Origin of the sequence: Pseudonocardia lacus, from assembly GCF_018531445.1 — a bacterium.
GTDB classification, from domain to species: Bacteria; Actinomycetota; Actinomycetes; order Mycobacteriales; family Pseudonocardiaceae; genus Pseudonocardia; species Pseudonocardia lacus.
In genome coordinates this window covers 1-56,437 of record NZ_JAHDTH010000014.1, presented here as the reverse complement: position 1 = coordinate 56,437, position 56,437 = coordinate 1, and the positions used below count along the sequence as shown (strand labels likewise).

The following is a 56,437-nucleotide window of genomic DNA, read 5'->3' as shown; positions in this document are numbered from 1 at the left end:
GATCGGCACGGCCAGCGCCGTGGTCAACCCGATGAGCACCGCGAACACCAGCGACAGCACCCGGACCGGCACGCCGCGGGCCACGGCCACGTCGGGGTCGGTGCTGGCGAACAGCAGCGGCCGGTACAGCACCGCGAGCACCCCGACGACCAGCACCGCCACCACGGCCAGCACGATGATGTTGGTCGAGTCGACGGCCACGATGGAGCCGGTGAGCAGCCCGAACTTGTTCGACGCCCGCCCGTCGTAGAGGGCCAGCATCAGCACGCCCAGGCCCAACCCGAACGCCAGCACCACCCCGATCACCGAGTCGCGCTCGCGGTGGCGCAGGCCCAGCACGCCGAACACCAGCCCGGCCAGCACCGCCCCGGCCACCGCGCCGATCCCGACGGCGAAACCGGTCAGCAGCGCGGCCGCGCCGCCGGTGAAGGCGAGCTCGGCGGTCCCGTGCACGGCGAACGCCATCCCGCGGGCCACGATCAGCGGCGTCAGCAGGCCGGCCACCAGGCCCAGCACGGCGCAGGCGACCAGCGCGTTCTGCACGAACGGCAGCGCGAGCAGCTCGCCGAGGCCGTCGAAGCTGATGAGGGTGTCCATCAGGCCGGCTCCTCGCCGACCAGCGGGTCGTCGCAGTGCGCGTGCTCCTCGGTCCCGACCACCACCAGCCGGTCGCGCAGGCGCAGGACGTCGACGTCGGTGCGGTAGAGCTCGCTCAGCACGGCCGAGGTCATGACCTCCGACGGCGGGCCGATCCGGAACCGGCCGTCGACCAGGTAGAGGACGCGGTCGACCATCGGCAGCACCGGGTTGATCTCGTGGGTCACGAACAGCACCGCGGTGTCGGCCGCCCGGCGCCGCTCGTCGATCAACCGGGTGACGGTGCGCTGGTGGGCGAGGTCGAGGGAGAGCAACGGCTCGTCGCACAGCAGCACGGCGGGGTCGCCCACCAGTGCCTGCGCGACCCGCAGCCGCTGCTGCTCGCCGCCGGAGAGCCTGCCGACCGGGGCGTCGGCGTACCCGCTGCCGCCGACGGCGGCGAGCGCGGCGTCCACCCGAGCCCGGCGCGCGCGTCGCCCGCGGATGCCCAGGCCGAGCCGGTGGCCGTCCAGGCCGAGGCCGACGAGGTCGCGCCCGCGCAGCGGGAGGTCGGGGTCGAGCGCCTTCTGCTGGGGCACGTAGCCGATCTCCGGCGCGCCCCGCCGGGCCGGGCGCCCGCCGATGCGGACCTCGCCGCGGGCCAGCTCGACCAGCCCCAGCAGGACCCGGACCAGCGTCGTCTTGCCCGAGCCGTTCGGGCCGAGCACGGCGACGAACTCGCCGGGCGCGATGTCCAGGTCGAGCCCGTCCCACAGCGTGCGCCCCCCCATCCGCACCTGGGCGCCGCGCAGCGAGAGCGCGGGTGTGGTGATCCGGGATGTGGTGGTGGGCGCGGTCACGGCGTCAGTTCCCGTTCAGGGCGGCGGACAGGGCGTCGATCTGGGCGCCCATCCAGGTCGGGTAGTCGGTGGTGCCCTCGGGGAGGGTCTCGGTGAACTCCACGACCGGCACCCCTCCAGTCTGCGCCGCGGCCCGGACCTGGTCGGTCGAGGGGGTGGCGGTCTGCGGGTTGACGATCAGCGCGGCCACCGGCTCGGGCGGCCCGAACAGGGTCAGCGTCTCGGCCAGTGCGGCGGCGGGTGGGTCGCTGTCCTCCTCGACGGCCTCGGTGAACGCCTCCGGGGTGACGTCGGTGAGCCCGGCGGCCTCCAGCAGGTACCCCGGGACGGGCTCGGTCGCGGCGACCCGCGCGCCCGGCGCCGCGGTGGCGATGGCGCCCGCCTCGGTGGCCAGCTCGTCGACCGCGGCGGAGAACTGCTCGGCGTTGGCGGTGTAGGTGGCGGCGTTGGCCGCGTCGGCCGCACCCATGTCGGTGGCGAGCCGCTCGGCCAGCTTCCGCACGGTCGGCAGGCTGTACCAGACGTGCTCGTTGAAGGAGCCGTGTTCGTGGCCGTCGTCGGCGGTGTGCTCGTGGCCGTCGTCGGCGGTGTGGCCCTCGCCGTCCTCGGCCGGGGCCAGCCCGGACAGCGCCACGACGTCGATCACGTCGGCCTCGCCGCCGCTCGACTCGACCAACCGGGTCATGAAGTCGTCGTAGCCGCCGCCGTTGACCACCACCAGGTCGGCGCCGGCGACCGCCGCGGCGTCGGCCGGCGTGCTCTCGTAGGAGTGCGGGTCGGCGGTCGGGTCGTCGATCAGCGAGGTGACCTCGACCAGGTCGCCCCCGACGGCTCGCACGACGGCGCCGTAGACGTTGGTGGACGTGACGACGTCGAGCAGTTCGGCCTGGTCCGGGGCGTCGACCGGCGCGCCGGCCGGGGCGTCGGTGCCGCACGCGGTCAGCGTCGCGGTCAGGACGGCGGCCAGGGTCGCGACGAGCGGGCCGGTCGGGCGGTGGGCCATGTTCGGTTACTCCTGCAACTGAAAATGATTGTCGATTCACTCTATCTTGTGACCAGGGGCTCGTCGCACCCCCCGTCCGGCACTTTCCCGGTGAGGCTCTGAACCGTTACGGTCCGGTGATGCCCGGGCCCTCACACGTCCGCCGGCCTGCGACGCTCGCGTCGTTGGCCGCAGAGCTGGGCGTATCGCGGACGACGGTCTCCAACGCCTACAACCGCCCCGACCAGCTGTCCGCGCCCCTGCGCGAGCGGGTGCTGGAAGCGGCGCGCAGGCTGGGGTACCCCGGTCCCGACCCGGTGGCCCGTTCACTGCGCACCCGCAAGGCCGGCGCGGTCGGCCTGCTGCTCACCGAGGCCCTCTCCTACGCGTTCCGCGACCCGGCGGCCACCGGGTTCCTGGAGGGCCTTGCGCTGGCCTGCGAGCAGGCCAACCAGGGCCTGCTGCTGGTGCCGGTGAGCCCCGACCACGTCGACGTCACGGCCGTGCACCAGGCCGGCGTCGACGGCTTCGTCGTGTACTCCGTCCGCGAGGACGACCCGCACTTCATGGCCGTGCTGGAGCGGCCGGTGCCCACCGTCGTGTGCGACCAGCCCACCGGCGTCGAGGGGGTCGACCGGGTCGGCGTCGACGACCGCGCCGGCATGCTCGGCCTCGCCCGCCACCTGACCGGCCTGGGCCACCGCCGGTTCGGGGTGATCTGCATGCGGCTGGCCGCCGGCCACAACGACGGCCCGGCCTCGGCCCAGCGCCAGGAGTCGATCACCTACCCGGTGCAGCGCGACCGCCTCGGCGGCATCCGCGACGGGCTGGCCGAGGTCGGCGTCGACTGGGCCGACGTCCCGGTCATCGAGCGGTTCGAGCACAGCGTCGAGGCCGGCCGCGACGCCGCGGCCGAGCTGATGGCCGCCCACGCCGACCTGACCGCGGTCGTCTGCACCTCCGACATCCTCGCCCTCGGCGCCCTGCAGCACGCCGCCGAGCGCGGCCTCTCCGTGCCCGACGACCTGTCGGTGACCGGCTTCGACGGCGTGCCGGAGGCCGGCCGGGCCGGGCTGACCACGGTCAACCAGCCGGTGCTGGAGAAGGGCCGGATCGCCGGCGAGCTACTGCTGCAGCGCGGCGACCGCAACCGCTCGCGGCGGGTCACCCTGCCCACCGAGCTGGTGGTGGGCACCACCAGCGGCCCCCCGCGCTCCGACCAGCGCTTCTTCTCCGGCTGGTGACGGGTCAGCCGGGCCCGCTCACGACCAACCGGTACCCGGCGTCGAACATGTCGAGGGACGACAGGTCGCGGTGGCGCTCCTGCCAGGCGCCGGACTCCAGGTCGGCGGCGAGCGCCGCCAGCCCGTCGGTCAGATCGCGCGGGTCGGCCTGGGCCAGCATCGAGATGCCCTCCCGGACCGCCGGGTCCAGGTAGGCCGCCGGCCGGCGCCAGAAGGCGGCCCCGAAGCCGTCGACGCAGTCGTGCGGGACCAGCACCGGCTCGATCCGGGCGCCCGGCAGCAGTTCGACGAGCCGGGCGACGGGGACGGCGTGGCCCGCGCTGACCGCGGCGGCGGCCGGCAGGTACTCGCGCACCAGCCAGAAGTCGCGGAGCACCGCCTGGTCCCAGGTGAGGACCACGACCCGGCGGCGGGCGACCCGGCGGAGCTCGGCGATCCCGGCGTCGACGTCGGTCCAGTGGTGGACGGTCAGCACCGCGAGGGCGGCGTCGACGGCGCCGTCGGACAGCGGCAACGCCTCGGCCGTGCCGCGCACGCAGGGGGCCGCCCCGGCGGGGCGCTGCGCGACCATCACCGAGCTCGGCTCGACCGCCACGACCGTCTCCGCGGGCTCGTAGGAGCCCGTGCCGGCTCCGACGTTGACGATGCTGGTCGCGCCCGCCAGTGCGGCGCCCACCCGCGCCGCGATCCGCGGGTCCGGCCGCCGGGTCGTCCGGTAGTCGCGCCCGATCCGGTCGTAGACGGCCATCCCCCGATGATGGTCGCTACCCCTGCCGGCGGGGAAGGGGCCGCCCGAGCCGACCGGTCACGGCCCGGGCCAGCGCCTCCACGTCGGACCCCGGGTCGGGGGCGACCAGTCCCTCCAGCAGCAGCGCGGACAGCCCGTGCACCAGCGACCAGCCGGCCAGCGCGGTCGCCCGGTCGCGCGCCGCGCCGTCGGGCTCGGTCTGCAGCGACCGCCCCGCGCGTTGCTGCGCGGCGACCAGCGCCGGGTCGTCGGCGTGCACGAGGCCGGGCGTGCGCATCACGGCGAAGTGCGCGGGGTGGGTGGTGGCGAAGACCACGTAGGCGACCCCCATCTCGGAGAACTCGCGGTCGGTCACCGCGTCCAGCGCGTCGGCCAGGAGCGTCCACCCCTCGGCGGCGACGGCCGTGAGGAGCCCGGTCTTGTCGCGGAAGTGGTGCGTCGGCGCGGCGTGCGAGACGCCGGCGCGCCGGGCCAGCTCGCGCAGGCTGACCGCGACCGGCCCGTGCTCGGCGATCGCGACGAGCGCGGCGTCCAGCAGGGTCCGGCGGAGGTCGCCGTGGTGGTAGGGCACGGTTCCGAGGGTACCGCGCGTCTTGTCGTTGACAAGATGGTGTCGACGAGGCATCTTGTCAATGACAAGACCTGCCGAGCACGAGGAGACCCGAGATGCCGACCCTGCCCTGGACCGATGTCGAGACCGCCGACCGCACCGCGAGCGAGCCGCTCGTCATGGCCTCGCGGTTCCAGCTGCGCCGCTACCGCGACGTGCTGCCGTTCCTGCGCGACGCCATGCGGGTGCGCACTCTCGTGCGCCGCTCACCCGGCGCGCTGGGGGTGTCGCTGGTGGCGCGCCCGCTGCGCCGTGAGTTCGCCACGCTCAGCGCGTGGCGCGACCGCGAGTCGCTGGACGCGATGGTGCGCGCCGAGCCGCACCGCTCGATCATGGGCCGCTACCGCGCGGCCATGGCCGACTCGCAGTTCGTCTTCTACGCCCCCGCCGAGTACCCGCCGACCTGGGACGAGGCCCGCGGCCGGCTCACGACCCCCGGCGGGCGTCCAGGAGGACGGCCAGCAACTCGGTGACGGCCCGCGGGTCGGCGACCCGGTACGTAGCGGCCGTGTCGCCGTCGCCGACCTTCACCCCGACGTCCCCGGGCCGCAGCCGGGACAGCGCGGTCTCGTCGGTGACGTCGTCGCCGGCGAAGAACACGGCGTCGGCCTTCACCCGCTCGCGCAGCAGGTCGATCGCCGACCCCTTCGACGTCCGCACCACCGACAGGTCGAGCACCGCCTTGCCCGGCACCGCCTCGACCCCCGGACGCGCGCCCGGCCCGGCCGCCACCGCGGCCAGCACCCGCGTGCCCACGTCGGCCGGAGCGTTGCGGACGTGCACCGCGACCCCGGCGGGCTTGTCCTCCAGCGCCACCCCCGGCTCGCCGTCGACCAGGTCGCGCAGCTCCGCGACCAGGCTGTCGAGGAGGGCGCGCTGGTCGTCGTCCAGGACGGCGGCACCGTCGTCGAACTCGCCGCCGTGGCTGCCGACCAGCCGCATCGGCGCCCCGAACCCGGACACCGCGCCCAGGTCGGCCAGGCCGCGCCCGGAGACCAGGGCGACGACCGTGTCGGGCTGGTCGGCGAGCTCGGTGAGCAGCCGCGCCGTCTCCGGCAGCGGCCGCGCCTGCGAGGGCACCTCCACGATCGGGGAGAGCACGCCGTCGAAGTCGAACGCGGCGAGCAGTCGCGGCACCTCGGCCAGCTCGCGCAGGGCCGCGACCAGCGCCGGGTCGAGCGCGCTCACGACTCGTCCGCGGGTGGCAGGCCGAGCGCGTCGAGGAAGGAGCGCGCCCACCGGTCGACGTCGTTGTTGAGCACCTGCTTGCGCAGGGACCGCATCCGCTTGTCGCTCTCGGCCTTCGACATCGTCAGCGCCTCGTACACCCGGTTCTTGACGCCGTCCGTGTCGTGCGGGTTGACCAGCAGCGAGTCCTTGAGCTCGATCGCCGCCCCGGCGAACTCGGAGAGCACCAGCACCCCGCCACCGCCGCTGCGGCAGGCGATGTACTCCTTGGCCACCAGGTTCATGCCGTCGCGCAGCGGAGTGACCAGCATGACGTCGGCGGCGACGTAGAACGCCACCAGCTCCTCGCGGGGCAGCGACTGGTGCAGGTAGTGCAGCACCGGGTGGCCGACGCTGGCGTACGTGCCGTTGATCCGCCCCACGGACTGCTCGATGTCGTTGCGCATCTTCTGGTAGTGCTCGACCCGCTCGCGGCTGGGCGTGGCCAGCTGGATGAACACGGTGTCGGTGTTGTTGATCATGCCCTCGGCCAGCAGCTCCTCGAACGCGCGCAGCCGCACGTCGATGCCCTTGGTGTAGTCGAGCCGGTCGACGCCGAGGATCACCCGCTCCGGGTCGCCCAGGTCGGCGCGGATCTGCTTGGCCCGCTCCTGCACCTCCGGCCGGCGCGCCATCTCGTCGAGCTGGGCGGAGTCGATCGAGATGGGGAAGGCCCCGACCCGCACGGTGCGCTTGCCGTACTGCAGCTCCTTGGTGCCGCTGGCCGTCGCGTCGGTGAACCGGGCGGCCAGCTGGCGGAAGTTGCGCACGCCACCGGCGGTGTGGAAGCCGACCAGGTCGGCCCCCAGCAGCCCCTCGACGATCTCCCGCCGCCACGGCAGCTGCTGGAACAGCTCGGTGGGCGGGAACGGGATGTGCAGGAAGAACCCGATGCGCAGGTCGGGGCGCAGCTCGCGGAGCAGCTTGGGCACCAGCTGCAGCTGGTAGTCCTGCACCCACACCGTCGCGCCCTTGCCGGCGACCTCGGCGGTGGCCTCGGCGAAGCGCTTGTTGACCCGGACGTAGGCCTGCCACCAGTGCCGGTGGAACGCCGGCGGCGCGACGACGTCGTGGTAGAGCGGCCACAGCGTGCCGTTGGAGAAGCCCTCGTAGTAGTTCTCGACGTCCTCGGCGGACAGCGGCACCGGGTGCAGCTGCAGCCCGTCCTCGACGAGCGGGTCGACCTCGGCGTCGGGCAGGCCGACCCACCCGACCCAGGCGCCGTCGCGGCTGCGCAGCATGGGTTCCAGGGCGGTGACCAGCCCGCCGGGGCTGCGCTTCCAGCGCTGCGAGCCGTCCGGGAGCTTCTCGAGGTCGACCGGCATGCGGTTGGCGACGACGACGAACTCGGCGTCGGAGAGCTCGTTGGTCCCGGTCGGCATGGGCCCGACCCTACTGATGGTGCGCGCGCGGCGCGGGCTCTGTGAGCTGCCTCGCGACCGCGCGCGTCCGGGTGGCGACGCTGTGCACCCAGCTGGTCGCGGGCGGGCTACGACGCCCGTGGGCCGACCGGTTCGTCCGCCTCCGCCGGCCCGCCGGGCCGGGGCCGGCGGGGACGGGTGATGAAGTCGCCGAGGGCCACCCCGGCGGCCAGCGCCAACCCGATCCCGAGCGCCAGGGTCACGGTGACCAGCCCGTCGGCGACGCCCTCGACGGCCAGCTGGTAGAAGCCCCGGTAGGCGACCAGCCCCGGTAGCAGCGGGGTGATCCCGGCCAGCGTCACCACCAGCGACTGCACCCCGCCGCGCCGGCGCAGCAGCCCCGCCGCCGCCCCGACGACCACGGCCGCCGCCCCGGTCGCCGCCACCGGCCCCAGCTGCAGCAGCTGCACCCCCGTCCCGTACGTGGCCCAGCCCGCCGCCCCGGCCAGCCCGGCCGCGAGCAACGACCGCAGCGGCGCGTACCCGGCCAGCGCGTAGCAGGCCGCCCCCACCCCGGCCGCCGCCGTGGCGACGCTGAACCGCCCCACCCCCGGCGGCAGCGCCTCGGCCACCTCCAGCGTCACCCCGAACGTGAACCCGATCTTGAGCGCGAGCACGACCCCGGTCAGCAGCCCCGCCGACAGCAACGCGATCTCCGCGGCCCGCCCGGCCGCCGTCACGTAGTAGCTGGCGATGGCGTCCTGCACCGTCCCGACCACCGACAACCCCGACAGCAGCACCGTGATGCCGGCCGCGACCACCAGCGAGGGCCGCGTGCCCTCCGCGAACAGCCCGGTCGCGAACAGCAGCAGCGTCGACCCCGTGGCCAGGAACCCCCCGCAGACCTGCTGGAAGAACGCCGGCAGCTGCCACCGGTTCAGCAGCCGCCCCACCCGGTCGATCAGCGCGGTGACCACGAACGCGACCACCGCCGTCAACGGCTCGGCACCCAGCAGCAGCGCCACCGACGCCGCCAGCCCCGCCCACCCCGCCGTCGCCACCCACCGCGGGTAGGGGTGCGCCGCCCGCACCGCCGTGTCGAGCGCGATGGCCGCCGCCCGCACGTCCAACGCCCCCCGCTCCACCCGCTCGACGACCCGGTTGACCTGCGCCAACCGGCTCAGGTCGAGCGTCCGGTACCGGATCAACCGCATCGACGTCACCGGCGCCGCCGCGTTCCCCCGGTGGCAGCACATCGTGATCGAGGTGAACGTGATGTCCACGTCCACCGTCGGCAACCCGGCCGCCGCCGAGATCCGCAGCATCCGCGCCGTCGTCTCCTCGGCGTTCTCCCCGCTCGACAACAGCACCTCCCCGACCTGCATGCACAGGTCGAGCACCTGCTGGACGTGCGAATCCGACGGCACCTCCGGCCCGATCGGCCGCAGGGCGGGCTGCGTGGGCGGCCCACCGTGCAGCAGGCCGTGCGGGTCGCGACGCAAGGTGCCCCGCACGCGTCGGGTGAAGCGGCGGGGAGTCATGGCGGCCAGGGTAGGGGTGGGCGCGGGGACGACCGGTCGCACTACGATCGACCGCGTGCCGGTGTAGCTCAGTGGTAGAGCAACCGCCTTGTAAGTGACCGGCGCTGAGCGCTGTGCCGGCTCTGCATCCGACCTGCACGGATACCAGATCGTGCCGAGCAGGGAAGTCGAAGTAGGTTGCTCGCGTCTTGATCACCGTTCCGTCGCACTGTAGTGGATCTCGACCATGGTCGTCTCGAGGTACGAGACGGGCTTGTGAGGGTGGCATCCCGCGCCATGGCAGCTTCACGATCCAGGTGCCGGTAGTGCCGAGAGAGGGCGCCGTGCCGCAGACCGCGCGGGGCGGGGTTCACGACCGGAGCGCGGGCCGGGCTGCGACGCACGACGTGGATCGAGTCCGTTCAGGACGACTGGCTCAGGCGGCCGTTCCGGGTGGGAACGCCTGGCCCCACCAGCGCGGCAGCCGGATTCGCCCGCCCCGACTTCACCCGATCAGTGATCAGATTGTGACGATGAGTCCGTAACGCGTCGCTCTCCACAACGACGATCTACAGGACGGTGATCCACGTCGCGTCGGGGCACCACGGGCTGCGCAGCTCGTCGGGGGGTGGACGCATTACGCGTCAGATCGGCTGCTCGGGGGTGGCGAGTGACGACTGGGGTCGGCCCCGTGCCGGGGTGCCTGAGCGTGCTCGATGTCATCCGTGACCGGTCGCGCCGGGCGCTGGACGTCTACCGGGCCGATCCCGGCCTCATCGAGGAGCACGCGAACGGCGAGAGGCGGATCTCGCAAGGCGGCTACGGCGACCGACAGGTCTTCGAGCTCGTGCAGAACGCGGCCGACGAGATCCGGGCGACGCCGGGTGGCGAGATCGCGGTCGTCCTGACCCCGACCCACCTCTACTGCGCAAACGAGGGCAGCCCGGTCACTCCCGAGGGCGCCGACACCATCCTGCGGATGAGCGTGTCGCGGAAGCGCGGCGGGCAGATCGGCCGTTTCGGTGTCGGGGTGAAGTCGGTACTGACCATCTCGGACTCGCCGGAGTTCTTCAGCACGGTCGACGGTGTGCAGTTCGGGTTCGGCTTCGATCGGGAGTGGTCGGCCGGCGAGATCCGGCGCGTCCACCCCGGCGCGGACGAGATGCCGGTCCTCCGCATGGCCCGGGTGCTGGATCCGCGGCGGTCACGTGATCTGGATCGGGTGCTGGACGAGTTGTCGCAGTGGGCGACCACGGTCGTCCGGCTTCCGCTCAAGTCGGGCAGCGTTACCCGGCTGGGGCTGGATCTCCGGTCGTTCCCCGTGGAGTTCCCGCTGTTCTCCCCGCACGTCGGAACGGTCACGTTGGAGGACCGGCGCGGCGGGGTGGTGTGGAAGCGCCAGATCTTCCAGCGGTGCGACGGGGTGCACCGGACGCTGCAGGAGGTCAGGACCGACGACTCGACGATCGACCACCGGTGGCGGGTCTTCTCCCGCGGACATCGGCCGTCCGCCCGCGCGTTGAGCGCCGCCGGTGAGCTGCACGATCGCCCGGAGATCGACATCTCGTGGGCGGTGCCCGGGCGGAGCGGTTCCCGGGGAGTGTTCTGGGCCTACTTCCCGACCAAGTTCGCGACCACCCTGCGCGGCATCCTGAACGCGCCGTGGAAGACCTCGGAGGACCGCCAGGCCATCTTCGACGGGAACGCCTTCAACGATGAACTGATCGGCGTCGCCGCCGAGTTGGTGATCGAGTCGTTGCCGCAGCTCACCACGGCCGAGGACCCGGCCTGCTACATCGACTACCTCCCCGGCCGCGGTCGCGAGGCGCCCCAGTTCGCGGACGAGCGGCTGACCGACGCCATCTGGCGCGTCGCCTCCGGGAAGCCGACCCTCGTCGACCAGGACGGGGTGCTCCGATCGCCTGCACAGATCGAACTGCACCCCGAGGACCTGCGGGAGGAGTGGCTGAAGCTATGGGCCGACCATCCCGGACGTCCCGACGGGTGGGTGCACCACTCCGCCGAGCGGCGGGAGCGGCGGGCCCGGGTCGCGCTCATCCTCGGTCGCGCCGGCCGGTCGGACACGTCCGTCGTCCGGTGGCTCGAGGCGCTGGTCACCGACGGGAAGCCGGAGGGATCCGCGGCAGCCGTGCGGATCGTTGCCGGAATGGTCGAGGCGGGTCACGCCCTGGCCGAGCAGGCGGCGCGGGCCCGGGTGGTCCTCACCGAGTCGGGCGGGTTCGTCGCGCCGGTCCGGGGTGAGGTCTTCCGCCGGAGCACCACCGACTCACTGTCCGATCGCCTGGTCTACGTCGACGAGCGGGTCGTCGACAGTTTCGGTGTCACCTCAGCGCTCGATCTGCTGGGCGTCCGGGAGGCCGATGCCGCGGGCCGGTTCGCCGCCGTCGTCGATCGCGGCTTCGCCGACTACACCGATGATCAGTGGATCGCCTTCTGGGAGCTGGGGCGGGCAGCGGGGGCGGGTGCTGTCCTGGAGGCTTTGCGGGCACAGGCGATCGGGGTCCGCCGAGATGTACGGGTCCGGACGGTCGCGGGCGGGTTCCGTCCGGCAAGTGACTGCCTGCTTCCCGGTCCGGTCGTGCCGGCTGACGGCAGCCGTGACGGGACCGTTGCGGTCGACCTGGAGTTCCACGCCGACGATCGCGAGGTGCTCCCCGGGCTCGGCCTGCTCGACGGCCCCGTCGTCGGGCAGGATCCGACCGAGGAGCCCTGGTTCGAGGAGTACCGGACGTTCGCTTGGGAGTTCCACCTCCGGTCGCTGGACGACAAGGCACACCGTCCGCAGCAGGCGACGATGCGGGTGGACGGCGCGAGCCCGGCAGGCCCGCTGCGCTTCATCCGTGCACTTTCACCGGTCGGGAGAGCAGCCTTCATCGAGAACCTCCCGTCCCACGGCCTCACCACTCAGTGGACCGTCCAGGCGGGTCGTCAACAGAGCACCCGCAAGCCGATCCGATCACCGCTGCTCTGGATGGCGTGGAAGGAAGGGCACCTCCGTACCTCGCGCGGGCTCCGGCCGGTGGCCCATTGCGTCGCGCCGTCGCTCCGGGAGCATCACGGCGTCCTGCCGGTCGCCCAGGTTTCTCCGGCGATCGCTGCATTTCTGCGGCTGCCCTCGTCCCTGGCGAAGGTGCAGCCGGGGATCTGGCGAGAGATCGTGGCCGACGCGGCCGAAAGCACTGACGACGCCTTCCCTGGAAAGGTATACGCCCTGTTGCTGGAGGCCGGGGCGGATTGGCCCGACGGTGCGACGACCCGGTGCCGGATCGGCGACGGGTGGTCCTCCGATACGAACGACCATGCGATCGCGGTGACCGCCGTCCTGGCCGAGTACGAGACGATGGTGCGCGAGGGGGTCCCGGCCCTTCTCGCCCCCGACGCCGCGGCGGCGGACCGGATGGTCGAGGCGTGGGGGATGCTCACCGCGGCGGAAGTGATCACCAAGGAGATCAGGTTCGTCGCGGAGTCCGAGCCGGTGCTGCTCGTCGACCTCTTCCCGCACGTTCGCTCCCATCTCCGTCAGCGGCTGCACGACGGGGAGACGTGGACGTTGACCCGCTGCACCGAACTGGAGGAGATCACCCGAACGCCCAACGGCATGCGGACGACGCAGTTGCCCAGGGCACGGTTCGGGAGTTCGGTCCTGGTGCTGCGACCCGAGGACGACTTCGCAGCGCTCATGGCCGTGGACGACGTGCTCGGACTCGATCTCGGAGCGAGCGGGTGCAGGTCTGTTCTCGACCGTCGTCAGCGGCAGCGCGACACCGAACGGATCCGGGCGGTCCGGGAGGCCCCGACGACCGAGCAGAAGCTCCTCCGGCTGGTCGGCACCGATGCCCTCCGAGCCGGTCTGCCGGCCGGCCTGGAGGAGCGCGAGGTCGCGAGGACGGGATCGGCCCCCTCGCCGGAGCGCGTGGTGCAGCTGGCGGTCAACACGCACGGCGAGGGCATCCTCCGGCACCACAGCAAGGACATCACGGCCGGGAACGTCGAGGCTCCCCGGACCTTCGCCGGCGGCACTGCCGCCCGGCGCTACGTCGCAGAGCTCGGCCTTCCCGGCTCCCTGGCGGGCTCGGCTGCCGTCACCCCTCCCGAGATGGAGGAGGTGGAGGGGCCCGCGGACCTGCCACCGCTGCACGACTACCAGGAACACGTCGCGACCGCGATGGTGGATCTGCTGCTCCAACCGATGCCCGAGCGGGCAATGCTGCGCCTGCCGACCGGCGCGGGGAAGACCCGGGTCGCGGTGGAGGCCGTCATCCGGGTGGTCCGTGAGCGAGGGGTCGAGGGACCGGTCCTGTGGATCGCGCAGTCGGACGAGCTCTGCGAGCAGGCCGTGGAGGCCTGGAAGTTCGTCTGGTCGAAGGTCGGGCCGGAGCAGCGGCTGACGATCAACCGGTTCTGGGGCGGCAACGATGCCGCGCAGGTGCTCGACACCACCCAGCTCGTCGTGGCGACCGACGCCAAGCTGACCAGCCGTCTGCAGGACGAGGATTACGCCTGGCTGCGCCAGCCGTCGATCGTGATCGTCGACGAGGCCCACCGGGCGATCGCCAGGAGCTACACGGCCATCCTCGAGCAGCTCGGACTGACGAGTCGGCGGACCGATCGTCCGCTCGTGGGCCTCACAGCCACCCCTTTCCGCGGGCGCAACGTCCAGGAGACCCAGCGGCTCGTCGACCGTTTCGGTGGGCGCAGGCTGGACGACGGGCTGTTCCCCGACGACCCCTACCCGGCCCTGCAGGCGATCGGGGTGCTCGCGAAGGTGGAGCACAGGGAGCTCCCCGGCGCGACGATCAGCCTCGACCTCGCTCAGCTGGCGGGCATCACCACCTTCGGGACGCTGCCCTCCTCGGCCGAGGAGGAACTCGGTCGGGACATGGATCGCAACGAGATGCTGCTGGAGGCGATCGCGGAGCTCCCCGACGATTGGCCCGTCCTCGTCTTCGCGACATCGGTCAACCACTCGAACCTGCTCACCGCGATGCTCAACGACCGGGGAATCGGATCGACCTCGATCGACAGCTACACCCCGATGCCGGAGCGGCGCAGGAAGATCGAGGCCTACCGGTCGTTGCGGACGCGGGTGATCACCAACTACGGGGTCCTCGCCCAGGGGTTCGACGCGCCGAGGACCCGAGCGGTGGTGATCGCCCGACCCACCTACAGCCCCAACGTGTACCAGCAGATGATCGGGCGCGGGCTGCGCGGGCCGCGCAACGGCGGTTCGGAGACGTGCCTGATCCTCGACGTGCACGACAACGTCGAGAACTACGGCAAGTCCCTGGCGTTCACGGAGTTCGAGCACCTGTGGGGTGTCGGGTGAGGGTGGGACAGGGGCACTCGGCGGAGTTGACCGACGAGCAGCAGGCCGTCGTCGATCTCCCCGCCGAGACCTTTCTGGTCGTCACCGCGGGTGCGGGGGCGGGCAAGACCCATACCATGGTCCGACGAGTGGCCCGGCTGCTGGCGGAAGAGGACCTGCGGGTCCATGAGGTGCTGGTGCTCAGCTTCGCCCGGAGCGCCGTACGCGAACTGCGTGAGCGGCTCGGGGCGACCGGTCAGGCCGGCCGGCTGGTGCCGGTGCGCACGTTCGACTCCTGGGCGCTGGACCTGCTCATGGAGTTCGACGGCGACCGGGAGTGGCACCGGGAACCGTTCGACGACCGCATCGCCGCGGCGGTCGCCCGGATCCGGACCGGCGCTGCGGACGAACGCCTCGCTGACATCCGCCATCTCGTCGTCGACGAGGCACAGGACCTCGTCGGGGTGCGGCTGGAGCTGGTGCGGGCGGTGATCGAGCACAGCGACTGCGACTTCACCGTGGTCGGCGACGCCGCCCAGTCGATCTACGGATTCCAGATCGAGGACCCGGAGGAGCGGGCCCGGGGCGCAGACGCCTGCTTCCGGTGGCTGCGCTCGCGGTTCGGCGACGAGCTCACCGAGCTCGAACTCACCCGGAACTTCCGGGCGCGGACGGACGAGGCCCGGACGGCGCTCCCGTTCGGCCCGGAGCTGCGGGAATCGGCCGAAGCAGCGCATTCCGGGAGCGGCGGCCGCTACGAGTCCCTGCGGACCAGCCTGATGGGAGCGTTGTACCTCGGTGAGCTGAGCGACGACCTCGTCCGGCGCGAGCTCCGGGAGACGCCGGGGACCACCGCGATCCTCTGCCGGACCAACGGGGAGGCCCTGTTGGCGTCGGGTCTGCTCGCCGGCGGCGAGGTGCCCCACCGTGTCCAGCGGACCGTGCAGGAGCGAGTCGCACCTGCCTGGCTCGCAGGGTTGTTCCGACAGCACACAGGCACCGTGCTCACCCGGGCCGCCTACGAGGCGCTGACCGACACACTCGCCCTGCCCCGGCACCACGATCCGGACGTCGTGTGGGGGCTCCTGGTCCGCTCGGCAGGGGACCGTGGTCGCCGTTCGGTCGACATGGACCGTTTGCGACGGCTCGTCGCCGAGAAGCGTCTGCCGGACGAGATCACCGCTCAGCCGCCGAGTGCCTTGGTGGTGTCGACCTTCCATCGTGCCAAGGGACTGGAGTTCGACCAGGTGGTCGTCATCGACCCCGGACCGCTCAGGGAGGGCGAGGACACGCCCGAGGACGAGGAAGCCCGGCTCCTCTACGTCGCGATGACCAGACCGCGCGACGACCTCCGCTGGACCGACCCGCTGCGCACCTGGAATGTCAGGCGGGACGGCCGCGCCGGGCGGTACGCGCGATTCGGCCGGCAGAAGTGGCAGCGCTTCGGTCTGGAGATCGGCGGTGAGGACGTCCATCCGACCGACCCGGCCGGAACCGTCGGATTCCGGGCCGGGGTCGAGGAACTGCAGGAACGGATGATGTCCGAGGTCGCGCCCGGGGATCCTGTCGTGCTCGAGCGCCTGACGCAGACGGCTGTCGAGGACGGGATGAGTCCACCGTATCTGATCATCCGCCGCGACCTTCCGATTGGAGTGGTATCGGAGGCCTTCCGCCGGTCGATGTTCCGCGTACTCGGCGGGCGCAAGGTCTATCAGCCCAAGAGCTACCCCCGATACCTCTTCGACGTCCGGATCGATGCGATCGAGACGGTGACCGGGAGCGTCGCTTCCGGGTCGATCGCCGGGATCGGTGATCGGGGGATGTGGCTGGCACCGCGGCTGACCGGACTCAGCTTGTTCCGGTACGACGGGAAGAGCGACGATGCGTGATCTCGGCCCGCACTACCTGTTCCGGGACGAACTGGTGGAGCGGCTGCGTCGGGACCTCCTCGGGCCTGTCGGCGGCCAGGACGAGGTGCTCGACGAGGAACCGGCGACCGCCTACATCACCGGGGTGCTCTATCCGCGCGACCGTGGACGCGGGTCGACCGGAGAGCGGGTGAACGAGCAGGACGTCGACCTCACCCCGGCGAACGCCACTGTCGACGAGGTTCCCGACACCGGGGTGGCCATGGCCAACCGCTCGATGCCGTCGGCCATGGGGATCACCTTTGCGGTGGACACCCGGCAGACCACAACCGTGACGCTGCGCGTCACCGGCGCAACCTATGAACCGATCGACGCCGGCGGAGCGGCGGTCCGGGCTGAACGAGCAGAACGCAGAGGCACCGACGACGAGAACACCGTGAAGTGGCGCAGACGCCCCTTCACGGTCGATCCGCTCGCGATCTCCGTCGGTGCGGCAGCCACGCCACCCTCGATCGATCTGGGTGTCGGGTTGCAGGTCAGGATCCGGGTTCGCGCTGCCGACCCGGACGGTGTCGCCGCCGTGACGGTGACGCTGGTCAACGACCAGGTCGTCGCCGACTCGAAGCAACTGCTGGACCCGCTCTGCATCTTCCAGCCGGAGCTGCGCATCGAGGTGCCGGGCGAGGCGGCCGCGCTGGTCGAACGGCCGCAGGGCCTGAGTGCCGACGAGAAGGAGTTGCAGCTCAGCGCTCTTCTGCACCGGCACGCTCCGATGTTCGCGACCGGGCACGGTTGCTCGGCGGACTGGGACTGGACACCGCCCGCGCCCCGCGGGGCCCGGTCGGCCACGCGTGCTGCAACGGCGTCGGTGTGGTCGTCGTTCGTCCCGGATCGGGAGGTCCTCCTGACGGACTCCAACCCCGAGGTCACCGAGCCGGGCATGCTGGACCTGGCGACGGCATCGACCGAGGAGCTCGTGGACACCCTCGGGACCCTGGTCGACGGATACCAGCAGTGGATCGCGGACCGTTCGCAGGACGCGGCCGCGCTGGGGGCAGATGATCTCGGGCCCGTCGCCGCGGCCCAGATCGAGTCCTGCGCCCGGGCCGCCCGACGGATGCGTATCGGCATCGACCTCCTGGCTCGCGACGAGAGTGCCCGCATCGCGTTCCGACTCGCCTGCGAGGCCATGGCCCATCAGCGGGCGAGGACCATGTGGATGCGGGCCGATCGGTCGGGCCTGCCCGATCCTTCGAAGGGGCGCTGGCGGCCGTTCCAGATCGGGTTCGTGCTGCTCTGCCTGGACGGCATCGTCGACACCGACAGCCCTGATCGCGGCGTCGCGGACCTGCTGTGGTTCCCCACCGGTGGCGGCAAGACGGAGGCCTACCTCGGGCTCATCGCATTCACCACCTTCCTGCGGCGGATCCGGCACGGCGACCGTGGTGGAGGCGTCACGGTGCTGATGCGGTACACCCTGCGCCTGCTCACCCTCCAGCAGTTCGAGCGCGCCGCAACCCTCATCTGCGCAATGGACGTCCTGCGGCGGGGGAATGTCGAACTACTGGGGGCGGAACCGATCTCGATCGGGATGTGGGTCGGCGCCGCCGCGACGCCCAACCGGCTCGACGATGCATTCAAGAGCCTGGAGGAACTGCGCAGGGATCGGCCCGTGCAGGAGAAGAACCCGGTGCAGCTGCGCTCCTGTCCCTGGTGCGCCACCCCGATGGACCACCAGGATTACCACGTCGACCGCCGGGCCGGGCGGATGTCGATCCTCTGCCGCAACGCCGAGTGCGAGTTCCGGACCGGGCTGCCCGTCCACGTCGTCGACGAGGACCTCTACGCCGTCCGCCCCACCCTGGTCATCGCGACCGCGGACAAGTTCGCCCAGATCGCCTGGCGTGGCACAGTGGCGTCGCTGTTCAACCGCGATGGGGCCCCGGAGGGCACCCCGCCGCCGGAGCTCGTCATCCAGGACGAGCTGCACCTGATCTCCGGACCGCTGGGCACCCTCGCGGGCCTGTACGAGACCGCGATCGACGTCGCCGCGGGGCGACCGAAAGTGATCGCGTCGACGGCCACGATCCGGCGGGCGCAGGAACAGGGAGCGCGGCTGTTCGACCGCGAGGTGCAACAGTTCCCGCCGGCCGGTCTGGACGCCCGCGACTCCTGGTTCGCCGTGGAGGCGCCGCGCACCGCCAAGGCCACCCGGCGCTATGTCGGTGTGCTCGCGCCGGCCACGAGCCAGGCGACCCTGTTGATCCGCGTGTACGCGGCCCTGCTGCACCACGCTGCCCGCATCGACGGCGACGAGGTGGTCCGCGACGCCTACTGGACGCTGGTGGGCTACTTCAACAGCCTCCGGCTGCTGTCGGCGGCCGAGCTGCAGGTTCACGCCGACGTCCAGGAGCGGCTGACCCAGCTGGCCGGGCGGGAGGGCGGATCGGGACGTTCGGTGGACATCCTGGCCGAGCTCACCAGTCGGATCGAGTCGAGCAGGATCCCGCAGCAGCTCAACGAGCTGTTCGTCGGGCTCCCGAACCGGTCGACGATCGACGTGGTGCTGGCGACCAACATGATCTCGGTCGGGGTCGACGTCGAACGGCTCGGTCTGATGGCCGTCATGGGCCAACCGCAGACCACCGCGGAGTACATCCAGGCCACGAGTCGGGTCGGGCGCCGCGATCCCGGGCTGGTGGTCACCATGCTCAACTCGTCACGGTCCCGGGACCGGTCGCACTACGAGGACTTCGCGTCCTACCACTCCGCGTTGTACCGGCAGGTCGAGTCGACCAGCGTCACGCCGTTCGCGGCCCGCGCCCGGGATCGGGCTCTGCATGCCGTCCTCGTCGGGCTGCTCCGCGTCCTGCATCCGATCGCCCGACCCAACGACGCCGCGGCGCGGGTGGAGGACTTCCTGGACGAGGTGTACGTCGTGAGTCAGGTGATCCTGGACCGGGTGGCGGCAGTCGAAACCGAGGAGCGCCCCGGTACGGAGCGTGACCTGACCTGGTTCATCGAGGACTGGCGGGAGCTGGCCCGGGACAATCCATTGGTCTACGAAGCGCCACGGCGGGTCATCGGTGGCGGCCCACGGGGTCCGGCCACGGCGTTGCTGCGCGCATTCGCCCAGGACGAGGACCTCGAGGAGGCGCAGGACACGATGTGGAGCCTCCGCGACGTCGACGTCGAGTCCCACCTCTACCCGGAGATCTGAGATGCCCGCTCGTACACGTCGCCGGGGCGCCATCGGCGAGGCGCGGACCAGGAAACCCGAGGGGTCGGTCCGTCGTACCCAACTCATCACCACCTACGGTGTCGGGGCGATGATCGCCCTGGGCGAGCGGTCGTACATCGTGGGCGGCCTCGACAGCTGGCATGTGCGGGGCGAGCCGGACCTGCGGGAGTTCCGTCTGCAGACCCGCCTCGGTGTGCGGGGCTTCTACCTGCCGCCCGCCTCCGACCCGCCTGCGGGAGACGGCGTGCGGGTCCGCCTGTTCCCGGACTTCTACTCGTGCCCCGGGCGCGGCGTCGACGGCACCGGGCAGTGCGAGCACAACCTCCGACCGCACAAGGATTTCAACTCGCCCCGCAACGGCAACCAGTGCGCGTCCTGCGGTGGGCCGTTGACCCCGTCGCGATTCGTCGTCGCCTGCCGCAACGGCCACCTCGACGAGTTCCCCTACTGGAAGTGGGTCCACAGCGGCCGCCCCGGTGATGATGGCGCGGACCGTCACGAGCTGTCGGTCCGCACAACCGGCAGGACCGCCTCCCTGCGATCGATCGTCATCGGCTGCAGCTGCGGCAAGGAGGCGTCGATGGAAGGCGCGTTCGGCCCCGGAGCGATGGCGTCGATCAGGTACACCTGCCGTGGCGGCCGCCCCTGGCTCGGACAGGCGGGCCGGGTGGATGGTTGCGCCGCCGAGTGCCGCACCCTCCAGCGCGGGTCGTCCGCGGCCTGGTTCCCGGTCGTCCGGTCGGCATTGTCGATCCCACCGTTCTCCCGGGAGCTCTACGACAACGTCGGCCGGTACATCAAGATGTGGCGGGGCAAGGACGACGCGCTGATCGCCGAGCAGGCCGAGCGACAGGGCCTCGCCGGCGTGCAGTACTCCGCCGCGGACGTGGTCCGGGCGGTCCGCGATTTCGAGAGCTACGAGGCGGGCGAGCGCCCGGATCCTTCGGTGCTGACCGGGTTCGAGGCTGCCGACGTCATCCGCGTGGAGGAGTACCGTCAGCTCGAGGGCGGCGATGAGACCGACGAGTTCGAGTGCGTGCCGCCGTCCGGGGCGACCTCGACCCCGCTCCCGCCGGGGATCGGGCAGACCATGCTGGTGAAACGGCTCCGCGAGGTCCGGGTCCTGCAGACCTTCACCCGGGTCGACGCCCCGGTCGAGGGCGACGACCGGGCCCGCCTCGCCGAGCTGAGCACGGATCGCATCGACTGGCTCCCCGGGGTCGAGGTCATCGGTGAGGGCGTGTTCCTGACGCTCGACGCGGCGGCTCTGGAAGGGTGGGAGACGCCCGCCGATCGACCGGAATCACCGGAACGGCGTGCCAGGCAGATCCGTAGGCAGCACGAGACGATCATGGCCCGACGCGCGGGCACGGCCCGTCAGCTCCCGCCCTCACCGGTCCGGGCCCGTCTCGTGCTCGTCCACACCCTCGCCCATGCGCTGATCAACGAGTGGAGCCTCGACGCCGGCTATCCGGCCTCGGCCCTGCGCGAACGCCTCTACATCTCCGACGACATGGCCGGCGTGCTCATCTACACGGCGAGCAGCGACTCGGCCGGCAGCCTGGGTGGACTCGTCGGCCAGGGCGAGCCGCACCGGCTCGCGACCTCGCTGCGATCGGCGATCGCGAGGGCGTCCTGGTGCTCTGCCGATCCGCTCTGCATGGAGTCCGAGGCCGCCGGCACCGACAGCCTCAACCTGGCGGCCTGCCACTCCTGTGTGCTCCTGCCGGAGACGAGTTGCGAGCTGAACAACACGTTCCTCGACCGGGCGATGCTCGTCGGCACCCCCGACGGGACGTGCGCCGGCTACTTCCCGACCTGACCCGACAGTCGCGCCCGTCCGCTCACTCTTCCAGCGAGTCCCGGAGATGCCGCGCCAGCGAGCGCGCCAGCGGGACCGGAACCGCGTTGCCGATCTGCTTCGCGATCTCAAGTTTGGTGCCGCGCCAGCGGTAGTCGTCCGGGAATCCCTGCAGGCGGGCGGCCTCGTGGTGGCTGATGGCCCGGTTCTCCTCCGGGTGCAGGTAGCGGCCCTTCTCGGGCTTGAAGAACTCGGTGCGGATGGTGACCGAGGGTCGGTCCCAGTGCATGCGCCCCAGCACATCATGAGATCCGGTGTCGTGGCCGATCCAGCAGCGCGCCTTGAGCTCGTCGGGGAGGTTCATGCGGTTGCCGCCGACCGGGATGTGGGAGAACCGTTGCAGTGACAGGTCGGTGTAGCGGCGGGTCACGTGCAGGTCCGTCGAGGTGAACGTGCCGGCGATGGGGAGGCCGAAGGCGGTGGTGGTGATGTCGGCGAGATCGCGGTGGTCGGGGTCGATCCAGCGGGGCAGGTCGGCGATGGTGCTCTTGACCGTCGTCCACTCCGTGCTCGGCCGTTGATCCCGCGGGACGAGAACCTGTGGGAGGTCGCGGTGGGTACCGATCACGATGGTGCGCTTCCGCAGCTGTGCGGCGTCGTGGTCGGTGGCCCGCACGATGTGGGCGTCGATGCGGTAGTCCCGCAACCGCCCGTCCCGGAACGTCTCGTGGATCAGGGACTTCAGTTGGTCGCTCTTGTAGAAGCGGTCGACGTTCTCCAGCAGGAAGGCCCGGGGTCGGCTGATGAGCAGGGTGTCGAGGTAGCGGCGCCAAAGGCTGTTGCGGGGGTCGTGGACCTTGCGGTGTCCGAGGTTGGAGAAGCCCTGGCAGGGCGGGCCGCCGACGACGATGTCGGCCTCGGGGACGTCCCCGCTGGTGACCCACTTGCCGATGTCGCCCCAGTGGATGTGGTCCTCGCCGTAGTTGGCGGCGTAGGTGGCGGCCGCGGCGAAGTCGTTCTCCACGGCGGCGACCGGGCGGTAGGACCCGGTGCCCACGAAGCCGGCGGTGAGACCACCGCAGCCGGCGAAGAGATCGATCATGCGGAGCTGCGGCACCGGCCGGACCGTATCGGGCTGCTGCACCTCGTCGCTCACCGGGTCCTCGCTTCCCGCCGTTCCCGCCGTTCCCGCCATCGGACGCTACTCGAACGTCTGTGCGATCGGATGGTGCCACGCCGGCGTGACAGTCGCGTGGTCATCCGGTGCCTGGGCGAGCACGCGGAGGTGGTCGTCGAGCTGTTCGTCGGTGAGGACGGAGAAGTCGACGAACGCGAGTCTGCGGCGCAGGCGGGGGGTGATGGTGCGCAGCAGGTCGCGACGTCGGGTCTCGGCCGGGGCCGTGGCGAGGAGCCGGGCGACGGCCTGGGCGAGGCGGGGGTTGCCGGCGATGGAGCGACGCTCGGTGATCTGGTTGAGGTCGCTCTCGCTGAGCGACCGCAGGAGCGAGTGGTCGGGGCGGCCGTCGCCGGTGGGGGTGTCGAAGGTGAGGGCCTGCCACCACAGGCGGGCGAACATGTGGCGGGTGCGGTCGGTGCAGATCCAGCGTTCGACGTTCGTGCTGCCGGTCCAGCGCCAGAGGACGAGGTCAGGTGCGGCGACCAGGGCGAGGAAGTTCCAGATGCCGTTGTGGGCGGCCTCGACGGTGGTGAGGTCCATGCGGGCGTAGAGGATCTCAGCGGCAGCCCGGTCGAACGCGATCCGCTCGGCGTCCTCGGCCGGTACCGGGTAGCCGAACTCGGTGGCGGCGCGGCGGAGGTCGTCGGTGAGCGCGGCGATCTCGGTCGGGGCGACCCGGCTCCCGCCGGTCGCGGCGTAGGTGACGCGGTCGTGGGTCGGCCGGGCTTCGCCGGCGAGTTCGGTGATCGTGCGTCGCCGCAGGCCGAAGTAGATCGTGCGTGCTGCGGCGGGGCCGAGGCGTGGCCACAGCTGGGTCATGCCAACGACCTGCCCCAGCCGATCCGGCGGGCGCCGGCGATGATGGCCGCGGTGAGATCCATCTGGTCCACGTGGGGGTCGGTCCAGCCGTCGGGATCGGGCAGCACCCGGGTGGCGAGGGTCCGGGCGGCTGCACCGATCGAGTCGGGCTCGACATCGTCCAACTGGTCCCACCGGACCAGTGCCCACCGGACGAGCTGCTCGACCACCCCCTCCTCCATCGCCTGGACCAGTGCGGTCTGGACCTCCGTGTGCCGTCGCTGCCGGGTGACCGCAGCGACGAGTGCGGCGTCGGCCGAGTTGATCAGGAGCAGCATCGATCCCATCGCTGGCAGGTCGGTGGTGGCGGGGAGCTCGAGGTACCAGCTGACGGCGGGATCCAGGCCGTACGCGCGGAAGTCCACCGCCTCGCTGGGGAACGCCGAGCCCTGTCCGGTGAGCCGCAGCGGTGTCTCGTCGGACCACAGGATGCTCCCGGCCCATCGGGCTGTGCCCGGGGTTGCCGACATGCGGTCGCGGCGCAGCACGATCCGGCGGGTCAGCATCAGGCCGGCGCCTGCCCGGTCGGCCGGGATGTCCAGGACGACGGTCTGTGGTTCGTCCGACACCGGCACCACGACGGGATCCCCGAGGAGACCGGTGTCGGTGGCGCGCCAGCCCAGCGACCAGCCGATCGGACTTCCGTCGTCGAGCCGTGCCGACGTGCGGATTGCGGCGACGTCGCACGCGACGTGGCAGCGCAGGTGAAGCCGGGTGCGGTAGTCCCAGTTCTCGACGAAGGCCCCGAGGTCCTCCCAGTCGTCCTCGACCAGGCGGCTCCACGTCGACACCCGGACGAGGTCGTTCCGCGGGACGAAGAACGGCCGGACGTCCTTCACCGCTGCGCCCCGATCTCGCGGACGGACAGTCCGAGGCGGACCACAGCGTCGGGCAGCGCGCGGACCCGGACCTCCCAGGTGCGGTCGGTGTCCCGGTCGACCAGGAGTTCCGCGCCTGCGACGGACCGGTCGGAGTCGGTGGACCGCCATCCGATGACGACCGGTCGGCCGGCACCGTCCTCGGCTGGCTCGATGCCGTTGTCCAGCACGACGACCGGTTCGACGGTCACGGTGCGGGTGGTGGGCCACGTCGGCAGGGCGACCACGGCGCGGATCACCGGGGATCCGCCGTCGTCGACGAGCTCCGGGGCGACCACGAACCGCGGGCCGGACCCGGAGCGGCGGCCCTGCGTGGGCGCGGACCCCGAGCGGGTGGTCGCCTCGGCCAGGTCGCCGTCGCCGGTCATCAGGCCGGCGAGACGTCCGGCGAGCGCGGCAAGGGGGGTCTCACCGGCCGGGCGGGGGCCGTCGCCGCCGCGCCGCTCCTTCATCCGATCGCGGACGAATCCGTTGGCCAGCAGGACCACGCCACGAGCCGTGCCGCGCAGACCGCTCAGCACCCAGTCGTCGTGGGTGGGCGGCTCGGCCTCGGCGAAGAACGTGTCGGCCTCCATGCTGGCCCGGAACACCGCCCCGAACTGGATCATCTCGTCGCCCGGCGCGTCACCTGCCTGGTAGTCGACCACGAGGTCGGCCTGGCGCATCCGCGCGCAGTGGTGGGCCCGGCCGGTGAACGGGGCTGCAGCCGCGAGCAGCGGGTCGGCCACCACCGGAGCCATGCCCTCGACGAGGGCGAAGCGACCGATCTCGGTCGGCGGCGTCCGGCGGACGGGTACCTGGTAGTTCCCCTCCACCTGCAGCGCGCGGTAGGCCTTCACGAAGGGTTGGAGCTCGACGAGCCGCTCCGGATCGGGGATGTCGGACCGGAACCCGTCGCGCAGCATCGAGCAGACGAGCCGGTTGGTCCGGCCCTGCAGCATCCGCGGCCACAGGTTCCACAGCATGGTGGAGACGATGTAGTCGGCCGCGTCCTCGGGTTCGCGGGCGGTGTCGTCCTGGCCCCATCGGCGTCCGAGGTCGACGTCGACGACGGTGACCGTCGTACCGGTGGCGCCGGGAGCGAACCGGGGCATGCCCAGCCGTTCGGCCATCGCCGTCGCCTCGTCGTCCAGCAGCGGGCGGGTGTGTCCGTCGTCGGCCACCCCGAGCCAATGCCGTCCGGTGAACCGGCGCCCGTCGTGGTTGTAGCCGTCGCCCAGCGCGGCTCCGATCAGCCGGCGTTGCAGTCTGCCGCGGAACTCGCAGACGCTGTCGGCGACGACGACGTGGCAGCGGCTGACGTTGTAGAGGATCCCCTTGCCGAACCCGTAGGAGCCGCCCCCGAGGTCGACGGACTTGGGCTCGCCGACGTTCCGGATGAAGTTGACGAAGTCCGGTCGCTCGCCGTCGAGCGGGTTCTCGTCGGCGCGCAGCGGCCCGCCGAGGCCCGTCGTCCCGCGGTCGGAGATGGACATGATCAGCGGTGCAGCCGCCATCGCCTCGGTGAGGCCCAGGCTGGAACCTTCCGGCTCTGGCAGCAGGAAGTCACGCCAGGCGGCGTACTTGTTGCCCGACAGTCGGTGCAGGCGCACCGCGAACTCGACGTCCCCGCCGCCGGGAAGGGCCGCGTCGCAGGTGTTCTGCGCGGTCTCCCGGATCAGGACGGTGAGCGGGTCGAGCTGGGGCCTGCCCAACTGGCGACGGATGCCCTTCGAGGCCGTGGAGCCCTCGGCCGCGACCGGCTGCGACCACCACCGCGCCGTTGTCATGTCGTCGCTCCGACCCACTCGAGGAGCGCGCTCTCCCCGCGCTGGACGTGCACGTCCAGGGAATCCAGGCCCAGGTGATAGGTCACCGCACCGATGCCCTTCGGGACGCCGTCGGGGCCGAACGAGGACGGGACGATCCGCGGGACGGCCTCGGTGATCTCGACCGTGCCGAGTCCGGTCACGGCGAACCGCTCGTCGTAGCGGTCGGCGTCGGGTGTCGAGTAGCCGGCGGCGGCCAGCAGCCTGCCGGCCTCACCCCGGTCGGCGACCCGGCCGAGCACCCGCCCGACGAGTTCGGGCAGCGTCGCCCCGTCACGGTCCTCCTGCACGTCGACGAGCACGAGGGCCAGCGGAAGTCCCGGTGGTTCGAGCTGTTGCACACCGTGGATCTCCACGGAGGTCGAGGTCGCGCCGACGGCCTTGACCTCGACCGCCCGGTCCGGGAGGACGATGTCGTGCGGCTCCCGCAGCGGCCCGCGCCACCACGCGATGTCGAGCGGTCGGCCGCGAGTGACGAGGTCGAGCACGGTCAGCTCGGCGAACAGCGACATCTGTCCGACCAGGGTCAGCAGCTGCCCCCGGCGGGTGCCGAGCAGTGCGCGCCACCGCGCGACGATGTCGACCGCAGCGCGGGCCGCGGGCCCGTCCGCGGCAGCGATCGCGCCGAGCACGTCGATCAGGACGTCGTCGAACAGGTCGAACAGATCCGGGCGCAGGCACACGATGTCGAGGTAGCGCAGCGGGACCCGGGCGAAGGTGAAGGTGCGGACCCGGACCGAGAGCGTCGCCTCCCCGTCGTCGCCGCGGGTCGTGTCGCCCTCACCGAGGGGGACCAGCAGGTGACGGGCGCCGGCCCCGTCGACCCCCAGCCGCACCGGATGGGCGTCGGAGGTGAGAGGCAGGGGCGCGGTCGTCACCTCGGTCGACGTCCGGGGCCGCAGGAGTGGCCACGAGTGGCGGAGCTCGCGGGCCCAGTCGTGCGGAGCGGTCATCCTTCGTCCTCGCCGCGCAAACTCGCGTACTCGGCTTCCTCGGGCTCCTCCACGGCGAGGGCGGAAAGGTCGACGCTGACGTAGCTACTGGTGACCCGCGTCTTCTCCTCGGCGTTGCCGGGGAACACCAGGGCCATGCCGATGACCTCGTCCCCGGCGTCCAGCGGGGCGCGGGTCCGGACGTTGCGCGGGTCGGGCTGGGAGTGCGGGTCGATCGGGTACAGCAGCAGCAGCCCGCGGTCGCGAGCGACGGGGTCGGTGTTGCGGGCCCCCATCAGTTCAGACTCGTTCATCGCCCGCGCCTGCTGCGCGGTGATCGGCAGGTCGACGACCCGGTGGTCCTTCGACATCAGGGTCTTGATGTCGGCGCGGTCCGGGCCGGTCCCGCGGAGCTTCGCGCGGGTGATCCGCCCGAAGTCGTGTCCGCCCAGCCGGACCGTGCCGTGCTTGTCGTCGTCCGCGCCCATCACCGCGACGCTCCACCGGTCCAGGCTGCCGACCGTGCGCTGCTTGTGGATGTAGGCCGACACCAGGCGGGAGTCCAGGTCGGGGGAGTCCGCGTGGGTGCGGTAGCTGCCGAGAAAGCGCTCGACGATGTCGGCGTCGACGTCCCGGAACAGCCTTCCGCCGCCGGGCATCGACTCCCCGACGGCGCCGTCGGCGCGTGCGTCGCGGATGAGCGTGTCCGCGGCCGTCAGGTTGTCGCGCAGCCAGGTCGTGTCGCTCTCGGGGAAGAAGCGGGTCTGGATCCGCCGGCCGCCGTACGAGGCGTACGCGGGCTGGGCGTGGCCCATCTTCGCCGTGATCCGAAGGACGGGATGGGTGCGAATCCGCACCCCGAACTCCCGCGGGGACAGACCCTGTTGTTCATACCGGTCGATGTCCAGCCGGATCTCGTGCTCCACGGTCGCGAGGTGACGGAACCACGACTCCAGCTGCCCGGTCATCCAGATCCGGGGCAGGTCTTCGTACCCCGGGCGGAACCCGAACCACCGCGCCATCTGCAGCAGGGTGTCGTAGGCCTTCGCGGCCCGGACGAAGTAGCTCACGACCAGGCCCTCGAGGGTCAGACCGCGGCTGAGGGTGTTGCCGCCGACCGCGATCGCGACCTGCGGCTCACCGCTGTAGTCGAGCCGGTCCTCACTGCGGCAGTTGTCCAGCACCACGCGGGTGCCCGCGACGACTTCGGTAAGATGCTCCAGCAGCTCGCCGAAAGAGGTGTCGGGTAACTCGGGCAGCTCGTCGCGCGGGATCCGGCCGGTCTCGTCCTCCCACTGGGACCGCAGTTGCCGGAGGAGGACCGGGTCGCGCGAGCGCAACTTCGCGACCGTCGAGTCGCGAAGGTCGATCAACGGCTCCTTGAAGCTCTCGTGCACCGCGATCTTCATCGACGTGTGAACCAGCATGGTCGAGTGCTCGTCGTCGCCGCGGGCCCGGCGAGCGGCGGTGGCGAGCCAGAACCAGCGGGTCGCTGCCTCCAGCGATTCGGTGATCTCCGGTTCGAATCTCGCCTCGGCCTTCTTCCCGGCCGGCCGCAGCTTGTCGAGCTCGCTGTCGTCGATGAACCGGACCATGTCGAAGCCGTCGAGATCCGTGCCGTTGGCCTCGTCGCCCTCGACCGCGTCCCGACCGAAGACCCGCTCGGTGCCGAAGTACCCGTCGGGGCGCGGCAGGTTGAGGATGAAGTCCTCCGGATAGAGGTCGTCCGCTGCCGGATCGATCAGGACGTTGGCGAACGGCGTGGCCGTGTAGCCGATGTAGGTGCAGCGCGGCAGCTTGGCCAGGATCTTCCTGATCAACGGATTGATCGTCGTGGTCGCGACACTGGCCTGGTCGGCCTCGTCGTCGATCACCAGGACCGGGAGGTCTGCCAGGATCCGCCGCTTCGACGCGTCCTCCAACCACGCGTCCAACCGGGCCAGGACGCGGGCGTTCTTCTTGGCCACGCACAGCGCGACCTTCGACTCCTGGCCGTGCAGCAGCGCCGTCGACTGGATCTTCGGCGGGCGGAAGTCGTCGGCCCGGTCGGTCAACATCAGCCACGAGGTCGGCCGCAGCTCGTGCAGTTGTTCGTCGAGGCGCTCCTGGGTCTGCCGACGAAGACCGTTGTGAATGCCCGACAGCACGATCACCAGCTTGTAGCCGGCGTCAGCGGCCTTCGCGATCACCGAGGTGAAGTTCGTGGTCTTGCCGCTCTGCACGTACCCGACGACGAGCCCCTTCGACGTCCACGTCGGCCGGGCCGGATGGGGTGTATACGCCACAACCTTGCTCGACGCGCGGTCGACCGGACGTACCCGCTCGTCGGGCCAGCCCAACGCCGTCGTGAAGTGCGTCCGCAGCGCGGGCCAGTACACGTCGACGGCCTCGTTCGGTCCCGGGTACCACGGATCACTCGGGCCGTGCAGCACCGGCGGATCATCGCTCTCGATCACCGCGATCCGCCGCTCGTACTCGGCCACGTAGGCGTCGAGATCATCGCCCAGTGCCCGACCGAAACGTCGCTTCGCCTCGTCGAGGCCTTGCTTGCGTGCCCAGTCCGCGAAAACCGGGAACAGGTCGTCCAGCACGCTGAGCATCCCCCTGATCATCGACCGGATCGGCACCCTACGCGGAGCCCAGAAAGGAGTCACTCACGACGCGCACGATCGGTGATCTGGATGAATCAGGCGTTGCCCGCAGGCCTGGCCACGCCCTCGACACGGTCCGCCGCCTCCTGGACCGACTCGTGCTCCCAAACCCGCACGACCGTCCATCCGGCCGCCGCGAGCCGTGCGTCGGTGTCCCGGTCCCGCGCGACGTTGCCGGCCAGCTTCGCCGCCCACCACTCCCCGTTCGCCTTCGGCGATGTCGCGTGCAGTGGACAGGCATGCCAGAAGCAGCCGTCCACGAACACCGCGATCCGGCGACGGGTGAACACCACATCCGCACGGCGCCGGCGCAATCCGTCGACGTCGACCGTCCGGTCGACCCGGAACCGCAGTCCTCGCCGGTGCAGCTCGCTGCGTAGCGCGAGCTCCGGCGAGGTGCCGGTACGGCGTTGGCGCGACATGCGATCGCTGACGCCGTCGCTGCTTGGGTGTGGGCGATGCACGACATGAGTTTCCCGCGAGAGCACGAACACCTCACCTGGGGTGGCGTCGGTCATGAGCGAGGATGCGCCCTTCCCGCTTCCACCCTCCTGCGTCCGCGGCACGCTGTCGACTGGTGATAGCGTTGTGCATGTGTCGCTGCGGGCTGTTGGGTAGAGTCTCCGCAGGTGGAAGGCAAGTTCCACCGCCGGTGTAGCTCAGTGGTAGAGCAACCGCCTTGTAAGCGGTAGGTCGTCGGTTCGATCCCGACCTCCGGCTCCACGCACGATCGCCCGCCGCGCACACCTCGCCCCCGACCGGACGAAAGCGGCATCCGTCCAACCACGTTGGACCACATCCGCTCTCGTCCAGCCGGGCGCTACGGCGGCCGGCCGGGTCGCGCGGATTGACACCCGCGGTGGCTCCCCGCTAGAGATGCGACGATCACCGCCCACCATCGGGGGACCTCGTGGGAGTTCTCGTGCGTCGCACCACCGCGTCAGCCGTCGTCGCCCTGGTCGCCCTGGTCGCCGCGGTGACCCTGCCCGGCACGGCGTCCGCCGCCGGGGGGACGTCCCCGGAGCTGGGCATCGAGACCACCGGCGGCGTCATCGACGGCGGCACCGGGTACCCGATCGTCGAGGGCACCGTCACCTGTTCTGAGGCCGCCCGGGTGAGGGTGTCGGGCGACGCCGTGCAGTTCTCCAGCGGGGCGTTCGGCATGTTCGACGCCTACGTCGACTGCCTGCCGGGTGGGCCCGTGGTGTGGGACGCCGTGCTGCCGCACCTCACCGGTGCGCCCTTCGAGCCCGGCGAGTTGAGCGTGTCGACCAGGGCGTCGGCCGGGGCGGGCGGGGTTGAGCGGTTCGACACGGTCACGCTCGGGTTCACGCTCGTCGGCTGAGGATCGCGTCAGCCCATCGCCAGGATCCGTTCCACGTTCTGCCTGGTGAACCCCTCGGCCGGCAGCTGGTCCGGCCCCACGATGGTGGCCAGCCTGGGACCGCCCAGCACGGGGTCCGTGCGGAACACCGCGCTGTAGGCGGCGCGCCGGGCGGTGGCCTGCGGGGTGAACGTGGCCGACAGGGCGGTGACGACCTCGGCCGAGATCCGCAGCCGCCGCATCCGCTCGCGGCGCTCCTCGACGTAGGGGGTGAACGCGGCGGGGGAGCGGTCGGTGCTCGCGCGCAGGACGTCGGCCACCATCCGCACGTCGCGCAGCGAGATCGACAGGCCCTGGCCGATGATCGGGTCGTTCCAGCCGGCGGCGTCGCCGATCAGCACCACGCCGGGCGCGCGCGGGTCGTCGACCCAGCTGTCGTTCATCGGGTAGAAGACGCACGGCCCGGCGGGCTCGGCGGCGGCGAACATCGCGCTGCCCGGGATGCAGCTCAGCTGGTAGGCGTCCAGGAACGCCTTCTCCCGGTCGGGCCCGGCGAACCGGCCGCGCTGGGCGAGGTCGTGCATCAGGTACAGCCGCGCCCGCCCGCCGGCCCGGGGGAACATCAGGTAGTACACGTCGCCCTCGGTGCCCAGCGACATCTGCCCGGCCGGCCAGTCGTGCAGGCCGTCGACCAGCATGCCGCCGCCCATCGTGCGCGGGGCGCACTGCTGCAGCTCGATGCCCAGCTGCCGGCGCACCGTCGACATCCGCCCGTCCGCGCCGACCACCAGCCGGCAGCCGACCTGGTACGCGACGTCGTCGTGCTCGTACCGCACGACGGGCTCCTCGCCGGGCACGACCTCAACGTCGCCCACCCCGCGGACGACCGTCGCCCCAGCGCCGGCAGCCGCGGTGGCCAGTGCCTCGCAGGCCTCGGGGTGCCCGACGTCCAGGGCGCCCGGCACGCCGGGCAGCAGCCCGGCCAGCGGCGCGGCGGCCGCCTCGGCGTGCGCGGGCGGCAGGAGCTCGTCGTAGGGCACCATCCGCGTGGCGTAGCACCCGCCGGCGTCCAGCAGCACCTGCTCCAGGCCCAACCGCTGCAGCTCGACGACGCCCCAGCAGAGCAGCGTCTCGCCGCGCACCTTGTCGCGGTAGGACGTCTGGCGCTCCAGCACGAGCACGTCGTAGCCGTCGCGGGCGAGCACCGTGGCCAGCGCGGATCCCGCGATGCCCCCGCCGACGACCACGACGTCGTGGATCCGGTCCATGGCTTCCCCCAACATCACCCATCGGGCCGCCGCCGGTCGGCCGCGCCGCAGCGATGATGAGCCCGGCGACCGGGCGGCAGATACGGGGATTGGCCCTGTTCGGGGGGCGACGATTACGGGGTCAGGTCGGTCAGCGCCGCGCCCGTCCCCGGATCGTAGGGGTAGGAGACGTGCTGGTGGACCATCTCCCAGCGGTCGCCGCGGCGCCGGAAGACCCGGGTCCCCCGCGACCACGACTCGTGCCCGTCGGCGCGCACCCGGTTGAGCCCCCAGCCGACGGCCAGGTCGCCGACCACGGCGACCTCCAGGTCGGGGACGTCCCAGGTGACGGTGCCGGTGGACGCCTCCAGCCCGCCGCGGCAGACCTCGCGCACGGCGTCGGCGCCCCGGTGCACCAGCGGCGCCTCGTGCTCGTAGGAGACGACGTCGTCGGCGATGCCGTCCATGATCCCGTCGAGGTCCTTGGCGGCCGTGGCGGCGTACCAGCGCCGGTGCAGCGCCCGGACGGCGTCGGCGTCGGCGCCGCTCGCGTCGGGGAACGAGTGGTGCTCGTGCGCGACGAGCCAGCGGCCGTCCCGCTTGCGCAGCCCGAACGTGACCCGCAGCCGGTGGTCCGGGTTCGCGGCCAGCTCGTCGGGCATCCCGCAGCGCAGCAGCGCGTGCGCGAACGCGACGTCCACGCCCGCGGTCACCTCGACCGACACGACCTCGAACAGCGCCCCCGACGCCAGCCACTCGAAGAAGGGCGGCCAGGTCTCGCGGTAGGCGTCGATGCCGCGCACGCCGTCCTGCGGGGGCGGCACGTCGAACATGACGATGTCGGGGCTGCGGTCGGCCAGCACGGCGTCCACGTCGCCGCGGTGCACGGCCTCGGCCCAGCGCTCGATCTGCTCGCGGATGGTCTTCTCGTCGTCGCTCATACCGCTACAACCCCGCCGGTGCCGCCGGATCATCGGTCGGGTCGAGGGAAGTCGGGAGCCCGAACGCGACGAACACCTCGGGCCCCAGGAACGACACGACCTCGGCGATCCGGTCGCCGCGCAGGGCCAGCACGTCCAGGCCCCCGGCGACCCAGCGCTCGTGGGGCCGCTCGCGCAGGTAGGTGGCGAACGCGAGCTGGCCGTTGGCGCGGGCCGGCCGGAACAGCCACTGCGAACCCAGCGGGCCGCCGATCAGGAACTCCCGGATCGCCGCGCGGCCCTCGAACCAGGCCGGCTGCGGCGGCATCGCGTAGCGGGCGTCGTCGGTCAGCATCGCGACGATCCCGTCGACGTCGCCCGCCTCCCACGCCGCGGTGTAGCGGTCGGCGAGGTCGCGCACGCCCGCGTCGCCCAGCGCGCGCTGGACGTCCTGCTGGCTGTGCGCGCGGCCGCGCAGCGTGCGGCGGGCCCGCTGCAGCGCGCTGGTCACCGCCGGGACGCTCGTGTCGAGCATGCCGGCGGCCTCCTCGGCGGTGAACGCCAGCACCTCGCAGAGCACCAGCGCCGCCCGCTGCCGGGCCGGCAGGTGCTGCAGCGCGGCCACGAACGCGAGCTCGACGCCCTCGCGCAGCACGTAGCGCTGCTCGGCGCTCTGCCCCGGCGCGTCGAGCCGCTGGTCGGGGTAGGGCTCCAGCCACGACCGCTCGGCGGCCTCGGCCGCGCCCGGGGCCAGGTCGGTGGGCAGCTCGCGGCGCCCGCGCCGCTCCAGCAGCGTCAGGCACCGGTTCGTGGCGATCCGGTACAGCCACGGCCGGATCGGGCCGCGGCCGTCGAACCCGCCCAGGCCGCGCCACGCCCGCAGCAGCGTCTCCTGGACCAGGTCCTGGGCGTCGTGCAGGGAGCCGACCATGCGGTAGCAGTGCGCCTCCAGCTCGGCCCGGTGCGGGCCGACGAGCCGGTCGAAGGCGCCCGGCTCGCCCGCCATGGCCGCGGTGAGCAGATCGGTCACGTCAGCGCCGGTAGGTGAGCTCGAAGTCCAGCTCCCAGGTGCGCCCGCCGTCGTGGGACTGCTCCCAGCGCCCGGCGATCGTCGTGGCGTCGGGGTCGAACTCGCCGACGAAGCGCTGCGCGAAGTCCAGGGGCGAGAAGTCGGGCTCGGTGCGCAGCAGCGTCCAGACGCCGTCGGCCAGGGTCATCCGGTAGAGCCGGGTGACGCCGCGGGAGTCGTAGTAGTGCTGGCGGTAGCCGTCGCCGTCGGGGGCGATGACGGTCATGCTGTCGGGCACCGGGTCGGGGGCGTGCGACCGCCCCACCAGGTACGCGCCGCCCAGCGCCCACTCGAAGGTGACGCCGCCGGCCATGGCGTCGGGGTCGACGACGCCCCACTCCGGCGGGGGGACGGGCCGGACGGTCCACGAGCCCACGAGGACGTCCAGCGCGGCGAGGGCGGGGCTGCGGTCGGTGGTGGTCATGGCGGTTTCCTCCCGGTCGGTCGCTGCGGGTACGACTCGGACCGGGCCCGCGACTCACCGGTCGGGGGAGGGTCCCACGGCCGGGACCGCGGATCCCTCCCCCCGACGCGGTCAGCGGCGGGCGACCAGCAGCAGGCGCGGGCTGCCCAACGCGTACGGCGCGCCGTCGGGGTCGCCGAACAGCTCGACCCCGCCGAACCCGGCCCCGCGGACCAGCCGCACGACCTCGGCCGCGGTGTAGACGTGCTGCACGCTCGTGCCGCGGTGCACCTCGGTGCCGCGGCGGAACGTGAACTCCGTCAGCCACCGGCCGTCGACGGCGTCGTAGGTGTTGACCTGCGTGGCCTCCACCCCGCCGAGGGTCATCGGCTCCTCGTCCAGGCTCAGCCCGGGCAGCAGCGACTCGGCCGCGAACGCGTAGTCCAGGACGAGCGCGCCGCCGGGCACGACGAGCCCGGCCAGGTCGGCCAGGGACGCCCGGGTGCCCTCGTGGTCGAGGTAGCCGAACGCGTTGCCCATGCAGATCGCCAGGTCGGCCCGGACGTCCGCGGGCAGCGCCCGCATGTCGCCGACGCGCAGGTCGAGCGCCAGGCCCTCGGCGGCGGCCGCGGCCCGGGCGAACCCGACGGCCTCGGTCGACACGTCCAGGCCGGTGACCCGGTGCCCGCGCCGGGCCAGCACGAGGGCGTGCCGGCCGCTGCCGCAGGCCACGTCCAGGACGCGCCCGCCCGGCGGCAGGCCCGTCGCCCGCTGCAGGAAGTCGACCTCGGCGGCGGTCGCCTCGGCCGGGACGGCCGCCCGCCAGAAGGCGTTGGGCAGCTCGGTGAAGAAGTCCGCGTACCAGGCGGACAGGGAATCGGTGGTCACTTCGGGTGTGCTCCAAAAGGATGTGCTCGTGAGACGTGCTGACGAGCACCGGGGCACGACGATGCCGCGCGCGAGACGCGCGGAGGCGGCCGACTGTCGGCCGGGTCGTCATCCGCCCCGGTGCGACCGGGGGGTGACCATGGCATCGCCTTCTCAGGAGGAACCGGAGCGAACGACAGGACGATAGCCGCGCTCACCGGAACCCGGCCAGCGATTTCCGGGAGGATCGGCCGGTGCCGCTCCTCGTCGCCCCCGCCCTGCCCCGCACCGCCCTGGCCCGCCACGTCCAGCCGACGCTGCGGGGCGACGGGGTGCGGCTGCGCCCGTGGCGGCCCCGCGACACCGCGGGTGTGCTCGTCGCCTTCGCCGACCCGGACATCCAGCACTGGCACCGGCGCAGGCTCGACCCCGACGAGGCCGCGGAGTGGGTCGGCGGCTGGGGCCGGCTGTGGCGGGCCGGCACCGACGCCTGCTGGGCCGTCGCCGACCCCGACGACCGGCTCATCGGCTACGTCGCCCTGCGCGGCTTCCGGCCCTTCGCGGGCAGCGCGAAGGTGTCCTACTGGGTCTTACCGGGCGCCCGCGGCGCCGGCGTGGCGACGCGGGCCGTGCGGCTGGCCGGCCACTGGGCGTTCACGGTGCTGGGGCTGCACCGGATCGAACTCGTCCACTCGGTGCGCAACACGGCGTCGTGCCGGGTGGCGGAACGGGCCGGGTACGCGCTGGAGGGGACGATGCGCGGGCACATGCGCCACGTCGACGGCTGGCACGACGTGCACCTGCACGCCCGGCTGCACGACGACCCCCGGCTGGGATGATCCGGTCGTGGACGCCACGGTGCAGCAGATCATCGACGACCTGACCCGGGCCGCGGAGGAGCACGACGCGCGCCAGGCCGACCGGCTCGACCGGTGGCGCGTCCTGGAACCCGACGCCGGGCGCTTCCTGTGGTTCCTCGCGCAGTCCCTGCGCGCCACGACGATCGTCGAGATCGGCACGTCGCTCGGGGTGTCGACGCTCTGGCTGGCCGACGCCGCCCGGGCCACCGGAGGCCGGGTCGTCACCGTCGACACCGACGCCACCGCGCAGGAGCACGCCCGGCGCACCGTCGACGGCGCCGGCCTCGGCGAGCACGTGTCCTTCCGGGTGGACGACGGCGGCGCCGCGCTGGCCGGCTACGGCGACGGCGAGGTCGACCTGCTGTTCCTGGACGCGGAGCGCACCGAGTACCCGGGGTGGTGGCCGCACCCGTCGCGGGTGCTGCGCCCGGGCGGGGTGCTGGTGGCCGACAACGCCACCTCGCACCCGGAGGAGATCGCGCCGCTGCGCGCGCTCATCGAGGCCGACCCCGCGCTCGTCACGACGACGATCGGCGTCGGCAAGGGGGAGCTGCTGGCGCTGCGCCGGTAGCGGTGGTGGGTGTCCTCGCAGAGCGTGCTGCGAGGACAGCGGAGGGAGGGCGCCCACGGGATGTAGACCATGCACCTCCGCGCGCTCCCCGAGGCGCGTCATGCGGATCTCGCGCCGGTCACTTGACCGGGTCGTGGCCCCAGTTCATCAGCGAGTGCCGCCAGGTGCTGCCCTCGATGTCGCCCTTCGGGCGCTGGGCCGTGTGGCGGTGCACGTAGCCGACGACCTTGCGCATGTGCGCGCGGTCGTCGTCGGTCAGGTCGGTCTTCTCCGCCCGCAGGATCTCCACGATCCGCCGCCCGGACGCGTGCCCGGTCGACTCGCCGCCGCCCTTGTCCTGCCCCGCCGCCTTCGACTCGTCGGTGTCGAGCCACTTCTCCAGCTCGCCGGCGGTCATGTTCACGGCGTCGTCGAACTCGGCCTGCACGTCGTCAGCCATGCGGACGATCTACCCGCTGCCGGACGGAGCAACCCGTCGGACCGGTCAGAACCCGCGCCGGACCGCGGCGACCTCCGCCGTCATCCGCTCCTCGTCGGCCGGGCCGTTGACCGGGAGGCTGAACTCCACCGCGGAGCACACCCCCTGGTAGCGCCGCCAGACCCGCTCGGCGATCCGGTCGTGGGTGCCGACCACCGCGATCGTCTCCACCATCTCGTCGCTGACCAGGCGCTCCATCTCGGCCCACCGCTGCGCGCGGGAGAGGGTCGACAGTTCCTCCGCGATGTCGTCCCAGCCGTGGTGGGCGAAGACGGGCCGGTAGGTGCGGGTGGAGGCGTAGAACGAGATCCGCGCCCGCACGTCGCTGACCCGGGCCTCCAGCTCCCGTTCCGTCGGCGCGGTGACGATCAGCGGGCTGGCCACCACCTCGATGGCGCCCGGGTCGCGCCCCGCCGCGGCGGCGCCCCGGTCGACGGCGGGGCGCAGCACCTCCTCGAGGTAGGCGCGGGTGCAGATCGGGTGCGGCCGGACGCCGTCGGCGACCTCGCCGCCGATCCGGGCCATCCCCGGGCGCACCGCGGCCAGGTGCACGGGGATGTCCGGGTGCTCGATGGGGCCGGGGTCGAACAGCGGGTTCATCAGGGTGAGGTCGTAGTGCTCGCCGTGGTGGTCGAGCGGCACGCCCTCCTGCCACGTGCGCCAGACCGCCCGAACGGCCTGCACGTACTCCTTGATCCACGGCCCGGGTGCCGACCACCGCACCCCGTACCGGCGCTCGATGTGCCCCTTGACCTGGGTGCCCAGCCCGAGGGTGAACCGCCCGCCGGACAGCCGCGACATCGTCCACGCGCTCAGCGCGACGGCCGTCGGGCTGCGGGGGAAGGCGATGACCACGGCCGTGCTGAGCCGGATCCGCTCGGTGCGCTCGGCGGCGACGGCGAGCGCGACGATCGGGTCCTCCTTGGTCTCGGTGAGCGCGAGGCCGTCGAAGCCGAGCCGCTCGACGAGCTCGGCCTGGCGGCCGAAGGTGCGCATGTCGACGGTCGTGTCGGCGGGCCGCAGCCCGGGATCGACCTTGCCCAGTGGCAGCTGCGTCTCGACCCTCACCGATCACTCCCCCGTCGGAGCCCGTGCCGTCGCCCCAGCCTGCGCGAGGCCGCGCCGGACGGCAAGAGCGCGATCATGGGAGGACGGCGACGGCCTCGACCTCGACCAGCAGGTCGGGCTCGCCGAGCCCGGCCACCCCGAGCAGCGTGATCGGGCGCCGCAGGTCGGTGCCGAGCCGCTCGGCGGCCCTGCCCACGCCGGCGCCGAGGGCGGGCAGCTTGTCCGGCGACCAGTCCACGACGTAGACGGTCAGCTTGGCGACGTCGGCGAAGCTGCCGCCGACGGCGTCCAGCGCGGCCGCCACGTTCAGGTAGGCCTGCTCGACCTGGGCGGCCAGGTCGCCGTCGCCGACCGGGGTGCCGTCGGCGGCGCGGGCGACCTGGCCGGACAGGTGGACGGTGCGCGACCCGGAGGCCACCGACATCTGCCAGTAGTGCTCGGGCTGGGGCAGGGCGGGCGGGTTCAGGAACTCGACGGGCATTGCTCCTCCTCGGTGACATATCAACGCTATGCATACCGAGGTATAGCACTGCTATGTATTCTGGGCAAGTGCCGAAGACCGCCCCGCCGCAGGTGCGCGCCGCGCTGGTCGAGCGCGCCGCCGCCATGCTCGCCCGCCGCGAACCGGTGACCCTGCGCTCGGTCGTCGCCGGGACGGGGGCGTCGACGATGGCCGTGTACACGCACTTCGGCGGCATGCCCGGGCTGTGGCGGGCGGTGCGCGAGGAGGGGTTCGCCCGGCTGGCCGCCCGGCTCGCCGCGGTCCCGCCGACCGACGACCCGGTGCGCGATGTCGTCGCGCTCGGCGCCGCCTACACCGAGAACGCGTTCGCCCACCCCGACCTGTACCGGGCCATGTTCGACGAGGTCGCGGGCCTGGCGGACCGGTCGGCGGCCGACGGTGGGTTCAGCGCGCTGGTGGCCGCCGCGGACCGGGCCCGGGCCGCCGGTCGGTTCGCGCCCGACTGCGACCCCGAGCAGTTGGCGGTGCGCGTCTGGGCCAGCGGGCACGGGTTGACGACCCTGGTGCTGACCGGGGTGCTGCCGGTCGAGGTGCTGCTGGCGCAGTGGCCGCGGATCGCGGTGGCGCTGTTCGTCGCGGTCGGCGACGAGCCCGACCGCTGCGCCCGTTCGGTCGACGCGGCCTGGCCCCCGCGCCTACCCACCCCGCCCTGACCCGTCGAGAACGACGTTGTCGCGATTTTGGACCGGTCCAACGCACGGCAACTTCGTTCTCGACGGGGTTTCGGGGCGGTGGCCGAGTGAGGATGGCGGTGGCGGATGACCATCGGCGCTTCGGGGGAGAACCACATGGGACGGCTGGACGCGAAGGTCGCGATCGTCACCGGCGGGGCGGGCGGCCTCGGCGAGGCCATCGCGACCCGGATGGCCGAGGAGGGCGCCACCGTCGCCGTCCTCGACGTCGACGAGGCCGGCGCCAAGCGGGTAGCCGCGGCGCTCCCCGCCGCCACCGCCCACGTCTGCGACGTCACCGACGAGCCGGCCGTCGAGGCCGCGTTCGCGGACGTGGTGGCCGCCCACGGTCGGCTCGACGTGCTGGTCAACAACGCCGGCATCACCGGACCGTCGGGGCCGGCCGACGAGCTGTCACTCGCCGACTGGGAGCGCGTGATGGCCGTGAACAGCACCGCGGCGTTCCTGGGCACCAAGCACGCCGTCCCGCACCTGCGCGCCACCGGCTCCGGCAGCATCGTCACCATCTCGTCGATCTTCGGGCTGGTCGGCAGCGGGGGCATCCCGGCCTACCACGCTTCGAAGGGAGCGGTGCGGGCGATGACCAAGACCGATGCCCTCGCCTACGCCCCGGACCGCATCCGGGTCAACTCGGTCCACCCCGGCTACGTGTGGACCGACATGGTCCGCGGCTCCACCGAGCGGGCCGGCCTGGCCGAGGCCGAGGCCCGCGCCCGCCTCGACCCGCTGCACCCGCTCGGCGGCATCGGCGCCCCCGACGACGTCTCCTGGGCCGTGGTCTACCTCGCCTCCGACGAGGCCCGCTGGGTCACCGGCGCCGAACTGGTCGTCGACGGCGGCTACACAGCCCGCTGACCGGCGGCCCCTCAGGTGAGGTGGTCGTAGTCGCCGCGGACCCACGCGATGTAGCGGTCGGCGGAGCGGCGCACGACGTCGTGGGCGTCGGTCGGGACCTGGTTGCCGAAGTTGCTGTAGAGGCGGTCGTACTCCAGGCCGTCGACGGCCTTGGCCACCCGGTCGACGACCGCGCCGGACAGCGGGATGCGGTTGGGGAAGCTGCGCTGGAACGACACCGAGGTCCGGTCGGGGCAGGCCATGATGGTGTCGCCGGCCAGCAGCACGCCCTTGCCGCCGGCGCCGGCCGCCCAGTGGACGACGGCGCTGCCCGGGAAGTGCCCGCCGATCTGGAGCAGCGCCAGTCCGGGGGCGATATCCCGGCGGCCCGTCCAGGTGACGATGGCCGGGTCGGGTCGGGCGACCCAGTCGGCGTCGGCCTCGTTCACCAGGACCGGCGGGCCGCCCAGCGCCCGGCTCCACTCGACCTGCACCCCGAACATGTGCGGGTGGCTGGCCGCGATCGCCACCACGTCGCCGAGGGCGCGGACCCGCTCGACGAGCGCGTCGTCGAGGTAGCCGATCGGGTCCCACAGCAGGTTGCCGGCCGGGGTGCGGACCAGCACGGCGGTCTGCCCGATCCCGACGCCGGGCACGGTGACGATGCCGTGCAGGTCGGGCTCCATCTCGTAGACGCGGGCCTCGCGGCCGGAGCCGGCCAGCTCCGCCAGTGTCGTCCAGACCTGGCCGTCGGCGGGCACCCACTGGCGCTCGTCGTCGCAGATCCGGCAGACGTCGACGCGCTCGGCGTGCTCCACGGCGCAGGTGGCGCAGACGGGGAAGGTTGTGTCCACGGCAGCCACCCTTCCCCCTGCACCGGGGTCCAGGTCAAGCGCCGGTCCGTCAGTGGTTGCGCAGGGCGTCGACCAGGTCCTTCTTCTTCATCTTGGAGCGGCCCTTGATGCCGACCTTCTTGGCCCGCGCGAGCAGCTCCTCCTTGCTCATGTCGTCGTACTTGGACGACTTGCCGCCCTTCTTCGCGACCTTCTTGCGGCCCTGCGCGGCCGAAGCGTTGGCGACGCGGGCGGCCTTCTCCTTCGACGCCCCGCTCTCCTTGACCTTCTCGTAGGTCTTCTTGTCCTTGACGCTGGACCCGGCCACGACGAACCTCCTCGATCGACTCCGTGCGGGGTTGCCGGCCGGCGGCTGGTCGAAACGCCGGTCAGAGCGGGCAGTCGCGGTCCGCAGCTGGTAGACCAACCAGGGTGTCCGAACAGGATGGGGCGTCGACGCTGGCGGACGTGCGCCCGGTCGAGCGGGGCCCGCGCAGCGTGCGGATGCGCACGGCGTCCATCGTGCTGCTGCTGGTGATCGTCCTCGCGGGCGCGCTGGGCCTGTTCGGCGTCCGGTCCACGACGACGACGGCCACCGCGGGCGGCTACACGCTCTCGGTGGAGCACGCCTGGATCGCGCGGGCCGGGCTGGACGTGCCGTGGTCGGTCGAGCTGCGCCGCGAGGGCGGGTTCAGCGGGCCGGTCACGCTGGCCGTCACCGGCGACTACTTCGACATCTACGAGGAGCAGGGACTCGACCCCGAACCGGCGAGCCAGACCGCGGACGCCGAGGACGTCTACTGGACGTTCGACCCGCCGCCGGGCGACACCCTGGGCGTCGACTTCGACGCCTACATCCAGCCGGCCGCCCAGTGGGGCGCGAGCGGCACGGTCGCCGTCGTCGAGGACGGGCAGCGGGTGGTCTCGGTCGACTTCACGACGGCGCTGGTGCCCTGATGGAGATCGTCGTCCGGGCCGTGGTCATGTTCGGCTTCCTGTGGCTGATCACCCGGGTGGTCGGCCGCTCGACGCTGGGGGAGCTCAGCACGTTCCAGCTGATCCTCTACGTGACCATGGGCGACATGGTCCAGCAGGCGGTGACGCAGCAGGACTACTCGGTGGCATCGGGAGTGCTCGCGGTCAGCGTGTTCGCGCTGCTCACCATCGGTATCGCGTGGGTCAACGCGCGCTGGTCGAAGGTCCGGCCGGTCACCCACGGCGTGCCGGTGGTGGTGGTCAAGGACGGCGAGCCGCTGTTCGACGTCCTGCACCGGGAGCGGCTGTCGGTGGACGACCTGCTGGCCGCGGCCCGGGAGCAGGGGATCCGCCGGCTGAGCCGGATCGACCTGGCGGTGTTCGAGGCCGACGGCAAGATCTCCTTCTTCACCGAGGGCCCGGACGGCAGCGGGGCACCGTCGCGGCCGGAGGTCGGCTGAGGTTCAGCGCGCGGGCGCCGCGTCCCGGCGGGCCCGGAACGCGGCCGCCTTGACCCGGTTCTGGCAGGCCGTCGAGCAGAACCGGCGGGTGCCGTTGCGCGAGGTGTCCAGGTAGGCGCGGTCGCAGCGCGGGGCCCGGCACAGGCCGAGCCGCTCGACCGCCGGCCCGCCCAGCACGATCGCCAGCCCGGTGGCCATCCCCGCGGCCCAGCCGGTGGCGAGGTCGGCGTCGGGCCGGTGGAAGTGCAGGTGCCAGCCCTCGCCGTCGTGGCGGGTCAGGGTGGGGACGGCCGCCGCGTCGCGCAGGACCTCGTTGAGCCGGGCGCAGGCGGTGTCGAGGTCGCCCGCGTCGACCGGCTCGACGACGGCGCGCAGGCGGGCGGCCCAGCCGGCCAGCTCACCGGCGACGGCGTCGGTCATCGGCCCGTCGGAGGGCCGGCTCGCCGGCGCGACGGCCGTGGCGACGGCCGCGGTGAGCGCGGGACCGGTCGGCGCCTCGACCGGCCGTCCGCCGTGCTCGCCCGGTGTCGTCGCGTTGACGAGGGACACGGCCGCCTGGACCACGCTGCTCACGTCACTGTCGAACTCCACTTGACCAGTTATATCAGGACGGGCTAGCGTCACCGTCGTCATCAACAACAGCAGTGACAAGAGGGGGATCATGCAGGTCGAGGTCGCGCAGCGGTGGGTCCGGCGCTGGGACGCGCAGCAGGAGCGCTACGTCGCCGACCGCGAGGAGCGGTTCCGGGTGGTCAACGACGTGGTCGAGTGGGCCCTGCGGGAGGCGTCGGGCCGCGGCCGGGTCGTCGACCTCGGCTGCGGACCGGGGTCGCTCGGCACCCGGCTGGCCGCCGCGCTGCCCGGCGTCGAGGTCGTCGGCGTCGACGCCGACCCGCTGCTGCTCGGCCTGGCCGAGGCCGGTGGGACGCGGGTCGTGCGCGCCGACCTGACCGACCCCACCTGGCCGGACGCGGTGGGCCTCGACGGCCCGTGGGACGCGGCCGTGTCGTCCACCGCGCTGCACTGGCTCGCGCCCGACGACCTCGCCGCCCTGTACGCGACGCTCGCCGCCCGGCTGCGCCCCGGCGGAGTCTTCGTCGACGCCGACCACCGCGGGCTCGACGGCCCGGCCGCGGGCGAGCTCGCCCGGCACGTCCGCGACGCACGCGCCGCCCGGGTCGGCGTCGACGCCAACGAGGACTGGCGCGCCTGGTGGGACGCGGTCCTCGCCGACGACGACCTCGCCCCGCTGGCCGAGGCCCGGTCGCGCGAGGGCGCGGCGCACAGCGCGGAGAGCGCGCTGACCCTGGGCCAGCAGCAGGCGCTGCTGCGCGAGGCCGGCTTCCGCACCGTCACGACGGTGTGGCAGTGCGGCGACGACGTCGTGCTGGTGGGGGTGCGCTGAGCCGCGCCGGGCGGCTGCCCGTACCGGGCGACCTCCGGCCGCGAGCCCTATGGCCGGGCGGTGATCTGCTGCACCACCCAGCTGTTGCCGTCGGGGTCGTCGAACGAGCAGACCCCGACGTTGTTGAGGTCGTCGTCGTCGCGCGCGGCCCGCAGGCCCTCCCGGGAGTGCACCCGCACCTCGCTGACCTCGACGCCGCGGGCGGCCAACTCCGCGCGCGCCGCCCGGACGTCGTTGACGACCAGCTGCAGGCCCTTCTGCGAGCCGGGCGCCATGTCCACCATCCCGGTGCTGATCACGATGGAGCAGCCCGACCCGGGCGGGGTGAGCTGCACGAACCGGGTGGTCCCGTCGACGAGCGTGGTGTCGTGGTCGACGACGAAGCCGACCCGGTCGGCGTAGAACTCCTTGGCCCGGGCGACGTCGGTGACGGTCACCTGCGCGACCTCGAGCGTCCAGTTCACCGCCCGACCTCCGCGAACCGGTAGCGGGTCTGGCTGTAGGGGGCCTTGCCGAACGCGAACGCCGTCGTCGGCTCGATCCGGTACACGTACGCGAGCCCGCCGCCGCCCTCGAAGCCGCCGTCGAGCACGTCGAAGTGCCATTCGACCCCGTACTTCTCCTCCCACGCCGCCGCGAGCGCCTTCAGCTCGTCGGTGTCGGTGACCCGCTCGACCCGCCCCTCGACGACGACGTCCAGGCCGCCGTGCAGGTCGGGGGTGCCGGTGGTGAGCACGACGTGCGGGTTCTCCGCCAGGTTGCGCGCCTTGCGCTCGTGCGGGCCGGCGCAGACGTGCGCGGCACCGCCCCGCCACACGGAGATCAGGGAGGTGACGTGCGGGCGGCCGTCGGGGCGGACGGTGGACAGCCAGTAGACCTCGGCATCGGCCAACCGCTGCTCGGTGGTTTCCCATGGGGTGGGGGTGGCGTCGGGTTCGCCGTAGCGGGGGTCGATGTCGGTCGTGGGTACGGGCATGCGCGCGCTCCTCTCGCTGTACTCAGCAATAGGACCGGGCGCACGCCCGTAGCTCATCGGCCCTCGTCGAGCTTCCGCTCGTACTCGGCCATCAGCTCCTCGCGTTCGAGGAACCGGGTCTCGCGGAGGTCGAGGCGGCGCTCGCGGAGATCGAGGTCGTCCTCGCGGACGTCGAGCAGGAGTGCCTGCTGCTCGTTGCGCCGCTGCTGCTCCGCGTTGATGCGGCGTGCGGCCGCGATCCGCAACCAGGCCTCGTGTCGAGCGTCCTGGTCGAGTCGGCGTCCGATCAGGACCGCCAGCCCCATCAGCAGGCCCAGCCCCCCGACTGCCACACCTGCCATGCTGCCCATGTCCGCCTCCGTAGACGTTATCTGTAATACGTATACGGTACGTTCGAGACGTCAGGCATGCAAGAGGCCGGGCCCCTGGGGTGGGGCCCGGCCTCTTCGTCCTGCAGTCCGGGTCGTCAAGCGCCGGGGCTGAACTCCCCGTTGATCACGCCGCCGAGGAAGGCGACCCAGGCCGCGCCGCTGAAGGTCAGCGAAGGAGCGCCTCGGTCCTTCCCGTCGCGGACGAGCACGTCATGATCGAGGGCCACCTCTACGCAGGCGTCGGTGGCGCAGAAGGTCGACTTGCGAAAAGTCGACGTGCGGAAGTTCGGTGAGCTGGCGGCTGCCGGCTCGGACTCGATCATCGGTACTCGGTCCCTTTCGCGCTGTTGAGCGCGACCGCCGCACGTGTGTCGTCCTCGGGGCGTCGTGGGGCGGACCGGGTCGAGCTGGGGGAGCGCGGCAGATCGCGAAGTCGGCGGAATCTAGCGCGTAGATCATCACGAATCGGTCTCGGCAGGGACCCTCGTCGGGGAGTGGTGGTCGGGTGACGACCAGAGGACGTCCGGCGGGCGATGTAGCTGCATCGGGTGAGGAGATGCGGGCGCCCAGCGGTCCCCCCGGGGCGCCCAGCGCGAAGATTGTTATGCATTTGTAGCAACTACTGCATAGCGGCTCGGAGGATCTCGTCGAGCAGCTGGCGCGATTGCTGCGGATCGAGGGCCTGGGCGGCCGTCGCCGTGAAGACCTCGATGAACCTCTCGACCTCCTTGCCCTCGGCCCAGGAGGCGCCGAACCAGTCCTCCAGGTGCGCGATCGGAGGGTCGATCGCCGACTGTCGTGGGTCGAAGATGGTCAAGCTGCTGATGGCCCTGCCGCTGCCCGCGGAGAAGGGCAACACCTGGAACTGCAGGTTCGTGCGGTTCGCCGCCTCGAACTCGTCGAGGGTCGCCGCCAGCCACTCCAGCTGCTCGGCGTGGACGTGGCGACCGCCGACGCGGCGCAGCAGCGCTCCCTCGTCGACGATCGCCTGGATCTCAGTGGGATCATCGAGGTCCAGGAGGGCCGTACGACGGGCGGTACGCATGTCGGCGAAGCGGGCGACGTCGGCTTCGGTCCAGGTCGGATGGAGTGCGGCGATGTGCGCCCTCGCATAGGCCGGGGTCTGGAGCTGGCTCGGTACCTGGGGGGCGCAGAAGATGCGCAGCCGTCGGGCGTCCGTCTCGATCGCGAGGTAGCGGTCCAGGTCGTCGGTGGTGAGGTCGGCGTCCGACTCCCACCACCCCGTCGACTTGCTCTCCTTCGCCCACTGCTCGAACCGCTGTCGAGTGTTCGGGTCCTGCATCCCGTACAGGTCGAGCAGGATGCGCACGTCCCACAGCTTCGCCGGTCCGAGCCCGTTCTCCAGCCGCGAGATCTTGGCCGTCGAGCACTCGAGCTCGCGCGCAGCGGCGTCGATGCGGATGTTCGCGTCCTCGCGAAGGCGTCGCAAGCTGGTGCCCAGTCGACGCCTGGCCAGCTGAGCTCCTGCGCTCCGTCGTTCCACGGGCCCTCCATGCAACAAAAAAAATCTTGATGTACACATTCGATTGTTGCGTATACTCAGCGAACACCGTAGCGGCGCCACGTGCGATGTTGAGGACGACGGGTTCGCGCAGTTCGCCCCACCGGTGCACCTGGGGCGGGAGGTGGGCGTGAACCGGTCTGCAGAGGTTGCGGCGGGACCAGGTCGCGAGAGCGGGGTCGATCGCCAGGTCGACCTGCTGGACGACGTCTGCGGTGTGCACGTCGAGATGCGGGAGATCCGCGAGCGGCACCGCCGCGGCCTCGCCTCGCCGATGGACCAGCGCCGCTACGCGGCCTGCTGGCGCGCGCTGGCCCTGCGCCGCTCACCAGGTCGGCGCGTGCAACTGTCCCGGGAGTTCGACGTGCTTCTGGCCGAGCGAGCTTGGCGGGAGGTCGAGGCCGCACTCGCTCGGGACGGGGAGGCCCCCGCCTCGGAGGCGGGCTCGTCGGTTCCGATGTAGTACCTGAGCGGAGTCGTGGCGTTGCGCCGTGCACTTGCTTGCGCCCCAGACTGTCATGCGTATTCTGTTAGACAGTCAGGGGATCCGGGATCGGAGCATCCCGCCCGGACCGAAGCTGCGGCGCAGCAACAGCGACCAGAGGATCGTCGACATGCCCCGAGAGTCGTCCAGTCCGCTGTGCTTCCGGCTGTCCGTCCAGGACCGACGCCTCGTGGAGACGGTTGCCGCCTTCCGCGGGCAGACGCTGTCGGACTACGTGCGCGAGATCGTCATCGAGAAGTCCGCGGCCATCGTGCAGACCGAGGGCCGCGACAAGATCCTGCGGGTGCTGCAGGAGACGGGCAACCGGTCCACCGAGGAGCAGCGCGAGCGGTACGAGCAGGGCGTCGACCACGCCGCGCCGCGGCGGCCGTAGCCGTACGAGCGGCGGCTCGGGCGTCCGGCCTATCCGGAGAAGTCCGGCGCGCTGGGGTCGGCGAGCACGGCGAGGTTCATGCCGAGGTCGCAGATGCGCCTGTGCGTTCGGCTGACGACGTCAATGGCGGGGTCCCACTCGCATTCCTCCACCAGGTTGATCAATGCCTGGTCGATGACATCGCACAGCGTGACGATGTGGCGCGGGTCGGTTTCGGACGGCACCGTGGTGACCCGATGCAGCAACTGCGAACACAGCAGGGCCGTGGCGACGACCTGCTCCTGCCCGATCTCGGCTTCGGCGAGGCTGTCGATCCGGTCGAATCGGATGAGCAGGCTCTCGCCCACCGTGAACCGTTCCCGGAGCACGTCGAACAACGTGTGGGCCAACTCCTGCAGCTCAATCAGCTCGCGCGCGAAACCGTTCGGGTGCATGCGTGGACGGGGCCCTTCCGTCGGCGAGGCCTCAGTATGCGCGGAAGTCGCGCGGATGTCTTCCGGTCGTCGACGCGCTGTTGGTCAATCCCCTGCGGAGCCGCGGAGATGGGCCGCGGCGGCGAGCACCGAACCGTACTGGACGGCGACCATCGCGCCGATGGCGTTGCGGGTCACCCCCGCCGCTGCCGCCGCGCCGGTAACCTCGTCGCTCCACTTCGCGTGCACATCGGTGAGCCGGTCGTGCGCAGAGCGGACGGCCTCGCTCCGGTTGCCGTGGATGATCTCCTGGTCCAGCGCGCGCAGCAGTAGACCAGTGTTGCGCAGCCGGAACAAGAACACCTTGTCCTCGATGGACACGAGTTCCGCGACGGTCGCGCGTCGGTCGTCGGGCAGTTCCCGGCCCCGGCGGAGGGAGTCCGCGGCGTCCATCGTCGCGCTCGCGGCGAAGTGGCGGCCGGCCCGCAGGAACGGCGAGTCGATGCGGGTGTCGCCGTCGATCGAGCGGAGGGTCGACGTCAGGACTTCGCCCAGGTCGGCGAGCAGCCGGCTGTGCTTAAGGAGGGCGTCGGCGAGCCGCACCGGGGTCGGTTCGGCGTTCGAGGTCCGCGGGTCGCGCCAGTAGGGCACCTCGATGGTCAGCGACAGCCCGCCGTGCCGGGCGGCGTAGGCGGAGCCGGAGTTGCCGGTCGGCGTCGGGGGGACAGCGCCTGCGGCGCGCTCGTAGGCGATGGAGTCGCGGATATCCAGGGAGCGGTAGACGCCGTCCGCGAGGCGGTGGGCCCATCCGGACTCGGGTGTCCCGCGGTAGAGCGACATGCCCAGTGCGGCGGGGATCCGCTGCAGCGCCGCCAGCAGTTCCCGGTCGTCACGGCCGACGTAGTAGTAGACCTCGCCCTGTTCCGCGTTGTGCAGCGACGACAGCAGGACCGGTCGGTGCGTGTCGATCAGCTGCATCAGGGCGCGCGTCTCGGGCGGCCGCTCGTCGTCCGTGTCCGGCGCGGACTCGTTGCTGAGAGGGAAGCTCCAGTCGATTTGCTCGTTGAACGCCGGCCGGAACAGCGTGCGGCTGTAATGCTCCCGCGTGAACGGGCCGTGCAGCCAGCCACTGTTGAGCCGCAGGCCGTCGGGGTCGATGTTCGGGACGATGTGCCAGACCAGACCCAGGCGTTCCCGGAGCGAGCTGTCCGCGGCCAGCCGTTCGGCGAGGTGCAGGCTCGTCAGTCCGCCTACCGGCTCGTTCGGGTGGGGAAGGCCGTAGACGAGTGCGTGCCTTCTCGCCGCCGAGCCACCGGTGATCGTCAGGCAGATCAGTGGTTCTTTCCCGGCCGACAAGCCGATCACCCGGCTGCTCATCACGCCCGCATAACGGCTCGTCAGGCGGATCGCGTCGGCGGCCAGCTCGTCAGTACCGGCGAAGGTGGCGAAGTCGGGGACGCTGCGCAGTTCCTCGACCAGCCAGGCCGGCAAACCTGGCTCGGCTGGTGGGGTCACTCCTCCTTCCTACCGTCGGGTGGCGCGCATCGCGAGGACGGCGGAGTCGGCGGTTGCTGATGGCACACGCGTATGTACGGGCACCGACTTGTGCATGCTGCACAGCACCCGCGCCGCAGCTGGGCATCACGCCTCGTGACCGCCGCCTCGTCCCCGACCTAGCGTGGCCCCACTCCATCACCGCCCGAGAGCCGGAGGATGCCATGGCAGGTCAGGTGGGAGTCGACGACTACGCGCTCACCCGCGTCCCGCGGGACGCCCGCTACTCGTGGTGGTCGGTCGCCGTGCAGCGGTTCGGCCAGGTCTCGGCGCTGAGCCAGTTCCTGCTCGGCTCGACGCTCGGGTTCGGGATGGACTTCTGGACGGCGTTCTGGGCGTTCACGCTCGGTGCGGTGATCCTGGAGCTGGTCTCCATCGGGGTCGGGATCATCGGGGCCCGGGAGGGGCTGCAGACCTCGCTGCTCACGCGCTGGACCGGGTTCGGCCACGGGGGCAGCGCCGTCGTGGGGCTGGCCATCGGGATCAGCCTGATCGGCTGGTTCGGCATCCAGTCGGGGGTGTCGGCGCAAGGGCTGGCCAGCCTGATCGGCGTGCTGCCGACCTGGGTGTGGTCGCTGCTGTTCGGGTTGGCGGTCACGTTCATCGTGCTGTGGGGCTTCGCCTCGATGAAGTGGGTCGCCTACGTGACGGTGCCGGCGTTCCTGGTGCTGGTGGCGTGGTCGATCGGCAGCGAGCTGCTCAACCACGACATCGGCACGCTGATGACCGGCCCGCCGCCGGGGCCGCAGCTGACGCTGCTGGAGGGCACCACGCTGGTCGCGGGCGGGTTCATCGTCGGCGCGGTCATCACCCCGGACATGACGCGGTTCAACCGCACGTCCGGTGACGTCGTCAAGCAGACGGTCGTCGGGTTCACCCTCGGCGAGTACGTGATCGGCCTGTCGGGCGTGCTGCTGGCGCACGCCATCCGCTCCGACGACATCATCACGATCGTCACGTCGTCGGTGGGCTGGGTCGGCACCCTGGTCATCATCCTGGGCACGCTGAAGATCAACGACTGGAACCTCTACAGCTCCGGGCTGGGGCTGGTGAACTTCGTCGGCACGGTGCTGGGCAAGCGGATCAACCGGGCCGTCGCCACGCTGTGCCTCGGCGTGGTGGGCAGCGTGCTGGCCGCGGGCGGCATCCTGGACAGCTTCATCGGCTTCCTGACCGTGCTCGGGGTGGCCTTCCCGCCGATCGCCGGGATCATGGTCGCCGAGTACTTCGTGGTGAAGCGCTGGCGCGGCGAGCTGGAGGCCAGCCGCGCCGCGGGCAGGCTGCCCGAGTCGGCGCCGACGTGGGTGCCCGCGACGCTGGTCGTCTGGGTGGTGTCGGCGGTGATCGGCTACTTCGTCACCTGGGGCCTGCCCAGCATCAACTCCCTGGTCGCGGCGTTCGCGCTCTACACGGTCGCCGGCAAGCTCGGGCTGGTCCGGGGCGTGGGCACCAGCCCGACCGCCGACCTGTCCGACACCGAACTCGTCTCCACGAAGGACTGACGCGCATGCGGATCGGGATCGACGTCGGCGGCACCAACACCGACGCAGTGCTGATGGACGGCGAGCGCCTGCTGGGCGCGGTCAAGTCGGCGACCACCTCCGACGTCACCTCCGGCATCGTCACCGCGCTCGACGCGCTGCAGGCCGCGCACCCGTTCGCGCCGGCCGACATCGCCGCGGTCATGATCGGCACGACGCACTTCATCAACGCCCTGGTCGAGGCCGACCGGCTCGCCCCGACGGCCGCGCTGCGGCTGGGGTTGCCGGCCACGGCCTCGCTGCCGCCGATGGTCGACTGGCCCGAGCGGCTGGTCGGCGCGATCAGCGGCCGGTCCTACCTGGCGCACGGCGGCCACGAGTTCGACGGGCGCCCGATCTCCGCGCTCGACGTCGACGAGCTGCGCCGCCACGCCGCCGACATGGCCGCCCACGGCGTCCGGTCGGTCGCGATCAGCTCGGTGTTCTCGCCGGTCAACACGGAGTTCGAGGTGCGCGCCGCGGAGATCGTGGCCGAGGAGCTCGGCGACGACGTGCCGATCTCGCTGTCGCACGAGATCGGCCGCGTCGGGCTGCTGGAGCGGGAGAACGCGACGATCATCAACGCGGCGCTGCGCGAGCTGGCCGCGGGCATCGTCGACGGCCTGGCCGCGTCCATCGCCGGGCACGGCATCACCGCCCCGCTCTACCTCAGCCAGAACGACGGCACGCTGATGGACGTCGGGTTCGCCCGCCGCTACCCGGTGGCCACGTTCGCCTCCGGCCCGACCAACTCCATGCGCGGCGCCGCGGTGCTCTCCGGGCTCGGCACCTGCGCCGTCGTCGACATCGGCGGCACCACCACCGACGTGGGCGTGCTGAACGGCGGGTTCCCGCGGGAGGCGACGGTCGAGGTCAGCGTGGCCGGCATCCGCACCAACTTCCGCATGCCCGACGTGCTGTCGGTCGGCATCGGCGGCGGCAGCCTGGTCCGGGGGTTGGAGACCCCGACCGTCGGGCCGGACTCGGTGGGCTACCGGCTCACCGAGAAGGCGCTGGTGTTCGGCGGCGACCTGATCACCGCCACGGACGTGGCCGTGGCCGCCGGCCGGGCCGACATCGGCGACCGCAGCCGTACGGCCGGGCTGCCGAGGGAGCTGGTGGCGGCGGCGCTGGAGCGGATCGCCGCGGACGTGGCCGACGTCGTCGACCGGATGCGGGTCTCCGCCGACCCGCTGCCCGTCGTCGGCGTGGGCGGCGGGTCGGTGCTGCTGCCCGACGAGCTGCCCGGCATCGGGTTGGTGCACCGGCCGGAGAACTTCGCCGTCGCCAACGCCATCGGCGCGGCGATCGCCCAGGTCGGCGGTGAGGTCGACCGGGTGTTCGCGATCGAGCCCGGCCGCCGCGACGCGGTCGTCGACGAGGCCCGGCAGGAGGCCGTCGACCGGGCGGTCGTGGCCGGCGCCGACCCGTCCACGATCGAGATCGTCGACTTCGACGAGGTGCCGATCCCGTACCTGCCGGGCAACGCCACCCGCATCCGCTGCAAGGCCGTCGGCGACCTGCGCATCGACTCGCCGGTGGGGAGCGGCTCGTGACCGCGACGATCAGCGCCCGGCGGATCGACACCGTCACCGTCGACGACCTGGTCGACCTGGCCCGCGGCGCCGCCGTGCTGGGCACCGGCGGCGGGGGCGACCCGTACGTGGGGCGGCTGCTCGCCGGGGCGGCGCTGCGCGAGCACGGGCCGGTCCGCCTCGTGCACCCCGACGACCTGCCCGCCGACGCCTGCGTGGTGCCGGTGGCGATGATGGGCGCGCCGACGGTGATGGTCGAGAAGACGCCCTCGACCGAGCTGGTCGGGCACGCCGTCACCGTGCTCGCCGAGCACCTCGGGATCACGCCCACGCACGTGGCCTGCATCGAGGCCGGCGGGGTCAACTCGACGTTCCCGCTGGTCGCGGCGGCGCAGCTGGGGCTGCCGCTGGTCGACGGCGACGGCATGGGCCGGGCGTTCCCCGAGCTGCAGATGGTGCTGGCGACCCTCGACGGGATCCTGTGCACGCCGATGTCGATCTCCGACGAGAAGGGCAACACCGGCGTCCTGCGGACCGTGGACAACAAGTGGGCCGAGGACCTCGCCCGCTCGATGACGGTGACCATGGGCTGCTCGGCGATCATCAGCAACTACGTGATGACCGGGGCCCAGGCGAAGAGCGCGCTCGTGCACGGCACCCTGAGCCTGTGCGTGGCGATCGGGCGCGCGGTGTCGGCGGCGCGGGCCGCGCACACCGACCCGGTGGCGGCGGTGGTCGACGCCGTCGGCGGGGTGGTGCTGCACACCGGCAAGGTCGTCGACGTCGTCCGGCGCACGACGACCGGCTTCGCCCGCGGCGAGGCCGTGGTGTCGGGGGCGGACGGCGACCTGGTGCTGCACTTCCAGAACGAGCACCTCATGGCGATGCGGGCCGGCGAGCCGGTCGTCACCACACCCGACCTGATCATCGTGCTCGACCAGGACACCGGCGAGCCGGTGACCACCGAGGCCCTGCGCTTCGGGCACCGGGTGTGCGTGCTGGCCGCGCCTGCCGACGAGCGCTGGCACTCCCCGGAGGGGATCGAGCTGGTCGGGCCGCGGTACTTCGGCTACGACACCGACCCGGTGCGGGTGACGGCATGAGTTGGACGCTGGGCCCCGACGACCTCCCCGACCTGGCCAGGGGCGCCGCGCTGCTGGGCACCGGCGGCGGGGGCGACCCGCACGTCGGGCGGCTGATGGTGCAGCAGGCCATGCGCGAGCACGGCCCGATCACCGTGCTCGACCCCGACGAGGTCGACGACGACGCCTTCGTCATCCCCACGGCGATGATGGGCGCGCCGACGGTGATGGTGGAGAAGATCCCGCGCGGCGACGAGGCGGTGACCGCGCTGCGCACCCTCGAACGGCTGCTCGGGCGCCGCGCGACGGCCACCATGCCGATCGAGTGCGGCGGGATCAACTCGATGATCCCGCTGGTGGTGGCCGCGCGCAGCGGGCTGCCCGTCGTCGACGCCGACGGGATGGGCCGGGCGTTCCCCGAGCTGCAGATGGAGACCTTCGGCGTCTACGGCGTGCCGGGCTCGCCCATGGTCGTCTCCGGCGACCACGGCGAGACCGTCACCATCGACACGGGCCAGGACAACATCCGGATGGAGTGGCTGGCCCGCGGGGCGACGATCCGGATGGGCGGCGCCGCGCTGATCGCGGAGTACGCGATGAGCGGCGCCGACGTGAAGCGCACCGCCGTCCCGCGCACGTTGTCGCTGGGGCTCTCGCTCGGCCGGGCGATCCGGGAGGCGCGCGAGCAGCTGCGCGACCCGGTGTCGGCGCTGGCCGAGGCGCTGTCCGAGACGATCTACACCCACCTGCGGGTGCTGTTCGCCGGGAAGGTTGCCGACGTCGAGCGGCGCACGGTCGACGGGTTCGCCCGCGGCCGGGCCCGGTTCGTCTCCTTCGACGGCACCTCGACGCTGCGGACCCGGTTCCAGAACGAGACGCTGATCGCCGAGATCGACGGCGAGGTGGCGGCCATCGTCCCCGACCTGATCTGCGTGCTGGAGGCGGAGTCGGCCGAGCCGATCACCACCGAGGGGCTGCGCTACGGGCAGCGGGTCGTCGTGGTGGGCATCTCGACGCCGCAGATCATGCGGACGCCGGAGGCGCTGGCCGTCTTCGGGCCGGCGTGCTTCGGCCTCGACGAGGAGTTCCGGCCCGTGGAGGTGGCGAGCGAGTATCACGGTTCGGGCCGCGATACCCACTCCACACCGGGTTGATCTGCGACGATCCCGTGCGTGATCGACAACGCGCTGCGGGCGGCGGACGTCGACGCGCTGGTCGTCGGGCTCAGCCTGCTCGGATCGGGCGGGGGCGGCGACGCCGGCGTGTTCGCCTCGACGCTGCGCCGCGCGCTGGGCGATGGCGCGCTCACCCTGCACACCCCCGAGGAGCTGGGTGAGGCGCCGGTCGTCGCCGTCGGGATGCTCGGCGGCACGCGGATGCTCACCGAGAAGCTGCCCGGCGGGCACGAGGTCGTCGGCGCGGTCCGGGCGCTGGCCCGGTGGACGGGAGCCGAACCCGAGGCGGTGATGGCGTTGGAGGCGGCCGGGCTCAACGGCGCGCTCGCCGTCGCCGCGGCCGCCGAGCTGCGCCTGCCGCTGGTCGACGCCGACCTGATGGGGCGGGCCCTGCCGCGGGCCGACCAGGCCACCCGGGCCGTGGCCGGCGGGTCGCTCACCCCGTTCGCGATGACCGAGCCCGGCGGCCGGACGGTGCTGCTCGACCGGGCCGACGCGGTGTCGCTGGAGCGCGTGGCCAGGGCGTTCATCGCGCAGAGCGGCGGGTGGGCCGGGTGCGCGTTCGCCCCGACCCCCGCCTCCGTCGTCCGCGACGACGCCTGCCTGGGCAACCTGGCCCGCGCGCTCGACCTCGGGCGGGCGCACGCCGCCGCGCCGCCGTCGCGGATCGCCGAGGCGCTCGACGGGCGGGCGCTCGGCGCCGGGCGCGTCGTGGAGATCGCCCGCGACGCGTCGGCGACGTTCGGGCGCGCCGGCATCGCCGTGCTCGACGACACCGGCCCCGTGCTGCGCCTGGAGGCCGAGAACGAGTACCTGCTGGCGCTGGTCGACGGCGAGCCCGTGGCCAGCTGCCCCGACCTGCTGTGCGTGCTCGACCGGCGCACCGCGGCGCCCATCGCCGTCGACGCGCTGCGCGTCGGCGACGACGTCACGGTCGTCGTGCTGCCCGGGCCGCGGTGGTGGCGCGACCGGCCCGAGCGGCTGGTGCACGTCGGGCCGCGCGCGTTCGGCCTCGACTGCGACCCGGTGCTGATGTGACGGCGCTGCGCCTGCCCGCGCTGCTCGACCACCCCGACTGGGACGGGGTGGTGGTGCTGGCCGGCGACCCGGACCCGGTCGAGATCCGCGACGTGTGCACGGTCCCCGACCTGCGCGCCGAGCCCACCGACGCGCGCGGCGCGCTGGTCGTGGTGGCCATCGCGGCCGACCGCGG

General features: G+C 72.4%; 54 protein-coding genes and 1 tRNA gene (1 of these 55 cut by a window edge). 22 read left to right on the top strand and 33 right to left on the bottom strand.

Annotated features, from left to right (window positions below; translation table 11 throughout):
* The 3 genes from KIK08_RS05320 to KIK08_RS05310 form a co-directional block, all read right to left on the bottom strand.
* Positions 1-597, bottom strand: the 5' portion of a protein-coding gene (locus KIK08_RS05320; protein WP_214401855.1) for a metal ABC transporter permease. It extends 255 nt beyond the left edge of the window; only the first 597 of its 852 coding nucleotides appear in the window; the start codon lies at positions 595-597; the stop codon falls past the left edge of the window.
* On the bottom strand, positions 597-1,367 hold the full coding sequence (locus tag KIK08_RS05315) for a metal ABC transporter ATP-binding protein (RefSeq protein ID WP_214401875.1): 771 nt from the start codon (positions 1,365-1,367) through the stop codon (positions 597-599). The genes KIK08_RS05320 and KIK08_RS05315 overlap by 1 nt, the downstream gene beginning before the upstream one ends.
* Positions 1,368-1,440: 73 nt before the next feature.
* Positions 1,441-2,439, bottom strand: coding sequence for a metal ABC transporter solute-binding protein, Zn/Mn family (locus tag KIK08_RS05310; RefSeq protein WP_214401854.1), 999 nt, complete (start codon positions 2,437-2,439; stop codon positions 1,441-1,443).
* Between the two features lie 119 nt (positions 2,440-2,558).
* Between KIK08_RS05310 and KIK08_RS05305 the strand changes: the two genes are divergently transcribed.
* Positions 2,559-3,662 carry a LacI family DNA-binding transcriptional regulator gene (locus KIK08_RS05305; RefSeq protein ID WP_214401853.1) on the top strand — a complete coding sequence of 368 codons (1,104 nt, stop codon included), beginning with the start codon at positions 2,559-2,561 and terminating at the stop codon, positions 3,660-3,662.
* A gap of 4 nt (positions 3,663-3,666) precedes the next feature.
* Here KIK08_RS05305 and KIK08_RS05300 read toward each other — a convergent pair whose 3' ends face one another.
* Together KIK08_RS05300 and KIK08_RS05295 are read right to left on the bottom strand one after the other, a co-directional pair.
* Positions 3,667-4,410 carry a class I SAM-dependent methyltransferase gene (locus KIK08_RS05300; protein ID WP_214401852.1) on the bottom strand — a complete coding sequence of 248 codons (744 nt, stop codon included), beginning with the start codon at positions 4,408-4,410 and terminating at the stop codon, positions 3,667-3,669.
* A gap of 16 nt (positions 4,411-4,426) precedes the next feature.
* Positions 4,427-5,035, bottom strand: a complete 609-nt coding sequence (locus KIK08_RS05295; RefSeq protein WP_214401851.1) for a TetR/AcrR family transcriptional regulator — start codon at positions 5,033-5,035, stop codon at positions 4,427-4,429.
* 41 nt (positions 5,036-5,076) lie between these two features.
* Here KIK08_RS05295 and KIK08_RS05290 point away from each other — a divergent pair, with 41 nt between their 5' ends.
* Positions 5,077-5,493 carry an antibiotic biosynthesis monooxygenase family protein gene (locus KIK08_RS05290; RefSeq protein ID WP_214401850.1) on the top strand — a complete coding sequence of 139 codons (417 nt, stop codon included), beginning with the start codon at positions 5,077-5,079 and terminating at the stop codon, positions 5,491-5,493.
* Here the strand turns inward: KIK08_RS05290 and otsB are convergent.
* The 3 genes from otsB to KIK08_RS05275 all read right to left on the bottom strand — a co-directional run bounded on the left by otsB (position 5,447) and on the right by KIK08_RS05275 (position 9,149).
* Positions 5,447-6,208, bottom strand: coding sequence for a trehalose-phosphatase (gene otsB / locus KIK08_RS05285; RefSeq protein WP_214401849.1), 762 nt, complete (start codon positions 6,206-6,208; stop codon positions 5,447-5,449). The two genes, KIK08_RS05290 and otsB, sit on opposite strands and share 47 nt — an antisense overlap.
* Complete coding sequence (locus tag KIK08_RS05280; protein ID WP_214401848.1) at positions 6,205-7,629, bottom strand: alpha,alpha-trehalose-phosphate synthase (UDP-forming); 1,425 nt, start codon at positions 7,627-7,629, stop codon at positions 6,205-6,207. Before KIK08_RS05280 ends, otsB begins: the two co-directional genes overlap by 4 nt.
* A 107-nt stretch (positions 7,630-7,736) precedes the next feature.
* Complete coding sequence (locus KIK08_RS05275; protein WP_214401847.1) at positions 7,737-9,149, bottom strand: threonine/serine exporter family protein; 1,413 nt, start codon at positions 9,147-9,149, stop codon at positions 7,737-7,739.
* Between the two features lie 688 nt (positions 9,150-9,837).
* On the opposite strand from KIK08_RS05275, the gene KIK08_RS41520 reads away from it, so the two are divergent.
* The 4 genes from KIK08_RS41520 (at position 9,838) to drmB (ending at position 21,385) form a co-directional block, all read left to right on the top strand.
* Positions 9,838-14,475 carry a DEAD/DEAH box helicase gene (locus KIK08_RS41520; RefSeq protein ID WP_214401846.1) on the top strand — a complete coding sequence of 1,546 codons (4,638 nt, stop codon included), beginning with the start codon at positions 9,838-9,840 and terminating at the stop codon, positions 14,473-14,475.
* Positions 14,476-14,501: 26 nt separating this feature from the next.
* Positions 14,502-16,343 carry an ATP-dependent helicase gene (locus KIK08_RS05265; RefSeq protein ID WP_214401845.1) on the top strand — a complete coding sequence of 614 codons (1,842 nt, stop codon included), beginning with the start codon at positions 14,502-14,504 and terminating at the stop codon, positions 16,341-16,343.
* Between the two features lie 85 nt (positions 16,344-16,428).
* The gene (locus KIK08_RS05260; protein WP_308257408.1) at positions 16,429-19,542 is read left to right on the top strand and encodes a helicase-related protein; all 3,114 of its coding nucleotides are present in this window, start codon (positions 16,429-16,431) and stop codon (positions 19,540-19,542) included.
* Position 19,543: 1 nt separating this feature from the next.
* Positions 19,544-21,385 carry a DUF1998 domain-containing protein gene (drmB, locus tag KIK08_RS05255; RefSeq protein ID WP_214401843.1) on the top strand — a complete coding sequence of 614 codons (1,842 nt, stop codon included), beginning with the start codon at positions 19,544-19,546 and terminating at the stop codon, positions 21,383-21,385.
* Positions 21,386-21,407: 22 nt separating this feature from the next.
* Here drmB and KIK08_RS05250 read toward each other — a convergent pair whose 3' ends face one another.
* The 7 genes from KIK08_RS05250 to KIK08_RS05220 all read right to left on the bottom strand — a co-directional run bounded on the left by KIK08_RS05250 (position 21,408) and on the right by KIK08_RS05220 (position 30,186).
* A complete protein-coding gene (locus KIK08_RS05250; RefSeq protein ID WP_308257407.1) occupies positions 21,408-22,481 on the bottom strand; it encodes a DNA cytosine methyltransferase in 1,074 nt (357 codons plus the stop codon).
* Between the two features lie 84 nt (positions 22,482-22,565).
* Positions 22,566-23,360, bottom strand: a complete 795-nt coding sequence (locus KIK08_RS05245) for a DUF6339 family protein (protein ID WP_214401842.1) — start codon at positions 23,358-23,360, stop codon at positions 22,566-22,568.
* The gene (locus KIK08_RS05240) at positions 23,357-24,238 is read right to left on the bottom strand and encodes a hypothetical protein (RefSeq protein WP_214401841.1); all 882 of its coding nucleotides are present in this window, start codon (positions 24,236-24,238) and stop codon (positions 23,357-23,359) included. The genes KIK08_RS05245 and KIK08_RS05240 overlap by 4 nt, the downstream gene beginning before the upstream one ends.
* Positions 24,235-26,046, bottom strand: a complete 1,812-nt coding sequence (locus KIK08_RS05235) for a hypothetical protein (RefSeq protein ID WP_214401840.1) — start codon at positions 26,044-26,046, stop codon at positions 24,235-24,237. Before KIK08_RS05235 ends, KIK08_RS05240 begins: the two co-directional genes overlap by 4 nt.
* Positions 26,043-27,038 (bottom strand): PD-(D/E)XK motif protein, encoded by a 996-nt coding sequence (locus KIK08_RS05230; protein WP_214401839.1) that lies wholly within the window; start codon positions 27,036-27,038, stop codon positions 26,043-26,045. The genes KIK08_RS05235 and KIK08_RS05230 overlap by 4 nt, the downstream gene beginning before the upstream one ends.
* The gene (locus KIK08_RS05225; RefSeq protein ID WP_214401838.1) at positions 27,035-29,617 is read right to left on the bottom strand and encodes a Z1 domain-containing protein; all 2,583 of its coding nucleotides are present in this window, start codon (positions 29,615-29,617) and stop codon (positions 27,035-27,037) included. Before KIK08_RS05225 ends, KIK08_RS05230 begins: the two co-directional genes overlap by 4 nt.
* A gap of 86 nt (positions 29,618-29,703) precedes the next feature.
* Positions 29,704-30,186, bottom strand: a complete 483-nt coding sequence (locus tag KIK08_RS05220; RefSeq protein ID WP_308257406.1) for a very short patch repair endonuclease — start codon at positions 30,184-30,186, stop codon at positions 29,704-29,706.
* A gap of 130 nt (positions 30,187-30,316) precedes the next feature.
* On the opposite strand from KIK08_RS05220, the gene KIK08_RS05215 reads away from it, so the two are divergent.
* Both KIK08_RS05215 and KIK08_RS05210 read left to right on the top strand, forming a co-directional pair.
* A tRNA-Thr gene (locus KIK08_RS05215) sits at positions 30,317-30,391 on the top strand.
* A gap of 199 nt (positions 30,392-30,590) precedes the next feature.
* Positions 30,591-31,013 carry a hypothetical protein gene (locus KIK08_RS05210; RefSeq protein WP_214401837.1) on the top strand — a complete coding sequence of 141 codons (423 nt, stop codon included), beginning with the start codon at positions 30,591-30,593 and terminating at the stop codon, positions 31,011-31,013.
* Positions 31,014-31,021: 8 nt separating this feature from the next.
* Here the strand turns inward: KIK08_RS05210 and KIK08_RS05205 are convergent, their stop codons facing one another.
* From KIK08_RS05205 to KIK08_RS05185, 5 genes are all read right to left on the bottom strand, one after another.
* Complete coding sequence (locus KIK08_RS05205; protein WP_214401836.1) at positions 31,022-32,260, bottom strand: FAD-dependent oxidoreductase; 1,239 nt, start codon at positions 32,258-32,260, stop codon at positions 31,022-31,024.
* A gap of 113 nt (positions 32,261-32,373) precedes the next feature.
* Positions 32,374-33,180: a YybH family protein gene (locus KIK08_RS05200; RefSeq protein ID WP_214401835.1), complete on the bottom strand. Its 807-nt coding sequence runs from the start codon at positions 33,178-33,180 to the stop codon at positions 32,374-32,376.
* A 4-nt stretch (positions 33,181-33,184) separates the two neighbouring features.
* A complete protein-coding gene (locus KIK08_RS05195; protein ID WP_308257405.1) occupies positions 33,185-34,189 on the bottom strand; it encodes a sigma-70 family RNA polymerase sigma factor in 1,005 nt (334 codons plus the stop codon).
* Between the two features lies 1 nt (position 34,190).
* Complete coding sequence (locus tag KIK08_RS05190) at positions 34,191-34,652, bottom strand: hypothetical protein (RefSeq protein ID WP_214401834.1); 462 nt, start codon at positions 34,650-34,652, stop codon at positions 34,191-34,193.
* Between the two features lie 111 nt (positions 34,653-34,763).
* A complete protein-coding gene (locus KIK08_RS05185) occupies positions 34,764-35,519 on the bottom strand; it encodes a class I SAM-dependent methyltransferase (RefSeq protein WP_214401833.1) in 756 nt (251 codons plus the stop codon).
* Positions 35,520-35,752: 233 nt separating this feature from the next.
* Between KIK08_RS05185 and KIK08_RS05180 the strand changes: the two genes are divergently transcribed.
* Together KIK08_RS05180 and KIK08_RS05175 are read left to right on the top strand one after the other, a co-directional pair.
* Entirely contained in the window at positions 35,753-36,337 is a 585-nt protein-coding gene (locus tag KIK08_RS05180) for a GNAT family N-acetyltransferase (RefSeq protein WP_214401832.1), read from the top strand.
* 7 nt (positions 36,338-36,344) lie between these two features.
* Positions 36,345-36,929, top strand: coding sequence for an O-methyltransferase (locus KIK08_RS05175; protein ID WP_214401831.1), 585 nt, complete (start codon positions 36,345-36,347; stop codon positions 36,927-36,929).
* 118 nt (positions 36,930-37,047) lie between these two features.
* Here the strand turns inward: KIK08_RS05175 and KIK08_RS05170 are convergent, their stop codons facing one another.
* From KIK08_RS05170 to KIK08_RS05160, 3 genes are all read right to left on the bottom strand, one after another.
* The gene (locus KIK08_RS05170; protein ID WP_214401830.1) at positions 37,048-37,368 is read right to left on the bottom strand and encodes a DUF3140 domain-containing protein; all 321 of its coding nucleotides are present in this window, start codon (positions 37,366-37,368) and stop codon (positions 37,048-37,050) included.
* 45 nt (positions 37,369-37,413) lie between these two features.
* Positions 37,414-38,475, bottom strand: coding sequence for a TIGR03617 family F420-dependent LLM class oxidoreductase (locus KIK08_RS05165; RefSeq protein WP_214401829.1), 1,062 nt, complete (start codon positions 38,473-38,475; stop codon positions 37,414-37,416).
* Positions 38,476-38,548: 73 nt separating this feature from the next.
* Positions 38,549-38,956 (bottom strand): RidA family protein, encoded by a 408-nt coding sequence (locus KIK08_RS05160; RefSeq protein ID WP_214401828.1) that lies wholly within the window; start codon positions 38,954-38,956, stop codon positions 38,549-38,551.
* Positions 38,957-39,024: 68 nt separating this feature from the next.
* Here KIK08_RS05160 and KIK08_RS05155 point away from each other — a divergent pair, with 68 nt between their 5' ends.
* Entirely contained in the window at positions 39,025-39,651 is a 627-nt protein-coding gene (locus KIK08_RS05155; RefSeq protein ID WP_308257404.1) for a TetR/AcrR family transcriptional regulator, read from the top strand.
* Positions 39,652-39,756: 105 nt separating this feature from the next.
* Positions 39,757-40,545: an SDR family NAD(P)-dependent oxidoreductase gene (locus KIK08_RS05150; RefSeq protein ID WP_250556341.1), complete on the top strand. Its 789-nt coding sequence runs from the start codon at positions 39,757-39,759 to the stop codon at positions 40,543-40,545.
* 11 nt (positions 40,546-40,556) lie between these two features.
* Here the strand turns inward: KIK08_RS05150 and KIK08_RS05145 are convergent, their stop codons facing one another.
* Complete coding sequence (locus KIK08_RS05145) at positions 40,557-41,378, bottom strand: MBL fold metallo-hydrolase (RefSeq protein ID WP_214401826.1); 822 nt, start codon at positions 41,376-41,378, stop codon at positions 40,557-40,559.
* Positions 41,379-41,427: 49 nt separating this feature from the next.
* Positions 41,428-41,685 (bottom strand): DUF7218 family protein, encoded by a 258-nt coding sequence (locus KIK08_RS41515; RefSeq protein ID WP_214401825.1) that lies wholly within the window; start codon positions 41,683-41,685, stop codon positions 41,428-41,430.
* A 104-nt stretch (positions 41,686-41,789) separates the two neighbouring features.
* Between KIK08_RS41515 and KIK08_RS05135 the strand changes: the two genes are divergently transcribed.
* Positions 41,790-42,314, top strand: a complete 525-nt coding sequence (locus KIK08_RS05135) for a hypothetical protein (protein ID WP_214401824.1) — start codon at positions 41,790-41,792, stop codon at positions 42,312-42,314.
* A complete protein-coding gene (locus tag KIK08_RS05130) occupies positions 42,314-42,793 on the top strand; it encodes a DUF421 domain-containing protein (protein WP_214401823.1) in 480 nt (159 codons plus the stop codon). Before KIK08_RS05135 ends, KIK08_RS05130 begins: the two co-directional genes overlap by 1 nt.
* Positions 42,794-42,796: 3 nt before the next feature.
* On the opposite strand, the gene KIK08_RS05125 is transcribed toward KIK08_RS05130, so the two are convergent.
* A complete protein-coding gene (locus KIK08_RS05125) occupies positions 42,797-43,444 on the bottom strand; it encodes a CGNR zinc finger domain-containing protein (RefSeq protein ID WP_250556340.1) in 648 nt (215 codons plus the stop codon).
* A 10-nt stretch (positions 43,445-43,454) separates the two neighbouring features.
* On the opposite strand from KIK08_RS05125, the gene KIK08_RS05120 reads away from it, so the two are divergent.
* Entirely contained in the window at positions 43,455-44,198 is a 744-nt protein-coding gene (locus tag KIK08_RS05120) for a class I SAM-dependent methyltransferase (RefSeq protein WP_214401822.1), read from the top strand.
* A 47-nt stretch (positions 44,199-44,245) separates the two neighbouring features.
* On the opposite strand, the gene KIK08_RS05115 is transcribed toward KIK08_RS05120, so the two are convergent.
* The 5 genes from KIK08_RS05115 to KIK08_RS05095 all read right to left on the bottom strand — a co-directional run bounded on the left by KIK08_RS05115 (position 44,246) and on the right by KIK08_RS05095 (position 47,088).
* Positions 44,246-44,662, bottom strand: a complete 417-nt coding sequence (locus tag KIK08_RS05115; protein WP_214401821.1) for a glyoxalase superfamily protein — start codon at positions 44,660-44,662, stop codon at positions 44,246-44,248.
* The gene (locus KIK08_RS05110) at positions 44,659-45,174 is read right to left on the bottom strand and encodes a pyridoxamine 5'-phosphate oxidase family protein (RefSeq protein ID WP_214401820.1); all 516 of its coding nucleotides are present in this window, start codon (positions 45,172-45,174) and stop codon (positions 44,659-44,661) included. The genes KIK08_RS05115 and KIK08_RS05110 overlap by 4 nt, the downstream gene beginning before the upstream one ends.
* 53 nt (positions 45,175-45,227) lie before the next feature.
* Entirely contained in the window at positions 45,228-45,506 is a 279-nt protein-coding gene (locus tag KIK08_RS05105; protein WP_214401819.1) for a hypothetical protein, read from the bottom strand.
* A 134-nt stretch (positions 45,507-45,640) separates the two neighbouring features.
* Positions 45,641-45,868, bottom strand: coding sequence for a DUF397 domain-containing protein (locus tag KIK08_RS05100; protein ID WP_214401818.1), 228 nt, complete (start codon positions 45,866-45,868; stop codon positions 45,641-45,643).
* Positions 45,869-46,164: 296 nt separating this feature from the next.
* On the bottom strand, positions 46,165-47,088 hold the full coding sequence (locus KIK08_RS05095) for a helix-turn-helix domain-containing protein (RefSeq protein WP_256446118.1): 924 nt from the start codon (positions 47,086-47,088) through the stop codon (positions 46,165-46,167).
* Positions 47,089-47,197: 109 nt separating this feature from the next.
* On the opposite strand from KIK08_RS05095, the gene KIK08_RS05090 reads away from it, so the two are divergent.
* Both KIK08_RS05090 and KIK08_RS05085 read left to right on the top strand, forming a co-directional pair.
* Positions 47,198-47,530, top strand: a complete 333-nt coding sequence (locus tag KIK08_RS05090) for a hypothetical protein (protein WP_214401816.1) — start codon at positions 47,198-47,200, stop codon at positions 47,528-47,530.
* Positions 47,531-47,681: 151 nt separating this feature from the next.
* Complete coding sequence (locus KIK08_RS05085; RefSeq protein ID WP_214401815.1) at positions 47,682-47,945, top strand: hypothetical protein; 264 nt, start codon at positions 47,682-47,684, stop codon at positions 47,943-47,945.
* A 29-nt stretch (positions 47,946-47,974) separates the two neighbouring features.
* On the opposite strand, the gene KIK08_RS05080 is transcribed toward KIK08_RS05085, so the two are convergent.
* Both KIK08_RS05080 and KIK08_RS05075 read right to left on the bottom strand, forming a co-directional pair.
* Entirely contained in the window at positions 47,975-48,379 is a 405-nt protein-coding gene (locus tag KIK08_RS05080; protein ID WP_214401814.1) for a hypothetical protein, read from the bottom strand.
* An 84-nt stretch (positions 48,380-48,463) separates the two neighbouring features.
* Positions 48,464-49,849 (bottom strand): M14 family zinc carboxypeptidase, encoded by a 1,386-nt coding sequence (locus KIK08_RS05075; RefSeq protein WP_214401813.1) that lies wholly within the window; start codon positions 49,847-49,849, stop codon positions 48,464-48,466.
* Positions 49,850-50,076: 227 nt separating this feature from the next.
* Here KIK08_RS05075 and KIK08_RS05070 point away from each other — a divergent pair, with 227 nt between their 5' ends.
* Genes KIK08_RS05070 through KIK08_RS05050 form a run of 5 tightly spaced genes read left to right on the top strand, consistent with a single transcriptional unit; the run spans position 50,077 to position 56,262 of the window.
* The gene (locus tag KIK08_RS05070) at positions 50,077-51,414 is read left to right on the top strand and encodes a purine-cytosine permease family protein (protein WP_214401812.1); all 1,338 of its coding nucleotides are present in this window, start codon (positions 50,077-50,079) and stop codon (positions 51,412-51,414) included.
* Positions 51,415-51,419: 5 nt separating this feature from the next.
* Positions 51,420-52,988, top strand: a complete 1,569-nt coding sequence (locus KIK08_RS05065; protein ID WP_214401811.1) for a hydantoinase/oxoprolinase N-terminal domain-containing protein — start codon at positions 51,420-51,422, stop codon at positions 52,986-52,988.
* Entirely contained in the window at positions 52,985-54,070 is a 1,086-nt protein-coding gene (locus KIK08_RS05060) for an S-methyl thiohydantoin desulfurase family protein (protein WP_308257402.1), read from the top strand. Before KIK08_RS05065 ends, KIK08_RS05060 begins: the two co-directional genes overlap by 4 nt.
* On the top strand, positions 54,067-55,203 hold the full coding sequence (locus tag KIK08_RS05055) for an S-methyl thiohydantoin desulfurase family protein (protein WP_214401810.1): 1,137 nt from the start codon (positions 54,067-54,069) through the stop codon (positions 55,201-55,203). The genes KIK08_RS05060 and KIK08_RS05055 overlap by 4 nt, the downstream gene beginning before the upstream one ends.
* A gap of 18 nt (positions 55,204-55,221) precedes the next feature.
* Positions 55,222-56,262, top strand: a complete 1,041-nt coding sequence (locus tag KIK08_RS05050; protein ID WP_308257400.1) for a DUF917 domain-containing protein — start codon at positions 55,222-55,224, stop codon at positions 56,260-56,262.
* Positions 56,263-56,437 lie beyond the last annotated feature (175 nt).

Excerpts from the sequence above, each read along its gene's own strand:
- KIK08_RS05315 (WP_214401875.1), bottom strand. The coding sequence starts at position 1,367 with ATGGGGGGGCGCACGCTGTGGGACGGGCTCGACCTGGACATCGCGCCC.
- KIK08_RS05310 (WP_214401854.1), bottom strand. The coding sequence starts at position 2,439 with ATGGCCCACCGCCCGACCGGCCCGCTCGTCGCGACCCTGGCCGCCGTC.
- KIK08_RS05305 (WP_214401853.1), top strand. The coding sequence starts at position 2,559 with ATGCCCGGGCCCTCACACGTCCGCCGGCCTGCGACGCTCGCGTCGTTG.
- KIK08_RS05300 (WP_214401852.1), bottom strand. The coding sequence starts at position 4,410 with ATGGCCGTCTACGACCGGATCGGGCGCGACTACCGGACGACCCGGCGG.
- KIK08_RS05295 (WP_214401851.1), bottom strand. The coding sequence starts at position 5,035 with ATGCCTCGTCGACACCATCTTGTCAACGACAAGACGCGCGGTACCCTC.
- KIK08_RS05290 (WP_214401850.1), top strand. The coding sequence starts at position 5,077 with ATGCCGACCCTGCCCTGGACCGATGTCGAGACCGCCGACCGCACCGCG.
- KIK08_RS05280 (WP_214401848.1), bottom strand. The coding sequence starts at position 7,629 with ATGCCGACCGGGACCAACGAGCTCTCCGACGCCGAGTTCGTCGTCGTC.
- KIK08_RS05275 (WP_214401847.1), bottom strand. The coding sequence starts at position 9,149 with ATGACTCCCCGCCGCTTCACCCGACGCGTGCGGGGCACCTTGCGTCGC.
- drmB (WP_214401843.1), top strand. The coding sequence starts at position 19,544 with ATGCCCGCTCGTACACGTCGCCGGGGCGCCATCGGCGAGGCGCGGACC.
- KIK08_RS05245 (WP_214401842.1), bottom strand. The coding sequence starts at position 23,360 with ATGACCCAGCTGTGGCCACGCCTCGGCCCCGCCGCAGCACGCACGATC.
- KIK08_RS05235 (WP_214401840.1), bottom strand. The coding sequence starts at position 26,046 with ATGACAACGGCGCGGTGGTGGTCGCAGCCGGTCGCGGCCGAGGGCTCC.
- KIK08_RS05230 (WP_214401839.1), bottom strand. The coding sequence starts at position 27,038 with ATGACCGCTCCGCACGACTGGGCCCGCGAGCTCCGCCACTCGTGGCCA.
- KIK08_RS05225 (WP_214401838.1), bottom strand. The coding sequence starts at position 29,617 with ATGCTCAGCGTGCTGGACGACCTGTTCCCGGTTTTCGCGGACTGGGCA.
- KIK08_RS05220 (WP_308257406.1), bottom strand. The coding sequence starts at position 30,186 with ATGACCGACGCCACCCCAGGTGAGGTGTTCGTGCTCTCGCGGGAAACT.
- KIK08_RS05205 (WP_214401836.1), bottom strand. The coding sequence starts at position 32,260 with ATGGACCGGATCCACGACGTCGTGGTCGTCGGCGGGGGCATCGCGGGA.
- KIK08_RS05200 (WP_214401835.1), bottom strand. The coding sequence starts at position 33,180 with ATGAGCGACGACGAGAAGACCATCCGCGAGCAGATCGAGCGCTGGGCC.
- KIK08_RS05190 (WP_214401834.1), bottom strand. The coding sequence starts at position 34,652 with ATGACCACCACCGACCGCAGCCCCGCCCTCGCCGCGCTGGACGTCCTC.
- KIK08_RS05170 (WP_214401830.1), bottom strand. The coding sequence starts at position 37,368 with ATGGCTGACGACGTGCAGGCCGAGTTCGACGACGCCGTGAACATGACC.
- KIK08_RS05160 (WP_214401828.1), bottom strand. The coding sequence starts at position 38,956 with ATGCCCGTCGAGTTCCTGAACCCGCCCGCCCTGCCCCAGCCCGAGCAC.
- KIK08_RS05150 (WP_250556341.1), top strand. The coding sequence starts at position 39,757 with ATGACCATCGGCGCTTCGGGGGAGAACCACATGGGACGGCTGGACGCG.
- KIK08_RS05130 (WP_214401823.1), top strand. The coding sequence starts at position 42,314 with ATGGAGATCGTCGTCCGGGCCGTGGTCATGTTCGGCTTCCTGTGGCTG.
- KIK08_RS05120 (WP_214401822.1), top strand. The coding sequence starts at position 43,455 with ATGCAGGTCGAGGTCGCGCAGCGGTGGGTCCGGCGCTGGGACGCGCAG.
- KIK08_RS05110 (WP_214401820.1), bottom strand. The coding sequence starts at position 45,174 with ATGCCCGTACCCACGACCGACATCGACCCCCGCTACGGCGAACCCGAC.
- KIK08_RS05100 (WP_214401818.1), bottom strand. The coding sequence starts at position 45,868 with ATGATCGAGTCCGAGCCGGCAGCCGCCAGCTCACCGAACTTCCGCACG.
- KIK08_RS05095 (WP_256446118.1), bottom strand. The coding sequence starts at position 47,088 with ATGTGTACATCAAGATTTTTTTTGTTGCATGGAGGGCCCGTGGAACGA.
- KIK08_RS05085 (WP_214401815.1), top strand. The coding sequence starts at position 47,682 with ATGCCCCGAGAGTCGTCCAGTCCGCTGTGCTTCCGGCTGTCCGTCCAG.
- KIK08_RS05080 (WP_214401814.1), bottom strand. The coding sequence starts at position 48,379 with ATGCACCCGAACGGTTTCGCGCGCGAGCTGATTGAGCTGCAGGAGTTG.
- KIK08_RS05070 (WP_214401812.1), top strand. The coding sequence starts at position 50,077 with ATGGCAGGTCAGGTGGGAGTCGACGACTACGCGCTCACCCGCGTCCCG.
- KIK08_RS05065 (WP_214401811.1), top strand. The coding sequence starts at position 51,420 with ATGCGGATCGGGATCGACGTCGGCGGCACCAACACCGACGCAGTGCTG.
- KIK08_RS05055 (WP_214401810.1), top strand. The coding sequence starts at position 54,067 with ATGAGTTGGACGCTGGGCCCCGACGACCTCCCCGACCTGGCCAGGGGC.